Genomic DNA, 57671 nt, shown 5'->3' with positions numbered 1-57671 from the left:
TGTTGTGCGAGGGGGAGCCGTAGTGGAATCCGTCCGAGTGTCGGGGGTTGGTCGAATCCTTGATATCGATGCCATCCCACCAGTAAGCACCATTGGAGGGATCATTGCCGCGCTGGGCGAGAGCATCCCGCGCACTCTCCACTGCCGAGCGCATGTTCGGATCTGCATTGATGTCCGCTTCCGAAGCCGCCATGAGTTGGTTGTAACGCTCATTCTTGCCCCGCGCTGCAACGATATAACTGTCCCCGGTCTCCTTGAGCAGGCTGGCGACGTCGGCCAGCCCCCACGCGCGCATACGGTTGGTCACCGTAAAGCAAATGCCGCGGACTTCCTGCGGATTGTTGTCCGTCGAGGCTTCGCCATATCCGATGGCCGCGAGTTTGCGCACCTGTGGCGTGATGAGATCAGGCATTTTGTGTCTCCTTTACCGGCCACGACTCCAGCTCCAGCTCCATGTCAGCGGGGAAGTCAGGCGTGCGATCACCGGATCCCTCGGCCACGACTTCCCCGGCGGACATCACCTTGAAGTGGTGTGGTGCGGGACCACCCTGGTCATCCTTGAATTCAAAAAACTGCACAATTTCCTCCGCCTCGTCAGCAGCACCAGCACCGGCCGCACTGGCGGCTGCCCCTGCGCCTCCTCCCGCCGCGCCTGCCGCTGCGGGGGCGGGCGGCTTGAGCATGGCGACGTTGGCAATGCTCATCACATCTTTCTGCAGCAACTGTGTGGCGCCCTGAGCATCCGTCACGCCTTCGACCACTTCGCCATCGGACAGGGTTATTTTGTACGGCATGTTGGGCATCGCCGACGTCCCGTCGATCTGCTTGAGCATGAAGCGTCGCTGGGTATCGCCGACTTTGAATTTCGGCAGTTCGGCTTCCAGGCTGGTCGCACCGAGCAGGCTGTGCTTGGCCGCTTTGACGATCAGGTTGCCGGGCATGCCCAGTTCGATATTGCCGCCCTTGAGGGTGATGTAGGCCCCGCCACACATCAGGGTGATGTGCTCTTTGGCCGACACCAGCACATGCTGGTTGCTCGCGCTGACTTCCACACTCTGATCCGCCTCCAGGCGGATGTTGTTTTTCTGCGCCTGCAACAGCATTGGGCCCTGGTGGGTGATCTGGCGCATTTCGCCGCTGTGGGCAAACATCCCCAGGTCGCTCCCGGCATTGAGCACAAACTTCTGCCCCGAGGTCTGTTGCTGATTCTGTTGGGCAATGGTGTCGATATGCTCACCCGCTGCCACCGTGATGCTCTTGGGGGATGCCGCCGCAATGCCGGCTTCACCGCTCATGGCAATCGCCGGATTGCCACCGTTGGTCTTGCCCGACTCGTCGTTCGCGCCGTTGCCCAGGTCGCGAACCGCATCGCTGAGGGTTTTCTGCGGTGCCTTGTCATGGCCGACACCCTGGTTGTCCTGGGCGTAGTCCCCCAAGTCCTTGGCCAGTTTCAACGCCGCTTCCAGTACCTGTATGACCGAGCCGCGATTGAGGTGGCCGCCGCTGGCGTTCATTTGCTCCTCGGTACTGAGCAGCAGACCTTTGGCCGCGCGCAGCGCGCCGTGTTCGTCGGTGCGCAACTCGAAACCTTCGCCGCGCGGCTCACCACCGCTCGGCCGCGGATGCGTCAGGTAACCCAGATGCAATGCGGTGCTGCCGTGATCACTCATCAAGGCGGCACTGATCTGCTTGGTAGTGTCGTCAATGCGCAGTTCGTTGGCCCGAGTGCCCTTGTATTCCTTGCTTTTGATGGTACTGAGAATCTTGTGATCGGGCAGTTGGTAAGGCGGCATGTTCGTTGCCCGGTACGTGCGACCGGTAATGATCGGCTGATCGCAGTCGCCGTCCAGGTAATCGACGATGACCTCCTGGCCGATGCGCGGGATCGCCATATGGCCCCAGTCCGCGCCCGCCCAGTTCTGCGCCACGCGCACCCAGCAGGAGCTGAATTCGTTGTTCTTGCCTTCCCGGTCCCATGGGAACTGGACCTTTACCCGACCAAATTCATCCGTGTAGATCTCTTCCCCGTCCGGCCCGGTCACCGTCGCAATTTGCGGCCCGTCGACAATCGGTTTGGGCATCGGCGGGGTGCGCCATTCGGTTTCTTCGCAAACGATCTCTGCGACAAAGTCATAACTCACGCCGACATCGGCACCGGCGGACTCTTCTTCCTGACTGGCGTGCTGGATGCCCTTGTGAGTGATCCTCAGCGAGCGCCACCAGCGATTGAAATCTTCTCGGGGGTGGCCGGTGAGCTGGAAAGAGAAACCCGGGATCAGGCGCGGATCGTCGCCTTCGACAACGGCGATCCGCGCGTCGCCACGGTGCCCCAGCAAGCGATTCTGGGTGAAGGGTTTACCGGCAGCGGTGGCCTTGTAGCGGCCCGGATAGTCATAGCGTTCGTAGTTAGGCGTTTGATGTTGCAAATCATCGCCGGCGAAGTTCTGCTGCTGGTCGAAGGTCGGGCGCTTGAAGGTGTAGTCGCGTTGGGTCTGCTCGGCCGTGCGGACGTTCTCGGTGTAACTGAACGCATAGAGGACGGGTTGCGTGGCATCCGCTGCAGGTTCAGTGGTGTAGAGCACCGGAGCGCCTTGAATACGCTCCTGCACATAGAGTTTGTCGCCCTGGATCAGCGTGTGAGTGCTTTCATTGCATTTGAAGAAATAGAACAAGCCTTCTTCACTGGACAGCCGATCGAACAGGTACAAGTCGGTGTCGCCGACCTGCGTACAGTATTCGCGCGGCAAATGTTCGCTGTTGATGTGTTGCTGATAGTCGAGGATGCCGTGCTCGCTCAACACGGACTTGATGATGTCCGGCACGTTTTTCTGCTGAAAAATACGCCAGTTGGAACTCAGGGCGAGGCGAGCGAGTTGTGGTTCGACAACGGCGCGATAACGCGTGCGGCGAAAGCCGGTTTTGCCTTGTGTGAAGCTGGACACCAGCCCGTGGACATGGCGCACGACCGTGCCGCCCTGCCAGATCGTGAGTAGTGAGGGCTGATCGAGAACCTTGCCGAAATCGATGTTCGGGTTGTGGCTGGCCAACTCGATGCTGAGTCGAAAAGGTTCACAAACGGCTTCCTCCAGCGTGAACTCTACGACCTCGAACTCCATCTGCCCTGACAACACGGAAAACGTGAACTTCAAATCCCTTTGACGCATTGAACTGTTCCTTGGTCAGGTGAGAAAGAGAGTCCGCACATCAACTCTGCAAGACATCCATCACATCGACCAGCAGAGCTGGCCGATGTGTGAAGCGATCAGCCGTAATTAAACGACTGGAGCACGCCAGTCATCGGAACCCGAAGTACCGGATACTTCGTGGGTCCAGGTGATTTTGCGGTAGGTGAACTGCACTTCTTCCAGGTGGGTGAAGTGCGAGTTGCCTGGGTCCTGGCAGTTGTGCATTTTGTTGTTGATGGCGACGATGATCGCGTCTTCCAGTTTGGTGGTGTAGTAGTGCTCTTGGGTACCTTGAGCCGAAGTACGGAACCACTGGATAACGATTTCGCTCATGCGCTCGCCCGAAGTCAGAGCAGCTTGCAGCAGAGGCGAAGCCTTGTCGTAGACCTTGGTGATCACAACTGGCTTGTGAACGCGCTGACCGGTTGGCTGACCGGATTGCGGGTCACGCGGGATGATCACGTCGTGGCTGAAAGCCTGAACCATGACCTGGTCTTCGTGGCCCTCTTGAAAAGTGTTGCCAACCGAGTCGGCGGTAAAAGCGCCGGCAGTGATCAGACCTTGTTTTTCGCCAGTGACCGACATGTACGCTGGTGTTGCCATGGGAATGCTCTCCTTGCTCGAAGTGACACGTTAAACAAGCACTATTGCCTGTCCGTGTAAGTTCTGAGATATCAACTTTCGTGCCAGTGATTCGATAGTCATTTCGGATCAAGGATTTAAGTGAATTACCTCATCCGTGCAGGTTAGTTGGACAGGCAGAACCCGCGAAAAGTGCGCAAGAAGTTGCGCAGTACTGCGCAACTTCTTGCGCACTTGACTACAGCCCTTTGGCTGTAAGGTCTGTAGCGGTTTCAGGGGGTATTTTATTATGAGCAGTTGCGCAACTTCTTGCGCATCATGGCTATATAGTGGCTATTAGAATTACAGGGAAATTCAGGTACTAAAATCTGCAAGTTTTTCCCTTTAAGAGAAGTGTTTTTTTGTGGTGTTCGAGTTATCTCCAGCAACCGATTTTTGCCGAGAGCTGCCAACGTTAAACGTAGCAGTCGGCAGAAAACAGGCGCCGGTGTGGATGAGTGATCCAGATCGTCGGACGTCCAGCTCGTCAGTACGTCGGCATAGAGACGACCTATGAGCTGGATTGTTAAACCGTATTTCCTTAATCTTGCCCCCCTCGATACGCTGCACCCAACTTTTTACAGGACTGTCGAGCTCACGCCTTCCCCAAGGTTATCCACAGTCCTTTTTTATTCCCGCCGGCAGTCCGGCGTTCCGCGCCAGTTTATTCGGCCCGGTCAACAGGAGCAGGTCATGTCTGAAGTCCGTCATTCGCGAGTGATTATTCTGGGTTCCGGCCCTGCCGGTTACAGCGCTGCGGTGTATGCCGCGCGTGCCAACCTCAAGCCGCTGCTGATCACCGGCATGCAGGCTGGCGGTCAGTTGACCACCACCACCGAAGTCGACAACTGGCCAGGCGACGTCCATGGCCTGACCGGTCCTGCGCTGATGGAGCGGATGCGCGAGCACGCCGAGCGCTTTGAAACCGAGATCGTTTTCGATCACATCAATGCCGTGGACTTCGCCGCCAAGCCTTACACCCTGACCGGCGACAGCGCGACCTACACCTGCGACGCCCTGATCATCGCCACCGGCGCCAGCGCTCGCTACCTGGGCCTGCCTTCGGAAGAAGCGTTCATGGGCAAAGGCGTTTCCGCCTGCGCGACCTGCGACGGTTTCTTCTACCGCAACAAGCCTGTGGCAGTGGTCGGCGGCGGCAACACCGCTGTTGAAGAAGCGCTGTACCTGGCCAACATCGCCAGCACTGTGACCCTGATCCACCGTCGCGAAACCTTCCGCGCCGAGAAGATCCTGATCGACAAGCTCAACGCTCGTGTGGCCGAAGGCAAGATCATCCTCAAGTTGAACGCCAACCTCGACGAAGTCCTCGGCGACAACATGGGCGTGACCGGTGCGCGCCTGAAGAACAACGACGGCAGCTTCGACGAAATCACCGTCGACGGCGTGTTCATCGCAATCGGCCACACTCCGAACACTTCGCTGTTCGAAGGCCAGCTGACCCTGAAAGACGGTTATCTGGTGGTGCAGGGCGGCCGTGACGGCAACGCGACTGCAACCAGCGTCGAAGGTATCTTCGCCGCCGGTGACGTGGCTGACCACGTTTACCGCCAGGCCATCACCTCGGCCGGCGCCGGCTGCATGGCGGCACTGGATACCGAGCGGTACCTGGACGGTCTGCAGAACGCTTCGTTCTAAGATCGCAGGCATAAAAAAACCGGCCGATTGGCCGGTTTTTTTATGCCCGAGTTTCAGGTTCAACACAGTTCCAATGTGGGAGCGAGCCTGCTCGCGAATGCGCTGTTTCAGTCGACATCAATGTCGAATGTCAGTCCGTATTCGCGAGCAGGCTCGCTCCCACAGGAATTGGGTTTGCAGCTGAAATTAGCGGCGGGTCAGCGGTTGTCCGGTGAATTTCACGCCAGCCAGACCGTGCTGGATCAACGCACGAATGTTGCCGTGATCGCTGCCCTCAGGCGTCGCCACTACCGAACGGTAATGTTCGCCAAATGCCAGCAGCGCTTCTTCATCGTTCAGCCCTTCCAGCAACGCCAGACCCAGGGTCTTGCACGAACCTTCGTTCTGCCCGGCCGCGTTTTCCACGCCACCGTTATTGAATGCCTGAGGCTGATAGTCGTAACTGGCGGCAATGAACGCGAGGGTGTCGGCGAAGGCATGCTCGCCGCTTTTCAGGCTGGCGCGCAGGGTGTTCAGGTCACTCATGGGTTTTTCCTTTGGCAAACGCCGCTTGCTGATCGGCGCTGGCTTCTTGCTGATATTGGGCTTTCCACTCGGCGTACGGCATGCCGTAAACCACTTCGCGGGCGTCGTCGAGGCTGACCTCGATCTGGCGCTCGTCGGCTTCGGCCTTGTACCACTTCGACAGGCAGTTGCGGCAGAACCCGGCGAGGTTCATCAGGTCGATGTTCTGCACGTCCTTGCGGCTGTCCAGGTGGGCGACCAGCCGGCGGAAGGCGGCGGCTTCGAGTTCGAGGCGTTGTTGCTCGGTCATGGGAGTCTCTGCGAGACAGCTTCAAGCGACGAGCTTCAAGCTGCAAGATGGGTGGCGGTGACAGGAAGTTTACAGCTTGCCGCTTGAAGCTTGAAGCTAGCGGCTCGCTGCAAGCGTTATTGACACCGATTCGGCAAACCGCAGCGCATGCGGCTTGTCGACTTCGACCTCGGCGTACAGCACCGAGCCGTTGCTCATCACCAGATCGAGCAATTCCTGAGTCAGCCGTTCGAGCAGCGCGAAACGGTTGCCCTCAACGTGAGCGATGATCGCTTTGGTGATGGTGCGGTAATTCAGCGCGTGGTCGATGTCGTTGTCACGCACCGCTTCCTGCGCGGCATACAGAATGGTCAGGTTGATCAACACATCCTGCTTGTTGAGGATCTCGTCCTCGTTGATCCCGATAAAGGTGCGCAAGCGCAGATCCTTGACCCGGATGCGCGCCATTCCCGGTTGAAGTTGTGACATTTACTTGCTCCGTCCAATCAATTGCAGGAACTCCTGGCGGGTGTTGCTCGACTCGCGAAAGGCGCCAAGCATGACCGAGGTGTTCATGGTCGAATTCTGTTTCTCGACACCGCGCATCATCATGCACATGTGCCGGGCCTCGATGACCACCGCGACGCCGGCGGCATCGGTGACCTGTTGCACCGCATCGGCAATCTGCCGGGTAAGGTTTTCCTGAATCTGCAGGCGCCGGGCGAACATGTCCACCAGTCGCGCGATCTTCGACAGCCCCAGCACCTTGCCCGTCGGAATATAAGCCACATGGGCCTTGCCGATGAAGGGCAGCAGGTGATGTTCGCACAACGAGTACAACTCGATGTCGGCGACGATGATCATCTCGTCGCTGTCCGAGGCAAACAGCGCGCCATTGACGATCTCATCGACGCTCTGTTCGTAACCGTGACACAGGTACTGCATGGCCTTGGCCGCACGCGTCGGCGTGTCGAGCAAACCTTCGCGGTCGGGGTTTTCACCGAGGCCGATGAGGATTTCGCGGTAATTCTCGGGCAGGGAGCGGGTCATGGAACATCCTCATAGGCAGGCTTATTTGACGTGCCTTCCGCCGTTGACGGTCAGGGTCGTACCGGTGACATACGGGTTGTCGAGCAGATAGCGCAGGCTCTGGTAGATCACTTCGCTGCCGGGCTCGATGCCCAGCGCGGATTTGGCCAGCGCCTTGGCACGGTACGCCGCGTCGTCGTCGGGGTTGAACAATAACAGGGCGGGCGCGATGCCGTTGACCTTGATCGCCGGGGCATAGCGGGCGGCAAAAGACAGGGTCAGGCTGTCGAGCCCCGCTTTGCTGGCGCAATAGCCGATGTGCTTGCTGCTGCCTTTGCGGGTGACATCGTCGCTGATATGGATGATGTCTGCGGGCGTCGATTGCCTGAGCAAGTCGGCGCAATGCAGGTTGATCAGATAGGGCGCGAGCATGTGGAGGTTGAACATCCGGCTGAACGCTTCGGCTTCGCTGTCCGGGGTTTCCGCCAGCCATTCGGAGGCGTTGTGCACGATTGCCCGCAGGCTGTCGGTGTGGGTTTGCAGTTCGGTGATGAAGGCGAGAATCCCGGCTTCGCTGGAGAAGTCCGCGAACAGCCCAATGGCGCCCAGCCCCCGCAGCGTTTGTACGCCGGGACGTTCGCTGCGGTAAGTGAAAATGACGCGGTGGCCGTCTTCGAGCAAACGCTGTGCGCAGTGCAGACCGACACGCTGGCCGGCACCGGTGATGAGGATCGGGGCGGAAGTTGGGCTCATGAACGGCTCGCGTCGCGGTGGGAGCAAAAACTATAACAGCGACACGGGTTGCTCTCCTATCGCAGAACGGGTGTGGTGTCGTGTGCTTATGTGGGAGCGAGCTTGCTCGCGAATGCGATGTGCCATTCAACATTATTGCGACTGACACACTGCTTTTCGCGAGCAAGCTCGCTCCCACAGCAAATTAATGGTTTTGAGAGACCGGTTCCGCAGGCAGCGGCCGCACCGGCGTGCTGTTCAGCCAGTTAGCCAGCAATCGCGTCGACAGCGGAATAAAGAAATAAACCATCAGCGGCGTCAGGCATGCCGTGCTGATCAACACGCGCGGCAACAGACTCATTTCAGCCAGCAGCGGGCCAAGGACAAAGTTGAACAGCAGCGACACCGGGAAGAACGCCAGCCAGATCGCCACAGCCTGTTTCCAGCGCGGCGGACGCTGACCGATGACGTTGGCGCCGAACCAGCCTTCAATGCCACTGACGCGGTGCTCCTTCGGATGGGCAAACAGATCGGAACCGCGATCCAGCCAGGCGGTACGCGAGGCCGAGTGCTCCCACGCATGCAAGGTCTGCTCATCGACAAAACGGAAAATGATTTGAAACTCGTTATCGCCGGGCGGTGGCGCGAGTACACCGGAGCCGAGATATCCGGGAAAGTCGGTAGCCAGTTGTTCGCCTTCACGTAGCCAGGCGATCAGATCCTGATAGCGGCCATCGGCGACGCGACGCGCAACCATCAGCGTGACGGGGGAAGTAGACATTGTGTATCTCCGTATTTCGATTGCGTCACTCCGGGTAGGAGCTTCGCCTGACGCAGGCCGGGGTGGAGGCCTGCGTTTTTTAGCAAGCAAGGATTATTCCCGATTTTGATGATTAAACCAGTGACTTTCGTCGCATATGATCGCTTGAACCTAAATAGGGCATCGAGAGTAGAATGGGATCCAAAATCCACAAGGACGTAGATCGCACAATGCCTGTCATGACGGACATAAGCCCTGCTTCGCAGGCATCTGTTGCGCTCGAGCGCGAAGATTTGTTTCCCATACGTGAAGTCTCACGGCTGACTGGCGTCAACCCGGTCACGCTACGTGCGTGGGAGCGACGTTATGGTTTGATTCAGCCAACACGCACCGAAAGTGGGCATCGGTTGTATTCAATGACCGAAATCGAGCGCGTTCGCAGCATCGTCGAGTGGATCGATCGAGGCGTGGCGGTCAGCAAAGTCGGCAAGATCCTGGCGAAGACCGAGCCATTGAAAGTATTGGCGCACTTCATTCCCGATGATCTGGTGCAGGCGGATTACCAGCAATGGCAGCTTCAGGTGCAGCGGGCGGTGAGCGCTTTCGACGATGCCGAACTGGACCGGGTCTACGGTCAGATCTTTTCCTCGTACGCGTTGCCCGTGGTGTTTCAGGACATTCTGATGCCGCTGTGGCGGCAACTGCTGCAGCGTAAGGATGCTTTCGGGCAAACCAGTGAATGGCTGTTTCTCGACGGTTATCTGCGCACGCGGGCGTTGCAGAGAATCATCGCACTGCGTGGCGCGCAACCGCGCAAGATCATCGTCAGCGCCCTGGCTGGCCAGTGTCGGGAACTGGAGCTGCTGGTCGCGGCACTGTTTCTCAGCAGCAGTGATTCGGGTGTGCGGGTGTTGACCAGCGGACAACCGTTCGACGAACTGACCCTGGTGTGCGAAAAGATCAAACCGCACGCTTTGGTGCTGTTTTCCAATCACGCACCGGCTCCGGAATTGCCGCGGCGCCTGAACCGGTTGGCCTTGAGTCTCGATTGTCAGTTGTTGCTGGCGGGGGATGCCTCCGACCTTGCGCAGGAGAGCCTGGCGGGAACGTCGATCGGATGCATTGGCAACGAAGGGGCGACGATGCGTCAGCGTCTGAAACAGATGCTGGCGGGCAAGCTCGACACCTGAAAATCAGGTGTGCAGGGCAGGGTGCGTCAAGCGATGTTGTTGCAGGATGAACTGGCGCAAACGCTCGGTTTCATCCGCATCGGTCTGGCTGAGTTCGTAAGCGTAGAAACCGCTTTCGGTTTCCCGCTCGAAATTCCCGCGTAGCGAAATTCGCTCATAACCGGAAGGGCTGAACCACAGCGCGAAATGTTTGGGCGGCTTGGTCTTGTTGCGCATTTCCAGCAGTACGCCTTTATGCGAAACCTCGTGCACCCACATTGTGCCCGGTTGACCCTTGGCGTTTTCCAGTGCCACGGGTTCTTCGAGTGTCAGTCGCCATGGGCGCACCATCGGGCCATCTTCGTAAATGCTCGGTACGCCGAGGCGCAAATGCAGCGCATGAAACTCGTCTTCCACCAGGTGCAGCGGAAAGGTCATTTGCTGATTTTCGAAGTTGGCCTGAATGGTGACTTGCTCGTGAGCGGCCAGGCGCGTGAGCAAGTCACGGATCTGCGAACCACCATTAACCAGCAGACTCGACGTCGCATCCCGCACGTTCAATTGCGGGTTGTGCTGCATGGTCTGGATAAAATCCAGCTCATCCTGGGTCAGGAGGGCGTCGCGTTGCATGGTTGGCTCGTAAGAAGTAGTTACAAAGTCATTGGTGATTGTAGTTAATGACAATTAGTTCGCTGTTTTGTTTTCGCCGTTCGTCGCTTTCAACGTCGCGAGCTCGGTTTGCAGGGCGGCGACTTGCGCTTCCAGCTGCGCAACCCTTTGCTGAGCCTTGACCTGAACCGTCACATCCTTTTGCACACCGACGAAATACGTCTGCCCGTCATCGGCGTTTTTCACCGTCGATAGCGACAGCTCATTCCAGAACGGGGTGCCGTCCTTGCGATAGTTGCGCAGGATTTCCCGACATGAGCCGCCATCGCGCAGCGTGTCGCGAATCAGCGTCAGATTTTCCTGATCACGGTCTCCAGACTGCAGAAAACGGCAGTCCTGATAAAGAATTTCCTCACTGGTGTAGCCGGTCAGACGTTCGAAAGCCGGGTTGACGTAAATCAGGATGTTGTCCTGTTCACCTTCCTTCTCGGCAACCACGATCCCGTCATTCGACGCGTTGATCACCATTTGCAGCAGACTGGCGTTGATCATCCTTGAATCCTTTCAGCGTTGTCAGTGGCAGGCATTCTAAAAGAACGGTAAAGGCTGTCTATAGGCCATCAGCGCTGATTGCGAGGCAATCGCAACTTCACCGCCCGGGGCTGTTACTATCGCCGCTCTTTTTTTCAGTTTCAGGATCAGATTGATGAAAGTCGCCATCCTCTCCGGTTCGGTCTACGGCGCAGCCGAAGATGTCGCCCGCCATGCCCAGAACCTGCTGAAAGACGCTGGCTTTGAAACGTTCTACAACTCGCGCGCCAATCTGGCCGACATCCAGTCTTTCGGCCCGGAAGCCTTTCTGGCAGTGACCTCGACCACCGGCATGGGCGAGTTGCCGGACAACCTGCAACCGCTGTACTCGGCCATTCGTGATCAGTTGCCGGCAGCCTGGCGTGGTTTGCCGGGCGCGGTGATCGCCTTGGGCGACGCGAGCTACGGCGATACCTTTTGCGGCGGTGGTGAGCAAATGCGTGAGCTGTTCGCCGAACTTGGCCTGCGTGAGGTTCAGGAAATGCTGCGCATCGACGCCAGCGAAAGCGTGACGCCGGATACTGACGCAGAACCTTGGCTGGCCGAACTTGTCAGCGTACTCAAGGGCTGATGCCGCGCTCGCGCAACAGTGCCAGCCAGGCCTGCGCCGCTTTCGACAGATAGGCGCCCCGACGCCAGATAAACGCAATGTCCCAGCGCAGGTAATCCGGCGCTCGCAAGGTCAGGCGTACCACGCCTGGCCGCACCAGACCGCGCGCGACCACGCTGGGTAACAACACCACGCCTTGCCCGGCCGCCACCAGTGCCGCGAGAAAGTCTGCCTGACCGCTACGCCCGCCTTCCTTCGGTGTAAAACCCATCTGCTGACAGGCCTGCAGCAAGCGGTCATTGAGCACGAAACTGCGCTGATACAGCAGGAACGGCGTATCGGCCAACTCCTCCAGCCCAATCTCTCCACGATCTGCCAATGGATGATCCACCGGCAGCAGGGCGTCGAGTTTCTCATCACAAAACGGCTGGCAGTCGAACTGCGGATCCTTCGGCAACAAGCTGCCCCCAAGCTCGAGTTCGCCACTCAGCACCGCTTGCTCGATGTTGCGGCTGCCGCCCTCCAGCAACTGAATGCTGATGTTCGGATAGCGCCGTCGATACTCGGCAAACAGCCCGGCAAACAGCGCATCGCTGCCCAACAGGGGCAGGCCGAGGCGCAACTCGCCACGCGCCAGTTGACTGAGATCGTCCAGCTCACTGAGCAACTCGTTGCGTAATCGCAGCATCCCTTCGGCCCTTTGCAGCACCACGCTGCCGGCGGCGGTCAGGCGCAGCTGTGAGCCAAGCCGTTCGAGCAGGGGCGTGCCGAGGCTCTGCTCCAGTTGTGCGACTTGTTTGCTTACCGCCGACTGACTGATGTGCAAGGTTTTCGCCGCTTGGGTAAAGCCGCCCTGATGCATGACTTCGACAAAACTGCGCAACTGTTTGAATTCCATGACCTGATTCCATTTTGGAATGGCTGTGAGTCTAACAATTCGCTTCTGGGATGGTAGGTCGATTCGTAAAATAGGCGTCTGTAAGGAGCCAAAATCATGAAAGCCGCGAACCTCAAACACCTTTCCCGTCTATTCGCCGAACTGGCCGTGTTGCTCGGTCTCTACCTGCTCGGCTGCCAACTCGCCGTCTGGCTGGCCCTGCCGATTCCCGGCGGAGTGATCGGCATGGCGCTGTTGCTGCTGGCGTTTGCCTTTGACTGGGTCAAACCGGCGGCGTTGCAGTTGGGCGCAGGATTGCTGATGGCCGAGATGCTGCTGTTTTTCATCCCGGCGCTGATGAGCCTGCTCGACTATGGCGCGTTGTTGCGCAATGACGGCTGGCGGATTCTGCTGGTGATCGCCGCCAGCACACTGATGGTGATGCTGGTGACCGCGTTCACCGTGGAATTGGCCGTGCGTATGAGGCGTTCCCATGAAGCTTGAACTGATGCCGATGTTCTGGCTCGCCTTCACACTGCTGGCCTACCTGTTCAGCCGCTGGATTTATCGCCGCACCGGGCGTTACCTGCTGTCGCCGCTGATTCTGGTGCCGGCACTGCTGCTGGCGCTCGCCGTGCCGCTGCACACCGCCTACGCCGAATACTCCAGCAACACCCATTGGCTGATGCTGGTGCTGGGCCCGGTCACTGTCGCGTTCGCCGTGCCGATCTGGCAGCAGCGGCGCCTGTTGGTGCGGCACTGGTCGGCGTTGCTGCTGGGCATGGTCGCCGGCAGTGCGGCATCGATTGCCACTTCGTTCGGCTTGGCCAAGGCACTGGCACTCGATAGCTCGGTGACGATGTCCCTGGTGCCGCGCTCGATCACCACACCGTTCGCCATGCCGCTGGCGCAGGATCTGGGGGGCGTACCGGAATTGACGGCGGTGTTTGTGATGTTCACCGGGGTGTTCGGCGCGATGCTCGGCGGCGTGCTCTTGAAGTGGTTGCCGTTGCGCAGTGCCTTGGCGCGTGGAGCCCTGTTCGGGGTCGGCGCGCACGGCGCCGGGGTCAGTCGCGCCCATGAAGTGGGCGGCGAGGAAGGCTCCGTGGCGGGGCTGGTTATGGTGTTGACCGGCTTGCTCAATCTGTTCGCCGCACCTTTGTTGGCGTCGTTGCTTTGACATGGATCCAAGGTGTTTGCATGGCTGACCCGCTCAGTCATCAAGCTGGCTGGCAATGCAACTACGTGATCGGCCTGGCCTGACTAGACTGCTGACACGAGCAAAACAATAAGAACGCAGAGGTGCATACAGTGAGCGTAGCCCCCGTCCAGTCGTCCCTTAATGTCAAAGAGCAGGTCAGCGCCGCCGAGTGGCAGACCCGCGTCGATCTCGCCGCTTGTTATCGTCTGGTCGCGCTGCATGGCTGGGACGATCTGATCTTCACGCACATTTCCGCCAAGGTGCCGGGCACCGAAGATTTCCTGATCAATCCGTTCGGCCTGATGTTCCATGAGATCACCGCGTCGAGCCTGGTCAAAGTCGATCAGGCCGGCAACAAACTCATGGGCAGCCCTTACGAGATCAACCCCGCCGGTTACACCATCCACAGCGCCGTGCATGAAGTACGACATGACGTGGTGTGCGTGCTGCACACGCACACGGCCTCCGGTGTTGCCGTTTCGGCGCAGAAACAAGGCGTGTTGCCGATCAGCCAGCAATCGCTGTTCGTGCTGTCGAGCCTGGCTTATCACGCTTATGAAGGTGTGGCGTTGAATCACGAAGAGAAAGCGCGGTTGCAGGCCGACCTTGGCGAGAGCAATTTTCTCATGCTGCACAACCACGGTCTGCTGACCTGTGGCGGCACCATCGCCGATACCTTTTTGATGATGTTCACCTTCCAGCGTGCCTGTGACATTCAAGTCATGGCGCAGACCGGCGGCGCTGAACTCATCGCCATCGAACCGCAAATTCTGGCAGGCGCCAAGGCGATGATCGCCGGCGTCACCAAAAGTGCTCAAGGCATGGGGGGCGCGCTGGCCTGGCCGGCGTTGCTGCGCAAACTCGATAAACAAGACCCGGGATATAAACTCTAATGCCTCTTGCCGAGATTCCTCTGTGTGTCTGGCGTAAACGCAGCCAGACGTTTGTCTTTCGTGGCCAGCCGATCCGTTACTGGACGGCGGGGCAGGGTGAGCCACTGCTGCTGATTCATGGCTTTCCGACCGCCAGTTGGGATTGGCATTACTTGTGGCAACCACTGGCCCAGCGTTATCGGGTGATCGCCTGTGACATGCTCGGTTTCGGTGATTCGGCCAAACCGCTGAATCACACTTACAGCCTTCTCGAGCAGGCGGATCTGCAACAGGCGTTGCTCGCCCATTTGCAGGTCGAGCCACCGGTGCACATTCTTGCCCACGACTATGGCGACAGCGTTGCGCAGGAATTGCTGGCACGGCATTACGACGGTCAGATCGAAGTCGCCAGTTGCGTGTTTCTCAACGGCGGGCTGTTCCCGGAAACCCATCGTCCGGTGCTGATGCAAAAACTGTTGCTGAGCCCGTTGGGCTGGATGATTGGCCGTGCGTTTACCCGCGATGCGCTGGTCAAAAGCTTCCGCCAGATCTTCGGCCCACAGACCCGTCCGAGTGAAAGTGAACTGGATGATTTCTGGAGCCTGATCGACAGCAATCGCGGGCCCCGGATCATGCACAAATTGATCAGCTACATTCCCGAACGACGCGTGCAGCGTGATCGCTGGGTGGCCGCTATGCAGCGCGGTGAAGTGCCGTTGCGGGTGATTGATGGCGAAGTCGATCCGATCTCCGGGGCGCACATGGTTGAACGTTATCGCGAGTTGATTCCCGACGCGGACACCGTGTTGTTGCCGGGCATCGGCCACTATCCGCAGACCGAGGCGCCGGGGCAGGTGCTCAAGCATTACCTGGCGTTTCGTGATCGCTTCGCACTGCCGCCGCGCCGAGTGGCGTGCTCCTGACGATCAAATGTTCCGCCGCTCCGACATTTGGCCGGGTGAACTTTTTTGGCGAGGGAGCTTGCTCCCGCTGGGGCGCGAAGCGGCCCTTGATTCTGTGATCAGGTTCTTACAGGAAAACCGCGAGTAACGTTTTACGACTGCAGCGCAGCCGAGCGGGAGCAAGCTCCCTCGCCACAAAAACTCATATGGCCTTCACTATCCCCCCACCTTATCGCGCACCATTCACCCCCAGCCGTGTTCGTTGTGAGCAAAAGCTGCGTGCCTGACACTCGGGATCACTGTCCCTTTGGCCTGCTGGAGTTGCTGCGATGAATGAGTCTGTGCATTTCGAAGATAAAGTCGTGATCGTCACCGGCGCCGGTGGTGGCCTCGGCCGGGCTCACGCACTGCTGTTCGCCAGACAGGGCGCCAGAGTGCTGGTCAACGACCTCGGTGGCTCCACCCAGGGCGAAGGCGCCAACGCCTCTGCTGCCGACCGCGTAGTGGCAGAAATTCGCGAGGCTGGCGGTATCGCCGAAGCCAACCACGACTCGGTCACCGACGGCGACAAACTGGTACAGAACGCCCTCGACGTCTTCGGCCGTGTCGACGTCGTGGTCAACAACGCCGGGATTCTGCGCGACAAGACCTTCCACAAAATGGACGACGCCGACTGGGATCTGGTTTACCGCGTCCACGTCGAAGGCGCCTACAAAGTCACCCGCGCCGCCTGGCCGCACCTGCGCGAACAAAACTACGGCCGGGTGATCTTCACCGCCTCGACCTCGGGCATCTACGGCAACTTCGGCCAGTCCAACTACGGCATGGCCAAACTTGGCCTCTACGGTTTGACCCGCACCCTGGCCATCGAAGGACGCAAGAACAACATCCTGGTCAACGCCATTGCACCGACTGGCGGCACGCGCATGACCGAAGGTCTGATCCCGCCGCAAGTGTTCGAGCAACTGAAGCCGGAACTGGTCAGCCCGTTGGTGGTGTATCTGGCAAGCGAACAATGCCAGGAGACTTCCGGGTTGTTTGAAGTCGGCGGCGGCTGGATGGGCAAGGTGCGTTGGGAACGCAGCCTCGGTGCCGGGTTTGATCCACGGGTGGGTTTCTCGCCGGAAGATGTTGCGGCGCATTGGCAGCAGATCTGCGACTTTGAAGGGGCAGCGCACCCGAAGGACAACATTGAGGCGTTGAAGGAGATGATGGCGAATTTGCAGAAGTATTCGCTTTAGGTGACGTTTGAGCCTCGCTGCGTTCTGAATGCGGCGAGGCTTCTTCTATTACTCACGCATTCAAATGCTTTCAGTTCCTGCTTTTTCGAAGCGTCAATTGCCTCGGCGGTATAGCGCAATGCCTCGTCGTTGCTCAGTTTGAAGTCTTCAAGTGTGGCCGTATGGAGGTTATTCCAAAGGGACGGATTACTCTTGGGAATGTAGTCGTCAGCGAACCCCTGCGCTCTGAATCGCTCCATCATTCGAAGTGACCTACATCAGCTTTCGAACGGACATATCTGCATCGTTCGTGAGTAATGAGCTGCTTAGTTGTATGAATAATCGTGAGCGCGATTTGATCGCTTGGGATTGGAAGATCAAAAAGAGATTTCCTACAGATAGGAGCATTTTCCCGACGATTACAAGTGAGACGGGTAAAACGGCGCCCATAAAAAAGGCCGCTGCAAACGCAGCGGCCAAGGTAAGACGTTGGATCAAGGAGCTACAAATCAACGTCAGTGAACACCAGGGTGATAAACCGAAATATTCGATTCATCTGAAATTTTTCAGCAATGGCCTGAATTGCTCGAAGGTCTGTGCATCATGCTTTACGGCGTGTCCCGTGAAAGCCCGCTCAGAATACGGTTTCAAGCCTGTAGGAAAAATACCGATTCCAGACATGCACTGTTACGGGGCATGCAACAGTCATCCTGCATCAACGGCCTCATGCGCTTGATTGATGATCCTCCATCCAGCCGATCCATAGCCCACGCAAAGCCCCGGTCCGCAAGGGCATTCATCCTTTCGGGCGACAATGCGAATACCTCCTTGGTGCGCTTATCGACCCCGTCGTGCGGCAGTAGGGTGGGGCCTTCTGTCACTCACCGGGGAAGACGCATGACAACAAAAACAATGCGCGCCATCTTCACACCGCAGGCGCTGGCAGCCGCGGTGGCTCTGGGTTGCTGCGCTCAGGCGCAAGCAGTTGCGTTCAACATTGGCGAAATCGAGGGCACGTTCGATTCGTCGCTGTCGGTCGGCGCGAGTTGGGGGATGCGCGATGCCGACAAGTCGCTGGTCGGCACGGTCAACGGTGGTACCGGGCAATCCTCGACCGGTGATGACGGACGCCTGAACTTCAAGAAGGGCGAAACCTTCTCGAAAATCGTCAAAGGCATCCACGACCTCGAGTTGAAGTACGGCGATACCGGCGTGTTTGTCCGTGGCAAGTATTGGTACGACTTCGAACTCAAGGACGAAGACCGCGAGTTCAAACCGATCAGCGACAAGGGCCGCAAGGAAGGTGCGAAGTCCTCCGGCGCGCAGATTCTCGATGCCTTCGTCTATCACAACTACTCCATCGCCGATTTGCCGGGCACCGTACGCGCGGGCAAACAGGTGGTGAGTTGGGGCGAAAGTACCTTCATCGGCAACTCGATCAACAGCATCAACCCGATCGACGTTTCGGCGTTTCGTCGACCCGGTGCGGAGATCAAGGAAGGCCTGATTCCGGTGAACATGTTGTTCGGCTCGCAAGGCCTCACCGATCAACTCACTGTTGAAGGCTTCTATCAATTGGAGTGGGACCAGACCGTTCTCGATAACTGCGGCACCTTCTTCGGCGTCGACGTTGCAGCGGACGGTTGCAACAACGGTTACACCGTCGGCAACCCGGCGATTGCGCCGCTGGTGCCATTGACCACTGCGTTTGGCCAAGGCATCCAAGTGACCCGCGAAGGCGTGGTCATCCCCCGTGGCGGCGACCGCGATGCGCGGGATTCCGGGCAGTGGGGCACGGCGTTGCGCTGGCTCGGCGACGATACCGAATACGGCCTGTACTTCATGAATTACCACAGCCGCACGCCGACGGTGGGCACCACCACGGCAGGGCTTTCGACCCTCGCGGCATTGCCGGGCATGGTCGGCATTGCCAACGGCTTGGCACCCGGCAGCGGTTCGGGCCTGGCGCAAAGCGTGATGCTTGGGCGCGGTGGGTATTACTTGGAATACCCCGAAGACATTCGCCTGTACGGCGCGAGCTTCTCCACCACCCTGCCCACCGGCACTGCATGGACCGGCGAGATCAGCTACCGCCCCAATGCTCCGGTGCAGGTCAACACCAACGACCTGACGCTGGCGCTGCTCAACCCGATTGCCGGCGGTACGGCGTCGCCGATCGCGACAACTCCGGGTTCCGACAACAAAGGTTATCGACGCAAAGAGGTCACGCAAATCCAGAGCACCCTCACGCACTTCTTCGATCAGGTGTGGGGCGCCCAACGACTGACGTTGGTTGGCGAAGCCGCGGTGGTACGGGTCGGTGGTCTGGAGTCGCGCAGCAAGCTGCGTTATGGCCGTGACTCGGTGTACGGCCAGTACGGTTTCGGTGGCGACACTGACGGTTTTGTCACCTCGACCTCGTGGGGCTACCGCGCCCGGGCGATTCTCGATTACGCCAACGTGATCGGCGGGATCAACCTCAAACCCAACCTGTCGTGGTCGCACGACGTCGCCGGTTACGGCCCCAATGGCCTGTTCAACGAAGGCGCGAAAGCGATCAGCGTCGGCGTCGATGCCGACTACCGCAACACCTATACCGCGAGCCTCAGCTACACCGACTTTTTCGGCGGCGACTACAACGTCCTCGAAGACCGTGACTTCGTCGCCCTGAGCTTCGGCGTGAACTTCTGATCTGCCCGAGAAGGATGAAAGCAATGCGCAAAATGATTCTGCAATGCGGTGTGCTGGCCCTGAGTCTGTTGGCGGCCAACGTGATGGCGGCGGTGTCGCCGGATGAGGCAAACAAACTCGGCACCAGCCTGACCCCGCTCGGCGCCGAGAAGGCCGGCAACGCGGACGGTTCTATTCCGGCCTGGACCGGTGGCATCCCGAAAAACGCCGGAGCGGTGGACAGCAAAGGCTTCCTGGCTGACCCGTTCGCCAATGAAAAACCGCTGTTCACCATCACTGCGGCCAATGTCGATCAGTACAAGAGCAAACTCTCCGACGGCCAGGTGGCGATGTTCAAACGCTACCCGCAAACCTACAAGATCCCGGTCTATCCAACCCACCGCACCGTCGCCGTGCCAGCGGAAATCTACGAGTCGGCCAAGCGCAGCGCGCTCAATGTCACCAGTATCAATGACGGCAACGGCCTGGCCAATTTCACCGGCAATCGCTATTACGCTTTCCCGATTCCGAAGAACGGCGTGGAGGTATTGTGGAACCACATCACTCGTTACCACGGCGGTAATCTGCGCCGCATCATTACCCAGGTAACGCCGCAGACCAATGGCAGCTACACGCCGATTCGCTTCGAAGAAGAAATCGCCGTGCCGCAATTGATGAAGGACCTCGATCCGGAAAAAGCCGCCAACGTGCTGACCTTCTTCAAGCAATCGGTCACCGCGCCGGCGCGTCTGGCCGGTAACGTGCTGCTGGTGCACGAGACCCTCGATCAAGTAAAGGAACCGCGTCTGGCGTGGATCTACAACGCCGGTCAGCGACGGGTTCGGCGTGCCCCGCAAGTGGCGTATGACGGGCCGGGCACGGCGGCGGATGGCCTGCGCACCTCGGACAACTTCGACATGTTCTCCGGAGCCCCGGATCGCTACGACTGGAAACTGGTCGGCAAAAAGGAAATGTACATTCCGTACAACAGCTACAAACTCGATTCGCCGAAACTCAAGTACGACGACATCGTCAAGGCTGGCCACATCAACCAGGACCTGACCCGCTATGAACTGCACCGGGTCTGGGAGGTGATCGGCACGGTCAAACCGAGCGAGCGGCACATCTACGCCAAGCGCCACATGTACATCGACGAAGACAGCTGGCAGGTCGCACTGGCGGACCATTACGACGGTCGCGGGCAACTGTGGCGCGTCGCCGAAGGTCACGCGCAGTACTACTACGATCACCAGGCGCAGGCCTACACCCTCGAAGCGCTCTACGACATCATCGCCGGCCGCTACATTGCCTTGGGGATGAAGAACGAAGAGAAGCACAGTTTCGAGTTCGGCTTCGAAGCCAAGGCTGCCGACTACACACCATCGGCCCTGCGCGCAGAGGGTGTGCGGTAACGGATCAGATACATCAGCCGTACAAAAGGCGACCGCATGGTCGCCTTTTTTATGGCCGCCAATCAGCGTGCTGAATACTCGTCAACAAGCTGCCGGGAGAGGGCTAGGGTGAGCCCACAACTATAAAAAGGCTCGCCCGATGACTGCCATGACGCCGTGTCTGGATCGCCCCGGATTCTTGCCCAGACTGTCCTCCCATCACCAACCCCGCGCACGGTTGAGCGAGCCATTGCTTGAATCGATGGCGCGGGTCAGGCTGATCTGCGCACCTGCGGGCAGCGGCAAGAGTGCGCTGCTTGCCGAGTGCCTGCTGCAGGCGCCGCAACACTGCGAAGTCTGCTGGTTGCCGCTGGCGGGGGCGGCATTGGGTGTCAGCGAATTTTGTCTGCGCCTGGCGCAGGCGTTGGGGCTGGCCGATACAACGGAGTCCGCTCTGGTCGCGGCGCTGAGTCGCTGGTCGAGGCCTACCTGGCTGTTTATCGATGACTACTGCCGGTTGCCCGATTGCGCGCTGGATGCATTGCTTGATCGCTTGCTGACGGTCAGCAGCCCGGCCTTGATCTGGTGGATCGGCACGCGTCGACGCCCGCCATGCAACTGGCCTCGTCTACTGCTCGATGACGAGTTGTACGAGTGCGAAAGCTCGACCCTGGCGTTCACCGAGGACGAGGTCGCCTTGGCCTTGCGGCACTTGTCCTCTGAGCAGGCCCATAGTGTGGCTGCACGCATCGTTCAGCGCACGGGCGGTTGGTGTGCGGGTGTGCGCATGGCACTGCTGCAAAAGTGCGATTGGTCGCAAGGCAATCAGCCACAGCAACGGGTGGACAGGCTGCTGGACTATTTGCAACACGAACTGTTCAACAGTCTTGCACCGGAGTTGGTCGAAGTCTGGCGAGTATTGGCGCATTTACCGCGTTTCAATGCCGAGTTGTGTGAGCATTTGTTCGGTGCCGGGGAGGGCGCGCAGTACCTGCGCACCTTACAAATGCTTGGTTGCTTCGTCGAACCGTGGAACGAATCGACCGACTGGTTGCAGATCTTTCCCCCGTTGTCGCGTGTGATGCGCGACGAACAATGGCCCGCCAGTCGTTCCTGGCATCGGCGGGCCTGTCAGTGGTTTTCCTGGCGGCTGGATTGGCGTTCGGCTTTCGAACAGGCCTTGCTTGCCGAAGAATATGAAATCGCCGTCAGCCTGTTGCAGCACTTCAGTTTTGAGCATCTGTTCGAAGAGCAGACGGTGGTGCTGTTGTTGCGTCTGCATGAATTGCAGGACGAGGCGCTAACCTTGTCCACACCGCAACTGGTCGGGTTAGTCACCGCAGCACTGCTGTTTGCCGGGCGTTTTGAACAGGCGGCGCAGTGCATTGCGCACTTGGGACGATTCATGCCGCAACCCTGCGCGCAACTGGAGACGCAGTTGATTGCACGTTGGCAGGCACAACAGGGGTGGCTGTTGCACTTGCAGGGGCAAATGGCCCCCGCGCGCGAACATTTTCAACAAGCGCTGGCCGAACTTGCCCGCGATGCCTGGCCGACACGCTTATTGTGTTTGTCGGGGCTAACCCAACAAGCGTTGTTATGTGGCGAATTTGAGCAGGCACTCGCGATCAATCGAGAGGCCTTGCGCCTGGCGAGAGCGCAAGGGGCACTGCTGTTTGAGGGGTTGCTGGAACTCGACCACGCGCAGTTGCTTGAGCAGCGCGGCGCACCGGCCCGGGCCGAAAGTCTGCTCGCGGGTGTTCAAGCGCTGCTCTGCGAGCGAGCGGACCGACCTGCGCCCTTGCTCGGACGCATTGCTCTGCGCCGGGGGCGTATGGCTTTGTTGATGGGACAAGATGAACAGGCCGCGGATTTTTTCCGGGAGGGTCTTGAAGACTGCCTGCGTAACCACGACAAAAGGGTGCTGTATGGTTACCTCGGTCAGGCACAACTGGCAGCGAACCGGAGCGATTACGGCTGCGCATTCGAGCGGCTTCGTGAGGCTGAAAGGCTGATGCAGCGCCGGCAAATTCCGGACACGGTTTATCGCGGTGTACTGTTATATGTAAGCAGCCAACTCTGGTTGCAACAGGGGCGACCGCAATTGGCTCATGAAGCGTTGAGTCGAGTGTTGCGTCATTATCAACCGCCGGCTGAATTGCAAGCACCTCCGGCGACAGTCGACTTGATTGCGCGTATCGAGTACTCACTTATATTAGCCTCGGCTTACCTGGGACTTTCCACTGACCCGATACGGCAACTTCAATCAATGCTGCATAAAGCGCAGAGTGAGGGTGCAGTGACGCTAGAGGCGGAACTGCACTTCGCCTTGGCGGACGTGGCAGGCTTGCACAACCAAACCTCCCACTTGCGCCAGCACACTGCGCAGGGAATGGCGATTGTTCAGCGTTGTGACTTGCACTTGATGGCTCGCCAGGCCCACTTGCGCCGGCCTGTGCTATTTCAAGAAAAATCAAAGCAACAGGTCATTGCTGAGGTTATTCGAGATGTTGAAGTTGGGGGGCTTCTGAGTCAACGGGAACTTCAAATTTTGCAGTTGGTCGCCTCTGGTGACTCTAATCAACAAATCGCAGATAAGCTTTTCCTTTCATTGCACACTGTCAAAACGCATGTACGCAGGATTTACGGAAAGTTGGAGGCGAGTAGCAGAACTCATGCAGTCGCCAAGGCAAGATTGCTGGGTATGTCGATATGAATGACGGACTGATTCAGAGTGTGTCTGTTTTTTTTGTGATATGAGTTGTCTACAACTTTAGAAAAGTATTGGATGTATCTTTCTGCAGGGCATCGGGATTAGTTTGATATGACGAAGCAAACAACATTTCGTCGTTTGTAGTTATCAGGCTGATTAGGTAATCCAATATGGATGTTCTTGGTTTTGAAGGGTCGAGCTTTAATAAGCTGGATGAGGCAATGGTCGCATTGTCGAAACGCTTGGAAAGTGTGCCGACGTTTAATGCTGTTCTGCTCAGTTGTCTGAAAAAAGCGCTCGAGAAAGTTGCGCCAGGTGCTGATGCAAGTATTTTTCATATCAATTATCACGGCAATACCAAGCTTCCGCCAACTGAGCCGGTCGGTCCGCTGTTTCATGTTCTTTCTGACTGTCTTCGACTAGGTCGCACAGCCAGCTATGATCCGAAACTATACGGCGTATATGATCGACCACACTCGAACGATTCTCGAGATGTTCTGGCCGGCATTTCTCTGGTGAAACTGGAAACGCTGCTGGCTGATGTGTGCCGGAAACTTCCCGACTATTACGTCGCGGCTCTAGAAGCATACTGGGCAGAAACAGACGCCATCAAGGGAGCATATTCGATTCCGAAAAAAGCGATACTGGCGCAATTTCAAAGCACTATTTTCTCGAGTGAACTGGAAAGGCTGTTTGATGAAGGTGGCATCAGTCGGGGCGAACTGCAGCGCATCCAGTCTGAAATCCGTCCGGGATCTCGAGGCAACTGGTACGGGATATTCGTCGGTAACGCAGGTGAGGCTTACCGTGAGCATCGTTCGATGTTCGCGCTGCCACTTGGAGCGGCCATTCGTGATGAACTGATTCCTGGGACCGACTCGACTATAGTCCTTTACTCGCCGTCTCGCGGAATCGAAAAGTTTGCATCGTCTGCCGAACTGCACCGGGCGCTGGAAAACCGCCTGACGTCCCGTGATACGCGAGAACAATATCTGCAAACCCTGACAAGCAACGAGCAAAAGTTGTTGCCGGATTCGCCCGAATTTCGCTACTTGAAAGTCGAAGCTGACCTGTTTGAGCGTTTCAGCGAAAGTTTTATCAGCAAATCGCGTGATGTAATTACGCAAAGCCTGGCCCAACTGGCTGAGCCGGATACGGACTTTGAGTCGGTCGTCTCGGCTGTGGAGTTGGCACAGCGCGTGCCTGTCATGCTAGAACAGGCGAGGCTTCGTCGTGCGCGTTTATTCCAACTCATGCAAAAAAATATCTGGCAAGGCGAGTTGATAAGTAAAGATGCCTCGTGGCCGATAGAGTGGGCCAGAGCGGTCGAAGCAAAGCAGAATCTGTTTGATCTGATAAACGCTATTCCGACAGTTGAAGTCATCGCCCGGCAGGTATTACAGCGGGAGTTGGAACGACATCATATTTCCATCGATGTTGATAACGCGTACATCAATACAAAAGACAAGGTGTATGAAATTGACAGGCGTCCCTCCGGCACGATTGCTGAGGTATTGATTCATTGCATTGACCATAACGTCCAGCCTAATTATCTGAGCGGGGGCGGTGATGGGATATTTCATATGCCGGATACATACAGCGACGGGATGAAAGTTCAGGGTGTCAGTATTTTTGGTGTCGAGGACGCGATCATCAAGACCCTGTCTGATATGGGAAGAAGTCTGAGGGTAGCGCTACAGAAGTTTTGGGCGGCTCCGGCGCCATCCATATCGTCTGACGCACCGATGTTGACCAACAAACAAGCCTTTCAACACGCGTATGTCCAGGTCATTGCCAAAGAGCTTTCGCTGACAGTCATGGCCGGTCACGTTGAGGCTAATTTGGCTATACGCTTTTTCGAACTCATGAACTCCGAATTTGGTCTGGGGGCTCATGAGATCGTATTGAATCCTCAGCCGGACTATCTGACCTCATTCGGGCCAAGTTTTGTCATTAATAATGAGCTGTTGGACGACTTGTCGATCAAGGGCTCCAGTGGTTATCTGGTACATACTCCGACAGAGGGTTTCGAGTTCACCGATACCAATGGCCAGATGTTTGACACATTGCAAAATCGACTCGCTCAGCCTGGTAGCGAAGTTAAATACCGAAAGTCAGTAAGCAATGTACTCGCTTATTGTGCAGATGAGCACTTAAAGGGTCAGCTTGAAGCTGTTTCGACGATACTTGTTAATCGTGCTGACTATGATCAGTCGCTAAGTTCCGTTTTGCAGGATAACCAGAATCTCAGCGTTATGCGCTACGGCATCGAGAATCGTTTCTATCTCTTGTGGGCTGCGCTGAAACGCACTGAGTGGCCGGATTGGTTGAAAGTAGCCGACAGCGACATACAACAAAAGTATGTAGAGCTTGAAAACTCTATGGATCAATACGACGTCGAGTACCAACGTGTATTTGATACATGCTTTTCGTTGCGAGACTATGTTTTACGTGTTTTTTCAGAATGGTCGTTGCGCGTGATGGGCGAAGATCTGGATGCGGAAGAAATAACGGTAAAAAGCCTTTACAAGATGCAGGTTGGTGGACGCACCATTGAGCAGGAAGATACCAGGACTTTATTGGAGTTCATTATTTTCGGGCTTCATGATGATGGGCATCGTGCAGAGCTGCATATCGAGAATCTTCCTGCGGGTAGCGCGCTGACTGTCGAGAGACTTGAGGGCTGGTTGAATAATCGCAATCTTCGTGCCGATTACGCTCTCGCCCTTCCCTCCGTACCGTCACCTGAATTTGAACAGGCATATCTCGATCAGCAGTTGAGCAAGATGAACCATGCACTGTTCCGTGCACGGCATTCCGGCATGTATTCCGACTCGGAGGCTAAACTCGTTGAAAGGGCGATGCAAGGTGATGCCTCCTTACGAATTCAAGGTGTCAGTATCAGGAATGACAAGATGCCTTTCAAGGATGTCCTTGTTTTCAGTGAAGCCAATCAACGCTTTTATATGTTTATCAGGACTCCCGCTGGCCAATATGCATTTTTGAAGTTTGCTGGTTTTGATGCCCTGCACAAATGGCTGAAGTCGACGATGTCTGCTGACCTCGATTATGCCGAGTCGTTGACAGGCAGCCCCTACGTTCCAGGCGTGGCTATCAGGCGTGGTTATAATGACGGTTGGAGGGACACCGAATTTACCGATCTCGGTCACGCGAAAGGCCCCCTGGTCAGTTATATGCAAGCCATGTATCGGGCGCAATGGGAGTTGCATAAGTCTGTGGCGCCTGCTGCCTATATTCATCTTGGTGTTGCAGGGCGCAAGCGTCATGCTCGATTGAATACCCAACTCAAGGCGCTGATGACGGTTGATACGCGAGAAAACGGCTTTCCGACCTATGACGAATTTGTGTATGAGGAGATAAAGAAAAATATCGAGGCATTGTTGCTTTCCAGAGGGCAGCGGGTCGAAGTCGATCCAGATCTGATCATCGTTGAAACTGACGACTTCCGGGGAAGTTTTATTGCTATGTTGCTTGAGGAACAAAGGTTGTATGCCGATAATCCTGCGTATTGGAAAGCAAACGGTGCAAGGTATTGGACGATAGGTAATCATCCGAATATTGACAAGCTGAATATTCGCGATATTGCTTCATTGTCGCGTACCTATTATCCTGGTGATTTATATATACGTATGCTCAGGACTGAGTTTCTTGATAGGCGTCACCCTGACTTTGAATTCAAGCGGGCTGCTCATGCGAGCAAGATTCGTTGTGAGATGCATTACAATGCATTGTCTCAGTTCATTGATGGTGAGTTGTCGCCGGATACTCTTAAGTCTCTTCAACGCATCATCGATAGTTTGGCTGACGATGCAAGCCCTGATCCCGATCGTTCACAAAGCAATGATCCTGCTGAGGGCATGTATAAATTTAATCTGTATGCTTTGGATACTTTCATTTCGTACGACAGAATAGTCGGTGGGGTATATATTTTTCGGATCAAGACGCGGGAGGGTTTTGCAGACTGGTTATATACGCCGGATGCTCCGGATCGTCGTTCTTTCCGTCCGGTATCCAAATTTTACAGTTCTGTCCGTTACGATGGTTTGGCGAACTACTATGCCAGTCGGGTGAAAGTCGCCGATAAAAAAGTGGTCAATGATATGTTTACCAAGTTCCACGCTACCGTAAATCCCCCTCAGCCGATCAAACCATGGCACAGGGATGCAGTGGTTAATCTGTATGGGGTTTACGAAGAAAAAGTGTGGTGTGTCGTTAGCGACATTGAAGAAACAACGACCAACTACAGTGAGGTCGTAACTAAAATTGTTTATGACACCCTTCAATTGGCGGCAGCCGTAGTCTGTCCGGCTGTACCCGCGGTCGGGCTCGCAGCCACCGCCGCCGGTGTGCTGAAAAGTTTGTATGGTGCTGCTCACGCGGAGAAGCGAGGCAATTACGATACGGCCTTGGGGCATGTCAAGGATGCCCTTATCGGGTTGGCGACTTTGGGTAAGGCGGGCGCCGCCAAGGGAGCTGCCAAGCAAGTCACCAATGCACAAATCTCCTTTTTAGCGCTAGCGAAAAGCGCGCGTTCGGCGGCGCAATTCGTTGGGGGGGCAGTCGGTCAAAACACCGGGGACAAGGCGTTGATCGACTTCTTCAAAGAATTACTGAAGGAAAAGCCCGCCGGGTCGAGTAAAACCACGGTTCATTGATATTCACCGACCGTCATTCCAGACCGTCGTAATCTTCAAACAGGTTGTTCATACCCCATCCGCCAACTCACGGCCCGCGTCGCAGCCAACAAACGCTGCGCCGCCGGGCCGTTTTCGTCGGCGTGGAACAACGAAGTCGGGCCGACGATGGTCAGCACCGCTGCAACTTGCCCCACCGCGTTGAACACGGGTGCCGACAAGGCATCCACCCCCGGCATCAGCAAACCGTGCACATGATGCAGACCTCGTTCGCGAATCTGTTCACACAGGATGGCGTAAGCCTTTTCATCGGCCAGCGGATGATTGGCAACAGCGATTTCCTGCTCACGTAATTCGTCGGTTTCCCGATGCGGCAGGTAGGCACTGAACACCAGTCCGGTGGAAGAGCTGAGCAACGGCAACACCGAGCCCAATTGCGTCACCACCGTCACCGCGCGCACCGCCGGTTCGATGTGCACAACGGTTGCACCCTGATTGCCCCACACCGCCAGAAAACAGGTTTCGTTGAGTTCGTCGCGCAATTCGGACAGCGGCAGGGCAGCGACTTTCAGCACGTCCATACTGTTGAGGGCGGCCAGGCCCACGCGCAGCGCCTCACGGCCGAGGCCGTAATGGTTGGTGGCGGTGTTTTGCTCGGCAAACCCCGAGGCGATCAACGCCTGCAAATAGCGATGCACTTTGCTCGCCGGCATCTGTACATGTTCGGCCAGACGTGACAGCGAAGTGGAAGGCGACAATTCGGCCAAAGCCTTAAGGATGTCGGTGCCGACTTCGGCGGAGCGCACTTTCTGTTTGCCGTTACTGTCGCTGGTTTTTTCCATGAGGCTGCCGGGATCCGAAAACGAATGGGCGTCTTTATAGCTTGACGCTGGATAGCGAGCAAATTACGTTATGCGTAATCGAATTACGATAATAACAACCCCGGCGTGCCGAAACCTCTGAGCCAGAGCGATGGGCCACTGCCGACTCCCTGTTCAGGAGGCTCCATGAACCTCGATTCAACCGCGTCGTCGCTGGCCTATCAGTCCGGTTTCGGCAACGAATTCAGCACTGAAGCGTTGCCCGGCGCGCTGCCCGTCGGCCAGAACTCCCCGCAAAAAGCCCCGTACGGCCTCTACACCGAATTGTTCTCCGGCACTGCATTCACCATGACCCGCAGTGAAGCGCGGCGTACCTGGATGTACCGGATACAGCCGTCGGCCAATCACCCGGCATTCGTCAAACTGGAGCGGCAACTGGCCGGTGGTCCATTGGGTGAAGTGACCCCCAACCGCCTGCGCTGGAACGCGCTGGACATGCCGAGCGAGCCGACCGATTTCATCGACGGTCTGGTGAGCATGGCGGCCAACTCGGGGGCCGATAAGCCCGCCGGGATCAGCATCTATCACTACGCCGCCAACCGTTCGATGGAACGCGTTTTCTTCAACGCCGATGGCGAACTGCTGCTGGTGCCGCAACTGGGGCGCTTGCGTATTGCCACCGAGCTGGGCGTGCTGGACGTCGCGCCGCTGGAAATCGTCGTGCTGCCACGCGGTCTGAAATTCCGCGTCCAATTGCTTGATCCGCAGGCTCGTGGCTACATCGCCGAGAACCACGGTGCGCCGTTGCGCCTGCCCGACCTGGGGCCGATCGGCAGCAATGGCCTGGCCAACCCGCGCGACTTCCTGACCCCGGTCGCCGCCTACGAAAACCTGCAACAACCGACGACGCTGGTGCAGAAATTCCTCGGCCAGTTGTGGGGCACCGAACTCAATCATTCGCCGCTGAATGTGGTCGCCTGGCATGGCAACAACGTTCCGTACAAATACGACCTGCGCCGGTTCAACACCATCGGCACGGTCAGCTTCGATCATCCGGACCCGTCGATCTTCACGGTGCTGACTTCACCGACCAGTGTGCACGGGCTGGCCAACCTGGATTTCGTGATCTTCCCGCCACGCTGGATGGTCGCCGAGAACACTTTCCGTCCACCGTGGTTCCACCGCAACCTGATGAACGAATTCATGGGCCTGATCCAGGGCGAGTACGACGCCAAGGCCGAAGGCTTTGTGCCCGGCGGCGCCTCCCTGCACAGCTGCATGAGCGCCCACGGTCCGGATGGCGAGACTTGCACCAAAGCGATCAACGCCGCGCTTGCACCGGCGAAGATCGACAACACCATGGCCTTCATGTTCGAGACCAGCCAAGTGTTGCGCCCCACCCGCTTCGCCCTCGAATGCCCACAACTGCAACCCAATTACGACGCCTGCTGGGCCACGTTGCCCGCCACGTTCGACCCGACCCGGAGATAACCCATGACTCAGAATTCCATCACCCGCAGTTGGGTTGTCTCGGCCAATGGCCACGCCGACTTCCCGTTGCAGAACCTGCCGCTGGGCGTGTTCAGCATCAACGGTTCGGCACCGCGCGCCGGTGTGGCAATCGGCGAACACATCTTCGATCTGCAAGTGGCGCTTGAGGCCGGATTGTTCGACGGCGCCGCACGCAGCGCGGTCGAAGCCATGCACGGCGGCCAGTTGAACGCGTTCTTCGAACTCGGTCGCGAAGCGCGGGTGGCCTTGCGCGAGCGCCTGCTGGAATTGTTCAGCGAAGGCAGCACCCATCGCGGCAACATCGAAGCCCAGGGCGCGAAACTGCTGCCACTGGCCGCCGATTGCCAGATGCAGCTGCCGGCGCGCATCAGCGATTACACCGACTTCTACGTCGGCATCGAGCACGCGCAGAACGTCGGCAAACTGTTCCGTCCGGACAACCCATTGCTGCCGAACTACAAACACGTACCGATTGGCTACCACGGCCGCGCCTCCACCGTGCGCGCCTCCGGCACCGACGTGCGCCGCCCGAAAGGCCAGACCTTGCCGGCGGGCGCGACGGAGCCGACTTTCGGCCCCTGCGCACGTCTGGACTATGAACTGGAACTGGGTATCTGGATTGGTCAGGGCAACGAGATGGGCGAGTCGATTGCAATTGGCGATGCCGCCGAGCACATCGCCGGTTTCTGTCTGCTCAACGACTGGTCGGCACGCGATATTCAGGCCTGGGAATACCAGCCGCTGGGTCCGTTCCTGTCAAAGAGTTTTATCACCAGCGTTTCGCCGTGGGTCGTCACCGCTGAGGCGCTGGCGCCGTTCCGCACCGCGCAACCCGAGCGTCCTGAAGGTGATCCGCAGCCGCTGCCGTATCTGTTCGACAAGCGCGATCAGGAGGGCGGTGCGTTCGACATCGAACTGGAGGTGCTGCTGCTCACCGAACGCATGCGCGAACAGAATCTGCCAGCCCATCGCCTGACCCTGAGCAACACCCGCCACATGTACTGGACCGTTGCGCAAATGGTCGCGCACCACAGCGTCAACGGTTGCCAGTTGCAGGCCGGTGATCTGTTTGGTTCGGGCACGTTGTCCGGCCCTGAAAGCGGTCAGTTCGGCAGTCTGCTGGAAATCACCGAGGGCGGCAAAAAGCCGATCGAACTGGCGTCCGGCGAAGTGCGCAAATTCCTCGAGGACGGTGACGAAATCATCCTGCGCGCCCGTTGCGCCCGTGACGGTTTTGCTTCCATCGGCTTCGGTGAATGCCGCGGCAAAGTCTTGGCGGCACGCTGACAGGAGCGGCTCATGGATCTCTATACCTATTACCGTTCGACCTCGTCGTATCGGGTGCGGATCGCGCTGGCGCTCAAGGGCCTCGACTATCAGGCGGTGCCGGTCAATCTGATCGCGCCGTCCGGCGGCGAGCATCGGCAAGCGGCGTATCTGGCGATCAATCCACAGGGCCGCGTGCCGGCCTTGCGCACCGATGAAGGCGAATTGCTGATCCAGTCACCGGCGATCATCGAGTACCTGGAAGAGCGTTATCCACAGCAGCCGCTGTTGCCGGATGATCTCGCCGCTCGCGCCCATGTGCGTGGCGTGGCGGCAGTGATCGGCTGCGATGTGCATCCGCTGCACAACGTCAGCGTGCTTAATCGGTTGCGTCAGTTGGGGCACGAAGAGCCGCAGGTGGTGGAGTGGATCAGTCACTGGATTGGCCAAGGCCTGGCCACGGTGGAGCAGTTGATCGGCGACAGTGGTTTCTGTTTCGGCGAGTGGCCGTGTGTGGCTGACGTCTACCTGATCCCGCAGTTGTATGCGGCCGAGCGATTCAATGTTTCGCTGGAGGCTTATCCGCGGATTCGCCGGGTTGCTGCGCTGGCTGCCGAGCATCCAGCCTTTATCAAGGCCCACCCGGCCAACCAACCCGATACACCTTAAGCTCCAAACAAAAAACTGTGGGAGCGGGCTTGCCCGCGATAGCGATTTATCAGTCACCTCTATGTCGGGTGCACTGCCGCCATCGCGGGCAAGCCCGCTCCCACAGGGGGTAATGCCAGCTTCAACCAAAAAATCATAAAAACAAAACAGGTACCTTGCGATGCACAACCAGATTGCCAGCTTCCGGGCGGCACTCGACGCCCGTCCTGTGTCCCGCTATCAGTGGTTGCTCTTGATCCTGCTCGCCTTGTTGCTGGTCACCGACGGTTACGACGCTCAGGTGCTCGGTTATGTGGTGCCGGCGTTGGCGCAGGATTGGGGACTGGAGAAATCTGCGTTCGGCCCGGTGTTCAGCGCCAACCTGCTCGGTCTTACCCTTGGTTCCCTCGCTGTCACGCCACTGGCAGACCGTTTCGGCGTGCGCCGGATTCTGCTTGCCTGCGTACTGATCTACGCCACCCTCACCGTCCTCATGGTGTTCGCCGACTCGTTGAATACGTTGATGATCGCGCGCTTCATCTGCGGAATTGGTATGGGCGGCGCGATGCCCAGCGCCATGGCGTTGATGTCGGAGTACTCGCCGCCGCGCCTGCGTACATTAATGGTGACGCTGGCCGCATGCGGTTTCTCGTTTGGCGGCGCGGCGGGTGGGTTTGTCGCGGCCGGGTTCATCGACCAGTTCGGCTGGCAAGCGGTGTTCCTCGCCGGTGGCGTCACGCCGTTGCTGCTGTTTCCATTCCTTTGGTGGATGTTGCCGGAATCCTTGCCGCGTTTGTTGCGCGATGCACCGCCGTATGTGCGTCTGCGTAAGGTAACTGCGCGGATGCTGCCGGACTGGCAACCGCCGCCGGCGTCCATCGAGCAAAACCAGCGGGAGCAGGGCAGCAAGCTGACCGTGGTCGAGTTGTTCCGCAACGGTTACGCACGGCCGACATTGCTGATCTGGGCGACGTTTTTTGTCAGCCTGATCTTGCTGTATTTCATGATCAGTTGGCTGCCATCACTGTTGCTGGAAAGTGGCCTGAAACTCAACGAGGCCAATCTGGTGACGTCGATGTTCCTGTTCGCCGGTACCTTGGGTGCAATCTGCATGGCCTGGTTCGCCGACCGCTTGAAGCGCAAGGTCCGCCTTCTGTCCGGCGTCCTGGCGTGCGCGGCGCTGTGCACGATCCTGCTGGGGCTCAATCACGACAATCCGCGTTATCTAGTGGCCTGCGTTTTCGCCGCTGGGTTCTGCATCATCGGCGGGCAACTGACGCTGAATGCGTTCGCGAGTAATTTCTACCCTGCGCACGTTCGTGCCACGGGCACTGGCTGGGCGCTGGGTGTGGGGCGATTCGGTTCGATTCTCGGGCCGCTGTTTGGCAGTCTGCTGCTGGCGATGCACATTCCGGTGGAGCAGATTTTTTTCTTCTGCGCGATTCCGGCGGTGATTGCTGCACTGCTGATCATTCAGGTGCGTTCGCCCAATGACACACGCATATCCAATGTGGGAGCGAGCCTGCTCGCGAAGAGCGATAACACGGTGTAACTGAAAGACCGCGTCGCCTGCTTCGCGAGCAGGCTTGCACCCTCAGTGGTTTATGGTTTTACGCTGAACCGTGCAGGAGTGAGCCTGCTCGCGATGAGGGTGTGTCAGTTATTAATGATCCGACTGACCCACCGCTATCGCGAGCAGGCTCACTCCTACAAAAATCGTTTCAGTGGACGACCGAGTTGGGCGGGAGATGGCCGAGGCGCTCGGTCAGGCGCAGTCGCTGGATCGGATCGTCACTGAGCAACAAGGCATGTTCCAGATCGAAACGCTCGGCGTTCGGGCAGTCGAGCCGTTGATACAGACTGGCGCGGGCGAGGTAATCGGCGACGCCGGCATTGCCCAGTTCGAGCACGCGCTCGGCGTCGATCAACGCGGCGATGAAGTCATCGTGGGTCAGGTGCAACTGACGCAAGTTGCGCGACAGGCGCTGCAGCATCTGCACCGGCGTCGCCGTCAGCAAATGCTCGGCGTTGAGCTTCATGTTCGGCCCGTACTGGCGTTGCAGCAATTCGCGACAGTCATTGGGATATAGGCGTCGACCACCGCAAGGGTCGAGCAAGTGATCGGCTCCGGGCACGCGCAGCAGGAAGTGCCCGGGGAAGTTGACGCCGACCAGTGGAATCTCCAGACCGCGCGCCAGCTCCAGGGCAATCAGCGCCAACGTCAACGGCTGACCACGCCGGGTCTGCAACACTTTATGCAGCAAGGCTGCCTGCGGACGTAGCGGCAGAAAGTCATCCTGGGCAAAACCCAGATCCGTCATGCGTCGCAACAATGGCTGCGCCAGTTCGCTGACTGGTAGCATCGGCAAGCCGTAACTGACCCGTTGTTGCAGCTCCTTGAACTCTTGCAGCGGCGCCTCGGGATCAAGCGCTTTTTCGTGCTCGGCGGCCATCCACAGCGCGGCTTCGAACAGCGCGGGCGGCGAACGGTGCAGACAGTCGAAAAAACGTTGGCGCGGACTCATCACAATCTCCGGGGAATGCCTCGTTTTAGCCCCGTCCGCGCCATTCGTCCAGTGCGTGGTTATGCGCGTCCTGGGTTATGCCGCAAAGCGGTTGTCAGCTGTTGTGCTTATTCCGGTGCGCTCCAGCAATTTTCAGGCGCAAGCCTATACTGGCGTTCTACAAGAAGTGATTCGGGAGCCCAACGATGTTTGCGCTCATGCAAAGCACTCGCCTGGAATCGCTGCACCTTAGCGTCGACCCGGTTTCCGGGTTGAAGGCGGTCATTGCCATCCACAACAGTCGTCTCGGGCCAGCCCTGGGCGGATGTCGTTATCTTGCCTATCCCAATGATGAATCGGCGGTTGAAGACGCGATTCGCCTCGCTCAGGGCATGAGCTACAAAGCCGCGCTGGCGGGCCTGCCGCAGGGCGGTGGCGTCGCGGTGATCGTGCGCCCGGTGCATGTGGAAAATCGCGGCGCGCTGTTCGAAGCCTTCGGCCGTTGCATCGATCAGCTCGACGGTCGCTATATCACCGCCATCGACAGTGGCACATCAGTGGCGGACATGGATTGCATCGCCCAGCAAACCCGGCATGTCACCAGCACCACCTCGGCGGGGGATCCCGCGCCGCATGCGGCCATGGGCGTGTTCACCGGAATTCGCGCCACGGCGATGGCGCGGTTGGGCAGCGATAATCTGGAAGGCTTGCGCGTGGCGATCCAGGGTCTGGGTAATGTCGGTTATGCGCTGGCCGAGCAACTGCATGCAGCCGGGGCTGAATTGCTGGTCAGCGACATCGACCACGGCAAGGTGCAACTGGCAATGGAACAGCTCAATGCGCACCCGATCGCCAACGATGCGTTGCTCAGCACGCCGTGTGACATTCTCGCGCCGTGTGGATTGGGTGGGGTGCTCAACAGTCACACGGTCACGCAACTGCGTTGCTCGGCAGTGGCCGGGTCGGCCAATAATCAGCTGACGCATCTGGATGTCGCCGATCAGCTGGAACGGCGTGGCATTCTTTATGCGCCGGACTATGTGATCAATGCGGGGGGACTGATTTACGTCTCGCTGAAACATCGCGGCGAGGAGTTGAACACGATAACCGCACACCTTTCTAAAATCAGTTCGCGGCTGACCGAGGTATTCGCCCATGCGCAGGCGGAGAAACGTTCGCCGGCGCGGGTGGCGGATGAGTTGGCGGAAAAGGTTTTGTATCGCTGAAACGTAAAAGATCGCAGCCTGCGGCAGCTCCTACAGGGAAAACGTATTCCAATGTAGGAGCTGCCGCAGGCTGCGATCTTTTAATGGGTCAGTGATTACTTTGCAGCTTTCGCCGCTTTTGCAGGTTTGACCGGCGCTTCAGCCGTTTCTTGCGCATCAGCAACTTCAGCCACTGGCTCTGCCGGGGCATTGATCAGCTCCGACAGTGCATCAGGCTGGCTCTTGAACGCCTTGGCAAATACATCGCGATTCTTCGCCATGTAGATCCCGACTTCTTCAACCTGCTGCTCGTTCAGCGACGGCACGGCTTTTTGCAACACTTCGGACAGCATCTCGGCCAGTTCAAGCATTTTGTCATGACGGTCAGCTTCGGCTTTATCCATGAACAAGCGCTCCAGATCTCGGCTGCTGCGGTATACCACTTCGACGGCCATTCACCACCTCACATGCCTTCACATTTAGTTGTCTTTGCGACTACTGTATCTATATACAGCGAAAAGGATAAGCGAATCCCTGCGCTTTGGGTAGCGGCTTTTCAATGTAGACCGGATTTGAAGTTTGTCAGCCTCGTCGGACGTTGGCCGCATGCGGTGCGACCAAACGCCACGGCGCGGGTTTTGCGGCAGCTCGCCATGATGGCGTGGCCTCTTTTCTGCATGAAACTGCAAACGTGCAGAAAAACCGTCACGTCCAACACGCATCATCCGCTCGAATCGGGCTAAGGAACTTCATCGTGAAAATAAACTGGGCCGAGAAACTGCGGCAAAACGTGCATCAACTGGCCGAGTCCCTGGGTAACCTGTTCGTCGAGACCTTCCACTATCTGGCGCTGTTCGCCATCGGTGCGGTCACGGCGTGGGCGGCGGTGATGGAGTTTCTCGGGATGCTCGAGGAAGGCCATATCAAGATCGATGACATTCTTTTGCTGTTCATCTATCTGGAACTGGGCGCAATGGTCGGGATTTATTTCAAGACCAACCACATGCCGGTGCGCTTCCTGATTTACGTGGCGATCACCGCGCTTACGCGCCTGCTCATTTCCAACGTCTCGCACCACAACCCGCCGGACATGGGCATCATCTACCTGTGCGGCGGAATTCTGCTGCTGGCGGTGTCGATTCTGGTGGTGCGTTATGCCTCGTCGCAATTTCCTTCGGTGAAGATCGAACACCCGCAACGCAAGATCGGTACGGGGTCCGGTGAGCATCCTGAGGTGGAAAAGGGCGAACTCTAAAGCCCGGCCACTTGCCGTGGCTGGCCTTTTAGCAGCGGCGGTGGCGGGGTCATTCCGTCGCCGCTGGTCATTGCTTCGAGAATCGCCATGGCACTGTGGCCCTGCTCGATGGCGATACCGAACTGAATGCTCTGCACCAGCAGTTTGAGGCGTTTGGGATCGTTGCGCTGTTCGGCGCTGATCATCCGTTTGGCCACGATCCGGCCGCCGTTGGACAGGGTCAGCATGATGCTGCCGTCCAGGCCCTGAATGCTCAGGTTGATCTGATAGTCCGGCGCAAAGGCATCGGTAATGATCTGAAAAGGATTGTCCATGATGCGTCACCGCCTGATTGAACGTGCAGTTGTTGACCGGCCGGGATCGGGTTGGTTCGCCAAACCGGATCATCGGCCATTCCGTGGTCTGTATCGTTGCTTCATGTAGGAGCTGCCGAACCTGCGACAACTCCTACAGGGGATGTAGCAAGGGACATGCCGGGAAAATTGTCGAACAACGAAACCGGACAAAAACAAGGCGAGCCCATGGCTCGCCTTGTTCATTTACGGGCCGTTTCAGGGCACGACCGAGAAGATGATCGCTGACAGTGCAATCAGGCCGATCAGCACGACAAACACGTTGGAGGCCTGACCCGAATACTGGCGCAAGGCTGGCACACGGCGGATGGCGTACATCGGCATCAGGAACAACAGGCAGGCAATCACCGGGCCGCCGAGGTTTTCGATCATGCCGAGGATGCTTGGGTTGAATGTCGCCACAGCCCAGCAACTGAGGATCATGAACAGCGCGGTGGCACGATTGAGCCAGCTCGCCGACATCACTCGACCGCGACTGCGCAGGCTCTTCACGATCATGCCCTGGAAACCTTCGCTGGCGCCGATGTAGTGGCCGAGGAAGGACTTGGTGATCGCCACCAGCGCAATCAACGGCGCGGCGTAAGCGATGACCGGGGTCTGGAAGTGGTTGGCCAGGTACGACAGGATCGAAATGTTCTGTGCCTTGGCCGCCGCGAGGTCCGCTGGCGACAGCGCCAGCACGCAACTGAAGCAGAAGAACATTACCGTCACCACCATCATGCCGTGGGCCATGGCGAGGATGCCGCTGCTCTTGCGTTCGGCCTGCGCGCCGTAGCGCTGCTTCTGGTCAACCGCGAACGCCGAGATGATCGGCGAATGGTTGAACGAGAACACCATCACCGGGATCGCCAGCCACAATGTCTTGAGGAACACCGACATCGGCACGGCCTCTTGAGCACTGGCAAAGAATGCGCCGTTCCAGTTCGGGATCAGGCTGATTGCGAGCAGCAGCAACGCCGCGACGAACGGATAAACCAGCACGCTCATGGCTTTGACGATGACGCTCTGGCCGCAGCGCACAATGGCCATCAGACCCAGAATCAACGCCAGCGAGAGAATCGCCCGGGGTGGCGGGGCAATCTGCAACTGGTGTTCGAGGAAGCTGCTCAAGGTGTTGGTCAACGCCACGCTGTACACCAGCAGGATCGGGAAGATCGCGAAGAAATACAGCAGCGTGATCAGTTTGCCGGCACCGATGCCGAAGTGTTCTTCGACCACTTCGGTGATGTCCCCGGAACGCCCGGACAGCACGAATCGGGTCAGGCCACGGTGGGCAAAAAACGTCATCGGGAACGCCAGCACGGCGAGAATCAGCAGCGGCCAGAAACCACCGACGCCAGCGTTGATCGGCAGGAACAGGGTGCCGGCACCGATGGCGGTGCCATACAGGCCAAGCATCCAGGTGGTGTCGAATTTGCTCCAGCCCTTGTGGGCGGTTTCTGTTTTGCCTGTGAGGTCTACAGCGGGATTTTCGGCAGCAGGTGTACGTACATCGGTCATCGGTATCGCCTCGTTATTATTTTTGCTCGGGCTCACGTGTTGCGGACGGTCAGGGAGTGCTCCTCAGCACTCCACCCAGCTCACAGCCAGGCCGCCCCGTGAAGTCTCTTTGTATTTGTCGTGCATGTCGGCGCCGGTATCGCGCATGGTGCGGATCACCCGGTCGAGGGAAATGAAGTGGTTGCCGTCGCCGCGCAGCGCCATTTGCGTGGCGTTGATCGCTTTTACGGCTGCGATGGCGTTGCGCTCGATGCACGGCACCTGCACAAGTCCGCCGACCGGGTCGCAGGTCAGGCCGAGGTTATGTTCCAGGCCGATTTCGGCAGCGTTTTCCAATTGCTCAGGGGTGGCGCCCAGCACTTCGGCCAAGCCCGCAGCGGCCATGGCGCACGCTGAACCGACCTCACCTTGGCAGCCGACTTCAGCGCCGGAGATCGAGGCATTTTTCTTACACAGAATGCCGACCGCCGCCGCACCCATGAAGAAGGCGACGACATCATCGTCAGACGCGTCCGGGTTGAATTTCATGTAGTAGTGCAGAACCGCCGGAATAATCCCGGCCGCGCCGTTGGTCGGCGCAGTGACCATGCGCCCGCCCGCGGCGTTCTCTTCGTTGACGGCGAGGGCGAACAGGTTGACCCACTCCATCGCCGACAGCGTCGAACTGATGACATTCGGTTTGCCGATTTCCAACAGGCTGCGATGCAGTTTCGCCGCACGACGTGGCACATTCAGACCGCCGGGCAGGATGCCTTCGTGGCGCAGGCCTTGCTCGACACACTCGCGCATCACCGACCAGATGTGCAGCAAACCTTTACGGATTTCATCGTCGCTGCGCCAGGCCCGTTCGTTGGCCATCATCAGCTCGGACACTCGCAGACTGTGCTGTTTGCATAGCGACAGCAGCTCGGCGGCGCTGGAGAAATCGTAAGGCAACTCGACGTCGCCGGCCGGGGAGACGCCAGACTCGGCTTCCGCCGCTTCAATGATGAAACCGCCGCCGATCGAGTAGTACGTTTGCGTGAACAGCTCGGCGCTTTCGCCGAAGGCTGTCAGCGACATGGCGTTGGGGTGATAGGGCAGGCTCTCGTCCAGCAGCAGGAGATCGTGCTGCCAGTTGAAGGCAATCTCTCTTTGCCCGGCCAGAGACAGCAGACCGGTTTCGCGCAGTTGCTGAATTCGAGGGTCGATGGTCGACGGATCGATGCTGTCCGGCCATTCGCCCATCAGCCCCATGACCGTGGCGCGGTCGGTGGCATGGCCGACGCCGGTGGCTGATAGCGAACCGTACAAGCGGATTTCCACACGCTTCACGTCGAGCAGCAAATGCTGGTCGATCAGCGCCTGGGCGAAGGTCGCGGCGGCGCGCATCGGGCCAACGGTGTGGGAACTGGACGGACCGATGCCGACCTTGAATAAATCGAAAACACTGATAGCCATGCTAAAGCCTTACAAGCAATGGAGTGGGAATCGCCGCCATTTTTTGTAGGACAAGCGCAATGTCGGCGATACTGCCTACCTCGCTTCAACGTGACTAACGAAATTTCCTAAGTAAGCCTTTAGCAGGACTAAACAATGAGTCGTCAATTGCATGCACAGACCTACGTCTGGCTGCAGGTGTTTTCCTGTGCCGCGCGGCACTTGTCGTTCACCCGTTGCGCCGAGGAACTGCACATCACCCCGGGGGCGGTCAGTCAGCAGATCCGCCAATTGGAGGAGCGCCTTGGCTTTCGCCTGTTTCATCGGCGCGCACGCGGTGTGGAGCTGAGCGCTGAAGGCCAGCGGCTAGCGATTACGGTCAATGAGGCGTACGGCAGCATTGACGCGGAATTGCGTCGGCTCGATGCCGGAATGATCAGCGGGATTTTGCGGGTGCGTTCGATCCCATCGTTCCTCAGTAAATGGCTGACCCCGCGTCTGCCACGCCTGCAACAGCGCTACCCGGACATCCAGTTGCGCCTGGTGGCCGAGGACAGCAGCGTGCCGTTGCACGAGGGCGACTTTGACCTGGCGATCGATCTGAACGACGGCAGCTATCCGGGACTGTTATCCACAGCCTTGCTTGATGAGCAGATTTTCCCGGTGTGCGCGCCGAGCCTGTTACGCGGGCGGCCACCGCTGCACGGGCCGGCGGATCTGGTGCATTTCCCGTTGTTGCACGACATCACCGCCTGGCGTGGCAGTTACGAATACGCAGAGTGGGAGTTCTATCTCAACGCCATCGGCTTCGAAGGCGCCGACGTACGGCGCGGGCACACCTTCAATCGCAATCACCTGACCATCGAAGCGGCGATTGCCGGCATGGGCGTGGCGATCGCGCGGCGCACGTTGCTCAACGATGAGCTGGAGCGGGGCACCTTGATTGTGCCGTTCGGGCTGTCGGTGCCCAACCACAAACGTTACGTTCTGCTCTATGCGCCGGGGGCGTTGAGCCATCCGGGCGTGCGGGCGGTGCATGACTGGCTGGTGGAGGAAGCGGGGATTTTTCGCAGTTTGCACCCGTTGAATGACGGGCAATTGTGAGCAAATTTTGCAGGGTTGCGAGGCGACTCAACTCCCGACCTTACCAGTGACTTGCTCGGTTGTCCGGCTTTTTTTGCGAATGAATATTTATCTTTTTTCAGGGGTTGAAATGTTTGGCAGTCGGGCCGATTGTTGTAACCAAGAGGTCAGGAAAATATGTTTACGGCCTCTCGCGAGCTAGCTGAAATAAGGGATGAACTATGCAAATCCAAGTCAACAGCGATAACCATATTCAAAGTAGTCAACGACTGGAGGAGTGGGTACGTACAACCATTGAGAGCACGCTCGAACGTTATGAAGAAGACCTGACCCGTGTCGAAGTCCATCTGAGCGACGAGAACGGTGACAAGCCAGGTCCCCATGACATGCGCTGCCAACTGGAAGCGCGGCCAAAAGGCCATCAACCGATTTCCGTGACCCACAAGGCCGATTCGCTGGAACAGGCGATCGACGGTGCAGCCGAAAAACTGGAGCACGCACTGGAGCACTTGTTTGGCAAACTGCGGGGCAAACCCCGTGCCGCCATTGTGCCATTTACCAGCAAGGCGAACGACGCGCTGCTGGAGGAAGAATTTCTGGAGAATGAACAGGCAGCGATCAACAGTTGATCCGCTGATTCCATAAGCCACCCAATGAGAACGGGCCTGCGCAAGCAGGCCCGTTTTTGTTCGTGTGGCTGGATGGTATTTGGGTATGGCATGAGAAAGCAGCCCCTCACCCCAGCCCTCTCCCGGTGGGAGAGGGGGTCGACCGAGGTGTCTGAAGAAGTGCGTCGACCTGAAAGACCGAGTCGATTCTGGATTCCGCACAGTACTTTCAGGTCGGTATTTCTCAAGCATCCCCCAATCAGTCCCCTCTCCCTCGGGGAGAGGGTTAGGGTGAAGGGCTTTTCAAGCCTTAGAACGCAACCGATGTCTGCACATAAACCGTTCGCGGCTCACCTACATACTTGCCCTTGTTGTTGTCATCAAACGAGCGGGTGAAATACTGGGTGTTGAAGATGTTCTTTACCCCTACCGCCACATTCAGATCCGACAACTGCGGGCCGAAGTCATACCCGGCGCGGCTGCTGAACAGCATGTAACCGGGGATCTTGCCGGTACTGCCGTCAGCGCTTTCCTTCGAGGTATTGGCATTGTCGGCGAACTGGTCGCTCTGGAAGCTGCTGTCCAGATTCAACTTCCAGGGTCCCTCTGTGTAGCCAACGCCAATAGTGCCTTTGTGCTTCGAAGAGAATGGCACGCGGTTGCCTTTGTTCGGCCCGTCTTCACGGATGGTTGCGTCGACGTAGGCGTAAGAGGCGTAGACATCGAAACCGGCCAGCGCCGGGCTCAAGTCATCGAGGGCGTAATTGACGCTGGTCTCGATGCCCTGATGACGGGTTTCGCCACGGGCGATTACCGAATCGTTGGTCTGGTTGCTTTCGTACTGATTGTCGAAGTTGATCAGGAACGCGCCAATCTCTGCGCGCAACGCGCCGTTGTCGTAGCGAGTGCCGAGTTCCCAGGTGCGGGCCTTCTCCGGTTTCACTTCGCCACTACTCACGCGGTTGGGCATCTGGCTGTATTGCACGCTGCCGAATGAGCCTTCGGTGTTGGCGTACAGATTCCAGCTGTCGGTCAGGTGATAAAGCACGTTCAACGCCGGCAGTGCGGTGTTGTAGTCACCCTTGTATTTGACGTTGGTCAGGTTGTTGGTCTGCTGCGACTCGATCATCTCGTAGCGCACGCCCGGTGTGATCGTCCATTTGCCGATGTCGATGCGGTCGTCGACGAAGAACGCGTTGGCCTCGGTGCCGCCGCGTGTATCGCGGTCGTTGCGGCTACTGGTGGTCGGGTATTCATTGCTGCTGATCGGCGTGCGATAGCGCAACTCGTGGCCGGCCTCGTTGATGTAGCGGTAGCCGACGCCGACTTCATGGCTGGTCGGGCCAAGGTCGAAGCCTTGGGCGAAACGGGTTTCCAGACCGCGAACCCAATATTCGCGCGGCGACAGCGACAGGAACGTGCCCTGATCCAGATAACCGCTGCGCAGGGTTTTGGTGAAGAAGGTATTGGCGGTGAATTCGCGGCGATCTTCCTGGTAGCGATAGCCGAAGTTGAACATCGTGCGACGGCCCCAGAACTGGTCTTTCGGACGCGTGGACTGATACGGATCGGCATCGTAATCGGCAACGTTCAAACCGCCGGGCATGTCGGCTTTGCCTTCGTAATACTGGGCCATGGCGTTGAAACTGTTGGCCTCGTCGAGCTGGTATTTGCCCTTGAGGATCAGGTCGTCGATTTCGGTGTCGCTGTGCTCACGCCAGTCGCCGCCACGGGTGCCGGAATACAACAGCGCGCCACCCAGTCCGTTCTCGTTGGTGCCACCGGCGAGCAGATTGGCGCTGGTCTTGAAGCCGTCATGGCTCGACGAGGGACTGGTTTCCGTCTGGAAACCACCTTTGACGGTCGGTTCGTCGGGAATCGCTCGGGTCACGAAGTTGACCACGCCGCCGACGTTCTGCGGGCCGTAGCGCACCGCGCCGCCACCACGCACCACATCCACGGCGTCCATGTTGCCCATGCTGATCGGCGCGAAAGAAAGTTGCGGCTGACCGTAAGGTGCGAACGGCACCGGGATGCCGTCCATCAACACCGTCGAACGCGCGGCGAGGCGCGGGTTGAGCCCGCGAATACCGAAGTTCAGCGCCATGTCGTGGCTGCCGGTGCCGTTGTTTTCCGGGGCGTTTACACCGGGAATGCGGTTGAGCACATCACGGGCCTGGGTGGCGCCCTGGCGTTCGAATTCTTCACGACGGATCACGTCGCGAGCGCCGGGGTGTTCGAACACGTTGATTTGCTGCGCATCGCCGAGCCAGTCGCCAACCACTTTCGAGGTGTCCAGTTCCAGCGCGGTATCACCCGCCGGTTGCAGGCTGAAGGCGTTATCGCCCTCGGCGCGGGCTTGCAGGCCGGTGCCTTCGAGCAATGCGTTGAGACCTTGTTCGATCGTGTAGTTACCTTCCAGGCCACGGCTTTGTACGCCGCTGGTCACTTGCGAGCCGAACGAAATCAGCACCCCGGCTTCACGGCCAAACTGATTGAGGGCGTTTTCCAGCGCTGACGGCGCGATGTGATAGGCCTTGGCATCGGCAGCCATTGCAGCGGGCAGGGCGCTGAAACTCAGGCTGGCGCCGAGGATAAGGTTGCGCAGGCTGCGGGCCAGTGGCGTGAGGCGGGTGGGGTGCATGGTGGAGGATCCTGAGAAGGTTGAATCAAAGGGGGCTTTCCTTCTCTGTCACGCCAGATCTGAAAAACGGCTCACGCATTACAAATATTTTTTGAAGAACTGCTTTTGTGGCAGGGAGCTTGTCGCACCGTCTCGCTGGACGCGAAGCGGTTCACGCTTTTAAAGGACGGGCCTGTTGCGCAGTCCAGCGGGAGCAAGCTCCCTCGCCACAGGTTCATTTCAAGCCTTGGCTTCTACGCTGACCCAGTAGCGGGTAAAGCGCTTCACTTTCACCGGCAAGGTGATTTCCAGCAGATCCAGAATCCGCTCGCTGTCGTCCAGTGGATAAGTCCCGGAGATCAGCAAGTCGGCCACCTTCCTGTCGCAGTTGAGTTGTCCGCGACGATAGCGCCCCAGCTCATCGAGGAAGTCGCCCAGACGCATATGCGCCGCGACCAGCATGCCATCGGCCCAGGCGCCGCTGTTGGCGTCCAGCGGTCGGGCGTCGCTGACAGCGGCGGAGGTGAAACTCAGTTGGCGGGCGACAGGCAGCAGCATCGGTGCGCGTCCGTTGGCCGTCAGTTCGACCCGACCCTCAAACAACGCGACCTGCGTGCGATCAACAAACTGGCGCACGTTGAGGCGCGCGTCCCGGGTTTTCAGAATGCCTTGTGCGGTCCGCACTTCGAACGATTGCGATGCGGTCAGGAGGATTTCGCCTTCGAGCAAGCGGATCAGTCGTTGTGCGCCATCGACATCCGCCGCACTTGAAGTATTGAGCTGCAATTGATCGCCCGCACCCAACGCAATCTTGCGTCGCTGACCCACCGGGCTGCGGTAATCGGCGAGCAGCGACGGCAACGGATTGTGTTCGCGCATGCCCCAGGTGACGGCCGAACCGGCACCCAGAATCAGCAGCAGTTTCAGCGCCTGACGGCGACTGCCGGACTTCGGCCCGTTCAACGCCGCGTGCGCCAGCGGTGAGGCCACACCGCGCAAGCGCTGGTTGACCCGCTGAATGTGTTCCCACGCCCGACGATGTTCGCTGTGTGCCTCCAGCCATTGTTGCCAGGCCAGATGTTGACGCGGGGAAAGCTTGCCTTGCTGCATTTCCATCAGCCAGTGCACGGCCTGTTCGGCCACTTGCGCAGAAAAATCCGCGACGCGGTTCATAGGGCGAAATAGCAGCGCATCGCCGCTTTGTTCAGATGACGTTTGACCGTTGCCACCGAAATGCCCAGTTCGGCGGCGATCTGTGGGTAGCTCAGGCCATCGACCTGCGCCAGCAAGAAGGCGCGCTTGACCAGGCGCGGTAAACCGTCGAGCAACTGATCGAGCTCTATCAGGGTTTGCAGGATGATCGCTTTGTCCTCTTCCGATGGCGCGAGCATTTCCGGCATCTGCGCGAGGGTGTCGAGGTAGGCGCGTTCCAGATCCTGACGGCGGTAGTGATTGAACAGGACCCGCTTGGCGAGCGTGGTGAGAAAGGCGCGAGGTTCGATGATCACCGCTGGTTCGCGGGCGGTCAGCACCTTGATGAAGGTGTCCTGCGCCAGGTCCGCCGCGCTGTCCGGGCAGCCGAGCTTGCGCCGCAACCAGCCGGTCAGCCAGCTGTGGTGGGCTTGATAAAGCGATTCGACGGGATGGGCGGACGGCAACGGGATGACTCCGGGCGCAACAATATGCGGAGAAAACATGCGTTAGAGAACAAGAATGGTTCGCATTGTAGGGCGCAAGCACGGCGTCCGGCAATCAGATGCTTTTGCGTATGAGAATATTTATCATTAATATTGCTCGCCTGTTGGTTCGGCTTGTTGGCCGGACGATTTTCGTTTCAGGGTCGAAACATGAAAGCCAAACTCGCCACACTGCCCATGTCCTATCGTCTGGCCGTCACCTCGCGGGTGTTGGCAGCGGTATTTGGCGGCTATCTGGTTGCCGCGCTGGCCAGTGTCACCCTGACGATGTGGCTGCCGTTGAACCGCGCCGAAGCGGTGGTGACCGGCATGACCGTTTCCTTCCTGGTTTATCTGGTCGCCGTGCTGTGGTGTTTTGCCTGCCGCACGGCGTGGTCGACATGGGTCGGTTTACTGGTGCCGAGCGTGATCCTGGCGACCATCTCCGGCGCGGCCCGTGGGTTGGGGTACGCATGAAAGAGGGTTTTCGCCAGGCCATGGCCTGGCTGCACACCTGGGTCGGGCTGGTCTTCGGCTGGTTGCTGTTCGCGATTTTTCTGACCGGCACCCTGGCTTATTTCAATGACGAAACCAGTCACTGGATGTGCCCGGAAATTCCCGCGCGAGCGATCAATAGCGAGGCGAGCCTTGCCCTGGCGCAGGATTATCTGCAGCAGCATGCCGCCGGTGCTTCGCGCTGGCTGATCGACTTGCCCGATGCCCGCGACCCCGGCCTGACCGTGCGCTGGCAGCAGGCGCCGGCGAAACCCGGCGAGCGCGGTCGCTTTGAATCGAAAACCCTCGATGCGCAGACCGGTGCCGAAGTGCAGGGCCGCGAAAGCCTCGGCGGTGAGTTTTTCTATCGCTTCCATTTCCAGCTGCAAATGCCTTATCCGTGGGGACGCTGGCTGGCGACGATCGCCGCGATGGTGATGTTCGTCGCGCTGATCACCGGGATCATCACCCACAAGAAAATCTTCAAGGACTTCTTCACCTTCCGCCCGCGCAAGGGCCAGCGTTCCTGGCTCGACGGGCATAACGCCGTGGGTGTGTTGGTGCTGCCGTTTCACTTGATGATCACCTACAGCAGCCTGGTCATTTTCATGTCGATGGTCATGCCGGCGAGCATTCTGGCGTCCTACGGCGGTGATGTGCGGGCGTTTTACGATGAGGTTTTCCCGGCCTCGAAGACGCCGGAGCGGGCCGGCGTTTCCGCACCTCTGGCTCCCATGGCGCCGCTGTTGGCCAAGGCCAGTGAGCAATGGTCGGGCGGCACCACCAAGCGGCTGTCGGTGAACAACCCGGGTGATGAAAATGCCTCGGTGGTGCTGTCCCGCGCCGGTGATCGTGTGGTGCACGATTTCGGCAGCGCGGTGACCTTCAACGGCGTCACCGGGCAGATGCTCGGCAGCACACCGGATCAACCTGTGGCGATGGCGGTGGGGGGCACGTTCTACGGTCTGCACATGGGCCATTTCGCCGGGCCGGTGCTGCGCTGGCTGTATTTCATTTGTGGTCTGGCCGGCACGGCCATGATCGGCACCGGGCTGGTGATCTGGCTCGGCAAGCGTCAACTCAAACACGCCAAGAGTGGTGTGATGCCGTTCGAACTGCGGCTGGTGGAAGTGCTGAACATTGCCAGCATGGCCGGACTGGTGTCAGCGGTGGCGGTGTTCTTCCTGGCCAATCGGCTGTTGCCGGTGGCGCTGGCGGGGCGGGCCGATTGGGAAGTGAATGCGTTCTTTATTGCCTGGGGGTTGAGTCTTTTGCATGCGCTGATGCGTCGCGGACGCAAGGCCTGGGTCGAACAGCTTGGGCTGGGGGCGTTGCTGTTTATCGCCGTGCCGCTGATCAATGCGCTGACCACACCATGGAATCTCGGGGTAACGCTTGCGCAGGGTGACTGGGTGCTGGCCGGGTTCGATCTGACGTGCCTCGGAGCAGGTCTGTTCCTGGCGTGGGCCGCATGGAAAATGCAGCGCGCCAGCAATGCCGTCAGCGTGAAAAAGCCACGTCGCGAAACGGCTCGGCCGGTCACGCTTGAACAGGGAGCGAATTGATGCTGCTGGCCCTGTTGCTTTGCTACGCCGGGTTTACCGCGCTGTGTTTGTCGATGCCTCGGCACCACGATGAATTGCTCGGTCACAAAGCCTCGGCTCGCCGCCGTCAGGGCTTGCAACTCAGCGGGTGGTTATTGCTGGCCTTGTCGCTGTGGGCGGCGGTGTCGAGCAACGGCTGGAGTTTCGGTCTGGTCGACTGGTTTGCGGTACTGATGCTCAGCGCACTGACGTTGGTGTTGTTGCTGCCGTATCGCCCGCGTCTGGCTTTGGCACTGGCGGGAGTCAGCCTGCTGGCCAGTCCGGTCGCTGCATGGGCGCAGTGCTGAGGTGCTGATCGGTCTGCCGCCGGAATCCCGCGACGACGAGCCGCGCGGGGCACGTGCGCATTTTCTTCAGGTGTTCCTGTCCCAGCGTTCACAAATGGAAGCGCTGGTGAACCGGCGCGTCGGCTGCCGGGCGACGGCGGCAGATCTGGTGCAGGACTTGTTTCTGCGCTTCTGGCGCCGACCGTTGGTGCAGGTTGAAGAACTCAGCACCTACTTGTTGCGGTGTGCCGGCAACATCGCCATCGACCATTTGCGCAGCGAAGGCACGCGGGTGCGCGTCAATGAAGGCTGGCAACCGGAAGAGCCGCACAGCCACGGCAGCGAACCGCAAGCAGCGCTGGAAGCCGGCAACGATCTGCGCCATGTCGAAGCGGCGTTGCGCGCCTTGCCCGAGCGCACCCGGCAGATTTTTTTGCTCAATCGCATTCACGGCCGCAAGTACGCGGACATCGCCAAAGCCATGGGCCTGTCCCAAAGCGCCGTGGAAAAACATATGATGCGCGCCCTCGAGGCCTGCAAGGCCAGCCTGCGCGAACCCGCGCCACGCACGCCAGGGAATGCACCGTGAATCACTCCGACCGCGTCATCCCGACGCCCGCCCAGGAACAGGCGGCATTTGCCTGGCTGAGCCTGTTGCATGACCGGCCCAGCGCTGGCGATCAACTCACCTTCAGCCAATGGCTGCGCGCCGACCTGGCTCACGCCGAGGCTTATGCACAGGCACAAGTGGTCTGGGAGTTGAGCGAAGGGCCGGCGAAAACGCTGGCCGACGAAGAGGCGCTGGCGTTGCAGGGCTATCTCGAGACGATGGATCGCCCGCGTCGTCCGCAGCTGCTGCGTTGGTCCGGTGCGCTGGCGATGGCGGCGTGTCTGTTGCTGATGGTCAGCCTCGGCACAGGGTGGCAGCCGCAGCGCTGGCTCGATGATCTTGGCGCCGATTATGTTTCGGCGCCCGGCGAGATTCGCACCGTAACCCTGGCCGACCAGTCGCAAGTCACGCTGGATGCCGACAGCGCCATCGCGGTGGATTTCAGCCATGGCGAGCGCCATGTGCAGTTGCGCCGTGGCGCCGGATTTTTCAGCGTGACCCACACGGGTGAGCCGTTTGTGGTCGAGGCCGAGAAGGGCCAGGCGCGGGTGCTCGGGACGCAATTCGAGGTGCGTCTGCAACCTCACGGCGCGCAGGTCACGGTGTTGTCCGGACGGGTCGGTGTGACAGCGGATCGCGACGCAGCGCAGCAGATTCTCACGGCGGGTCAGCAGGTCGCCTACGGTGCGGGCTCGGCGCAGAAACTCCACGCGGTGGACAGCGAGGCACAACTGGCCTGGCGTCAGGGCTGGCTGACTTACTACAAAACCACGCTGGCGGAGGTGGTGGCGGATCTGCGCCGCTATTACCCGGGGCGAATTGTTTTGCTCAACGAAGAGCTGGCGGCGCGCAAGGTCAGCGGCAGTTTCCCCAGTAAGGACCCGCAGGCTGTGCTGAGTTCGCTGCAAGGGGTGCTGGGGTTTGAGCAGCATCAGGTGCTGGGGCATCTGATCATTTTGCGTTGAGGCGGCTAAAGCCATCGCGAGCAGGCTCACTCCTACATTTGGAATGCGTTCCCCTGTAGGAGTGAGCCTGCTCGCGATGGCGCCGGATCGAACACCACAAAAAATAATTTGCAAATGTTGGTGAGGTAAACCCGAGCCCCATCCGTGTAGTGACTGAAACTGCGAGTCATTCGCATCCGTTGCGGTTCTACACAGGTCATTGAGCAATGAAGTCCAGGGCAAAATCGGGTTCGGTCAAACAGTGGTTGGGCGTTCAAGCGTTGAGCTTTTCGGCATTGGCCTTGCTGCCAATGAGCGTGGCGCTCGCCGCCGAAACCGTCAGCAGTCAGGCGCAACAGCAATTCAACTTCTCCCTGGCCGCCAAACCGCTGCCCCAGGCTCTGAGCGACTTCAGCCGTGTCACCGGGCAAAGCGTGGTTTACATCGATGAAGCGCCGTATGGCCTCACCGCACCCGCCGTGAACGGCCAGATGAGCGCCGAACAAGCGCTGCAACGCCTGCTCAGCGGTTCCGGCCTGAACTTCCGTCGCACCGACAGCCACACGCTGGCGCTGGAGCCGCAACCCACTGCCGGTGCGCTGAACCTTGGCGCCACCACCATCACCTCGATGCGCGACGAGTCGATGAGTTATCAGCCGCCGCCAACCAGTTCGGTGATGCGTTCATCGGCCTCGCTTCAAGAGATCCCGCAGACCGTCAACGTCATCCCGGCGCAAGTGATCCGCGATCAGGCGCCGCGCAATCTCGACGATGCGTTGGCCAACGTCAGCGGCATTACCCAAGGCAACACTTTGGGCAGCACTCAGGATTCGGTGATGACGCGCGGTTTCGGCGACAACCGCAATGGCTCGATCATGCGCGACGGCATGCCGATCATGCAGGGCCGGGGCATGAACGCCACGGTCGATCGCGTCGAAGTGCTCAAAGGCCCGGCGTCCTTGCTGTACGGGATTCAGGACCCGGGCGGCGTGGTCAACCTGGTCAGCAAGAAGCCCGAACTTGAGCAGTACAACGCACTGACTTTCACCGGTTCGACCTACGGCGACGGCAAGAACGGCAGCGGCGGCACCTTCGACAGCACCGGCGCGCTGGGCGATTCCGGGCTGGCCTATCGCATGGTGGTGGATCACGTCGACGAAGATTACTGGCGCAACTACGGCACCCACCGTGAAACGTTGATCGCGCCATCGCTGGCCTGGTACGGCGAGCGCACCAAACTGCTGTTCGCCTACGAACACCGGGAATTTCTCACCCCGTTCGACCGTGGCACGTTGATCGATCCGCGCACCAACCATCCGCTGGATATCTCGCGCAAGGAGCGTCTCGACGAGCCGTTCAACGACATGGAAGGGCGTTCGGACTTGTATCACTTCGAGGCCGACCACGAACTCAACGACGACTGGAAAGCCCACTTCGGCTACAGCTGGAACCGTGAAACCTACGACGCCAGCCAAGTTCGCGTGACCGCTATCGACACCAAAAAAGGCACGCTGACCCGCAGCATGGACGGCACCCACGGCGCGATCACCACCGACCGGTTCACCACCGCCAGCCTCGAAGGCAAGGTCAACGTGCTGGGCATGCAACATGACCTGGTGTTCGGCGTCGACGACGAGTACCGCAAAATTTACCGCGCCGACCTGATCCGGCAGAAAAGCCTGACGAACTTCAGCTATATCAATCCGGTGTATGGTCGCGAAGTCGAAGGCACCACGGTCAGCCCGGCGGACAGTGCACAGACCGATCTGCTGCGCAGCGATTCGGTGTTCCTGCAGGATTCGATTCACCTCAACGACCAGTGGATTCTGGTCGCCGGCGGACGCTTCCAGGAGTACGACCAGTACGCCGGCAAAGGCGTGCCGTTCAAGGCCAACACCGACACCAATGGGCAGAAGTGGGTGCCGCGCGCGGGCCTGGTGTATCGCTACACCGATGAGCTGTCGTTCTACGGCAGCTACACCGAATCGTTCAAACCCAACTCGACCATTGCCCCGTTGAGTGGCAGCAGCACCGTGCTCGACGGCAGCATCGCGCCGGAACAAGCCAAGTCCTGGGAACTGGGTGCGCGGCTGGACATGCCGGGGCGCATCACCGGTAACGTCGCGCTGTTCGACATCAAGAAACGCAACGTGCTGGTGGCCAACTCCGAAGGCCCGACGACGATTTACAGCGCTGCGGGTGAAGTGCGTTCGCGTGGTCTGGAAGTCGATATGACCGGTCAACTGAGTGAACGCTGGAGCCTGATCGGCAGTTATGCCTATACCGATGCCGAAGTCACCGAAGACCCGACTTACAAGGGCAAGCGTTTGCAGAACGTGGCGAAGAACAGCGGCTCATTGTCGGCGGTGTATGACTTCGGCAGCGTGATCGGCGGCGATCAACTGCGCGTCGGTGCCCGGGCGCGCTATGTCGGCGAGCGGGCGGGCAATGCGGTGAATGATTTCGATCTGCCGAGCTACACCGTGGCCGATGCGTTTGCCACTTACGACACCCAAGTGGAAGGGCAGAAGGTCAAGTTTCAGCTCAATGTGAAGAACCTGTTTGACCGTACTTACTACACCTCGGCGGCGAGCCGGTTCTTTGTGTCGATGGGCGATTCGCGGCAGATCTCCTTGTCCAGCACCTTGGAGTTCTGAGCCGAAACCGCGTCATCGTTCATCGCTGGCAAGCCAGCTCCCACAGGTTCTTGGTCGAGCACAAATTTCTCCAACGGCCGAGGACTTTGTGGGAGCTGGCTTGCCAGCGATGAGGCCCTGATAGACGGCAAAGATTCCAGTTCTAACGCAAAAACGCCTGCCGATATTCGCCGGGCGTCCCGCCCAACACCTGCCTGAACCGATTGGTGAAATGACTCGCGCTGGCAAACCCACAGGCCAGCGCAATTTCCCCCAGTGGCAACGACGTCCCGCGCAACAACTCCCGCGCCCGGCTCAAGCGCCTTGCCAGCACATATTGATGCGGTGGCAAACCGAAGCTCACGCGAAACATCCGCGCAAAGTGGTACTCCGACAACGCACACAATCCAGCCAATTGCCCGAGGCTGATCGGCTCGGCCAACTGGTTGTCGATGAACTCCACCAACTGCCGACGCTGGTGCGGCGCCAGTCCACCTTTCAGACGCAAGCCCTGACGGGCGCCGACCTGACTGAGCAAGGTATGGCTGATCAATTCATGCGCCAGGCTACTGGTCAGCAAGCGTTCGGCGGGCTCGTCCCAGTTCAGCGTCAGTAGCTGGCGAAAGCGCTGCGCCTGTTGCGGGTCTTCAAGAAAAGTCTGCTCGCGCAGCTGCATTTCCCGTGGCTCGCGATCAAGCAACGTGACGCAACCGATGGCGAATTGTTCGGCGCTGAAATACAGATGGGCCAAGCGGATATCGCCGTTGATTACCCAGCCCGATTCATGGTCGGCCGGCAGGATGCACAGCTTGTCCGGCCCACCCTTGTGGCCCGGCTGACCGCGACGAAACGTGCCGGTGCCGCCGGCGATGTAGCAGGAGAGGGTGTGATGGCTGGGAGCTTCGTATTCCTGGGCGTCGTGGTGATTGGTCCACAGGGCCGCAGCCAAGCCGTCACCGAGCTCGGCGCTGTGCACAAGGCGAGCGTTCGGCGAGCGGTTAAGCGCTTGGAAGACTTGCAGGTTATCGATTGCGGCCATATTCGGTTCTCTCCAACGCCTTGCATCCTACTCCGTAGGCGTCGCGCTGCCAGCCAGCCCGCCGACAAATGCGCAAGATTGTGCAAGCGCTTCAACCCTTGGTGCAGCACCCTGATTCTCAATTCAGCGCAATCCTTGTGGCGAGGGAGCTTGTCGCGCCATCTCGCTTGAGGGCGTAGCGCTCACAAGTTTTTGGGGCCGCTGCGCAGCCCATCGGGGATAAATCCCCTCGCCACAACAGCGCTTGGCATTGCTTTCGGGAGTTCGCTTATGAATCTGTCGTTGTATCTGTTGACCGTGCTGATCTGGGGCACCACCTGGATTGCCCTGAAATGGCAACTGGGCGTAGTGGCGATTCCGGTGTCGATTGTTTATCGCTTCGGCCTCGCGGCGTTGGTGCTGTTCGTCTTGTTGCTGCTCAGCCGTCGGTTGCAACCGATGAACCGTCGCGGCCATTTGATCTGCGTGGCGCAGGGCTTGTGCCTGTTTTGCGTCAACTTCATGTGCTTTTTGACCGCCAGTCAGTGGATTCCCAGCGGTCTGGTGGCGGTAGTGTTTTCCACCGCAACCCTGTGGAACGCCCTCAATGCGCGGGTGTTCTTCGGCCAACGGATTGCCCGTAACGTGTTGATGGGCGGTGCGCTGGGGTTGTTTGGCCTGGGTCTGTTGTTCTGGCCGGAACTGGCCGGCCATAGCGCCAGCCCGCAGACGTTGCTTGGCCTCGGTCTGGCGCTGTGCGGCACCTTGTGTTTCTCGGCGGGCAACATGCTCTCAAGCCTGCAACAGAAAGCCGGGCTCAAACCACTGACCACCAATGCCTGGGGCATGGCTTACGGTGCGGCGATGCTGTCGGTGTGGTGCCTGATCAAAGGCATTCCGTTCGACATGGACTGGTCGACGCGTTACGTCGGGGCGCTGCTGTATCTGGTCATTCCAGGTTCGGTGATCGGTTTCACGGCGTACCTGACGCTGGTCGGGCGTATGGGCCCGGAGCGCGCGGCTTATTGCACGGTGTTGTTCCCGGTGGTGGCGCTGAACGTCTCGGCGTTTGTCGAAGGTTATCAGTGGACAGCGCCAGCATTGATCGGGCTGGTATTGGTCATGCTGGGTAACGTGCTGGTGTTTCGTAAACCGAAGGCGGTGGTATCACCGGTGCAGGGAAAGTTGGCTTGAAATAAATGAGCGCTGAACGTCAGCGCTCGACTTTCAATGTGATGTAAATCATCACCGGGAATATGAAGTCAACGATATGCCGTGCCCAGTCTTTGGCATTCCATGATTGTGAAGTGTCCATGTCGAACCATTCGACACCCACTGTTTGCAGACAGACGTAATAGATGAATATTGCAACCAGTATGCCCATGATCGAGAACTTCTTGGCTTCATGGAATGCCTCTGCCGATTCATCGATCTTGCGATAAAGCTGATAAGTGCCGATCAGACACAGCACCGTATAAGTCACCTCCATGGTGATGATGAACCAATAGATCCGGTGGTGAATCATCGGTGATTCAATGGCTCGATACTTGATGTTCTCACTTGCAGTAGTGGTGTCCATGCTCAGGATGTGAGCCACGTACGTGTAGTTTGAATTGTAGTCGGTGAAGTTGTGGATCATCACCAACAGGCCAAAGAAACTGATATAAGCCATCAATATAACTTTGCTGTAGCGGATGATTTTTTCGGTGGTCAGTGTGTTCAAGGTTTTTGCTCTCCATAGCGCTCATCGATAATTCGATAGCCGGGCAGAGCTTATAATGCTGTTGTTTGGTTTTGTTTGTTGTTCAATTTCAAGTTGTGTATGTGCGTAACTAACGGGCAAGCGCTGTTTGGCACTTGCCCGTGTTTTTTTATCCGCGCCAGACTTGCGGATTCACCAGGTCCTGCGGGCGTTCGCCGAGCAACGCACTGCGCAAGTTGGCAATGGCCCGATTGGCCATGGCTTCGCGGGTTTCATGGGTGGCAGAGCCGATATGCGGCAGGGTCACGGCGTTTTTCAGCTGGAACAGTGGCGACTCCGCCAGCGGTTCCTTTTCGTAGACGTCCAGACCGGCGCCACGGATGCGGTTGTTTTGCAGCGCTTCGATCAGCGCGGGTTCGTCGACGACCGGACCACGGGAGATGTTGACCAGAATCGCGCTCGGCTTCATCAGCGCCAGTTCGCGATGGCTGATCAGGTGGCGGGTCTTGTCGCTGAGGGGCACGATCAGGCAAACGAAATCGGCTTCGGCGAGGAGTTGGTCGAGGCTGCGAAATTGTGCGCCGAGTTCTTGTTCGAGTTCGGTCTTGCGGCTGTTGCCGCTGTAGATAATCGGCATGTTGAAGCCGAACCGGCCACGGCGGGCGACGGCGGCGCCGATGTTGCCCATGCCGACGATGCCGAGGGTTTTGCCGTGTACGTCAGTGCCGAACAATGGGGCGCCGACGCTGGCTTGCCATTGCCCAGCCTTGGTCCAGGCGTCGAGTTCGGCGACGCGGCGGGCGCTGCTCATGATCAGGGTGAAGGCGAGGTCGGCGGTACTTTCGGTGAGTACGTCCGGGGTGTTGGTGAGCATGATCCCGCGTTCGTTGAAGTAGTCGAGGTCGTAGTTGTCGTAGCCGACGGAGACGCTGGAGACCACTTCCAGTTTTGCGGCGTTTTCCAGTTGTGTGCGGCCGAGTTTGCGGCCGACGCCGATGAGGCCGTGGGCGTGGGGCAGGGCTTCGTTGAACTGGGCGTTGATGTCGCCGTTTTTTGGGTTGGGGACGATGACGTCGAACTCTTGTTTTAGTTGTTCGATCATTGGGGGGGTGATGCGGCTGAAGGCCAGGACTGTTTTTTTCATCGTTTTGGGCTCGGCTTTGGGGCTTTATTGCCAAGCACGCTAACATTTCTTGGCGGCCTTTGGGCCGACCATGTTCTTGGGGTTTTGGGTGAATATCCGTTTTTGGGGTGATGGCGGCTTAGGGTTCCGCCCTTACGGCGGGTCACTTTTGGCAAACGCCCCAAAAGTAACCAAAAGGTCTGTGCCCTGACGTTCGGCCCTCGCTGTGGCTCGGGTTCCTTCGCTCCGGGTTTCATCCGGGGCATCGCCTCCGGTTTGCTTCGCTGCACCTCCTCTCGATGTTCCCCCCGGATGAATCCCTCCACTCAGCCTGCCGACGGGCTCCGAGATCAAGATCAAGAGCGGTACTCGAGCTAACGCTCATTGTGTTGAGTGGGGCGGCATGCGCCGCGTTTGGGGTGTGGCTTGAACAGCGATGGCGGCCTGACAGCCGGCCAGTCTCTAGCAGACTGCATACGATCCAATTGTAGGAGTGAGCCTGCTCGCGATGGCGGCCTGACAGCCGACCAGTCTCTGCTGGTTGTACTCCACCCCTGTGGGAGCTGGCTTGCCAGCGATGGCGGCCTGACAGCCGACCAGTCTC

51 protein-coding genes and 1 pseudogene (1 of these 52 cut by a window edge) are annotated in these 57671 nt (G+C 58.7%); 28 read left to right on the top strand and 24 right to left on the bottom strand.

All coding sequences use genetic code 11. The annotated features are described in order from the left end of the window. From AC3WMT_RS05770 to AC3WMT_RS05760, 3 genes are all read right to left on the bottom strand, one after another. A protein-coding gene (locus AC3WMT_RS05770; RefSeq protein ID WP_103303085.1) for a hypothetical protein crosses the window boundary here: on the bottom strand, nucleotides 1-412 show its 5' portion. 203 nt of this gene lie to the left of the window's left edge; only the first 412 of its 615 coding nucleotides appear in the window; its start codon is at nucleotides 410-412; the stop codon falls past the left edge of the window. Next, entirely contained in the window at nucleotides 405-3164 is a 2760-nt protein-coding gene (locus AC3WMT_RS05765) for a type VI secretion system Vgr family protein (protein ID WP_103303084.1), read from the bottom strand. Before AC3WMT_RS05765 ends, AC3WMT_RS05770 begins: the two co-directional genes overlap by 8 nt. Before the next feature lie 108 nt (nucleotides 3165-3272). Next, a complete protein-coding gene (locus tag AC3WMT_RS05760) occupies nucleotides 3273-3788 on the bottom strand; it encodes an Hcp family type VI secretion system effector (protein WP_213027578.1) in 516 nt (171 codons plus the stop codon). Nucleotides 3789-4499: 711 nt separating this feature from the next. On the opposite strand from AC3WMT_RS05760, the gene trxB reads away from it, so the two are divergent. Further along, nucleotides 4500-5462 (top strand): thioredoxin-disulfide reductase, encoded by a 963-nt coding sequence (trxB, locus tag AC3WMT_RS05755; protein WP_103305131.1) that lies wholly within the window; start codon nucleotides 4500-4502, stop codon nucleotides 5460-5462. 186 nt (nucleotides 5463-5648) lie between these two features. Here the strand turns inward: trxB and AC3WMT_RS05750 are convergent, their stop codons facing one another. The 6 genes from AC3WMT_RS05750 to AC3WMT_RS05725 all read right to left on the bottom strand — a co-directional run bounded on the left by AC3WMT_RS05750 (nucleotide 5649) and on the right by AC3WMT_RS05725 (nucleotide 8797). Then, complete coding sequence (locus AC3WMT_RS05750; protein WP_103305132.1) at nucleotides 5649-5987, bottom strand: HopJ type III effector protein; 339 nt, start codon at nucleotides 5985-5987, stop codon at nucleotides 5649-5651. Beyond that, entirely contained in the window at nucleotides 5980-6276 is a 297-nt protein-coding gene (locus AC3WMT_RS05745) for a DUF1244 domain-containing protein (protein WP_103305133.1), read from the bottom strand. Before AC3WMT_RS05745 ends, AC3WMT_RS05750 begins: the two co-directional genes overlap by 8 nt. 96 nt (nucleotides 6277-6372) lie before the next feature. Continuing rightward, nucleotides 6373-6744 (bottom strand): dihydroneopterin triphosphate 2'-epimerase, encoded by a 372-nt coding sequence (gene folX / locus AC3WMT_RS05740; RefSeq protein ID WP_103305134.1) that lies wholly within the window; start codon nucleotides 6742-6744, stop codon nucleotides 6373-6375. Then, nucleotides 6745-7305, bottom strand: coding sequence for a GTP cyclohydrolase I FolE (folE, locus tag AC3WMT_RS05735; RefSeq protein WP_103305135.1), 561 nt, complete (start codon nucleotides 7303-7305; stop codon nucleotides 6745-6747). A 21-nt stretch (nucleotides 7306-7326) separates the two neighbouring features. Then, entirely contained in the window at nucleotides 7327-8037 is a 711-nt protein-coding gene (gene folM, locus AC3WMT_RS05730) for a dihydromonapterin reductase (RefSeq protein WP_103305136.1), read from the bottom strand. 184 nt (nucleotides 8038-8221) lie between these two features. After that, on the bottom strand, nucleotides 8222-8797 hold the full coding sequence (locus AC3WMT_RS05725; RefSeq protein ID WP_103305137.1) for an antibiotic biosynthesis monooxygenase: 576 nt from the start codon (nucleotides 8795-8797) through the stop codon (nucleotides 8222-8224). Between the two features lie 209 nt (nucleotides 8798-9006). Here AC3WMT_RS05725 and AC3WMT_RS05720 point away from each other — a divergent pair, with 209 nt between their 5' ends. Beyond that, the gene (locus tag AC3WMT_RS05720) at nucleotides 9007-9966 is read left to right on the top strand and encodes a MerR family transcriptional regulator (protein WP_103305138.1); all 960 of its coding nucleotides are present in this window, start codon (nucleotides 9007-9009) and stop codon (nucleotides 9964-9966) included. Nucleotides 9967-9969: 3 nt separating this feature from the next. Here the strand turns inward: AC3WMT_RS05720 and AC3WMT_RS05715 are convergent, their stop codons facing one another. Together AC3WMT_RS05715 and AC3WMT_RS05710 are read right to left on the bottom strand one after the other, a co-directional pair. Then, nucleotides 9970-10575, bottom strand: a complete 606-nt coding sequence (locus AC3WMT_RS05715; RefSeq protein WP_103305139.1) for a hypothetical protein — start codon at nucleotides 10573-10575, stop codon at nucleotides 9970-9972. 54 nt (nucleotides 10576-10629) lie between these two features. Next, nucleotides 10630-11106, bottom strand: a complete 477-nt coding sequence (locus AC3WMT_RS05710) for a PAS domain-containing protein (protein ID WP_103305140.1) — start codon at nucleotides 11104-11106, stop codon at nucleotides 10630-10632. 154 nt (nucleotides 11107-11260) lie between these two features. On the opposite strand from AC3WMT_RS05710, the gene AC3WMT_RS05705 reads away from it, so the two are divergent. Further along, nucleotides 11261-11716, top strand: coding sequence for a flavodoxin (locus AC3WMT_RS05705; protein ID WP_103305141.1), 456 nt, complete (start codon nucleotides 11261-11263; stop codon nucleotides 11714-11716). Here AC3WMT_RS05705 and AC3WMT_RS05700 read toward each other — a convergent pair. Beyond that, nucleotides 11706-12593 (bottom strand): LysR family transcriptional regulator, encoded by an 888-nt coding sequence (locus AC3WMT_RS05700; RefSeq protein WP_103305142.1) that lies wholly within the window; start codon nucleotides 12591-12593, stop codon nucleotides 11706-11708. The two genes, AC3WMT_RS05705 and AC3WMT_RS05700, sit on opposite strands and share 11 nt — an antisense overlap. A gap of 96 nt (nucleotides 12594-12689) precedes the next feature. Here AC3WMT_RS05700 and AC3WMT_RS05695 point away from each other — a divergent pair, with 96 nt between their 5' ends. The 10 genes from AC3WMT_RS05695 (at nucleotide 12690) to AC3WMT_RS05650 (ending at nucleotide 28217) form a co-directional block, all read left to right on the top strand. After that, the gene (locus AC3WMT_RS05695; RefSeq protein WP_103305143.1) at nucleotides 12690-13076 is read left to right on the top strand and encodes a CidA/LrgA family protein; all 387 of its coding nucleotides are present in this window, start codon (nucleotides 12690-12692) and stop codon (nucleotides 13074-13076) included. Further along, a complete protein-coding gene (locus AC3WMT_RS05690; RefSeq protein ID WP_103305144.1) occupies nucleotides 13066-13752 on the top strand; it encodes an LrgB family protein in 687 nt (228 codons plus the stop codon). The genes AC3WMT_RS05695 and AC3WMT_RS05690 overlap by 11 nt, the downstream gene beginning before the upstream one ends. Nucleotides 13753-13883: 131 nt before the next feature. Beyond that, nucleotides 13884-14666, top strand: a complete 783-nt coding sequence (locus AC3WMT_RS05685; protein WP_103305145.1) for a class II aldolase/adducin family protein — start codon at nucleotides 13884-13886, stop codon at nucleotides 14664-14666. Then, nucleotides 14666-15568, top strand: a complete 903-nt coding sequence (locus AC3WMT_RS05680; protein WP_103305146.1) for an alpha/beta fold hydrolase — start codon at nucleotides 14666-14668, stop codon at nucleotides 15566-15568. The genes AC3WMT_RS05685 and AC3WMT_RS05680 overlap by 1 nt, the downstream gene beginning before the upstream one ends. A gap of 308 nt (nucleotides 15569-15876) precedes the next feature. Then, a complete protein-coding gene (locus AC3WMT_RS05675; protein WP_103305147.1) occupies nucleotides 15877-16788 on the top strand; it encodes an SDR family oxidoreductase in 912 nt (303 codons plus the stop codon). A 313-nt stretch (nucleotides 16789-17101) separates the two neighbouring features. Next, entirely contained in the window at nucleotides 17102-17503 is a 402-nt protein-coding gene (locus tag AC3WMT_RS05670) for a hypothetical protein (protein ID WP_146041249.1), read from the top strand. 161 nt (nucleotides 17504-17664) lie between these two features. Next, complete coding sequence (locus AC3WMT_RS05665; RefSeq protein ID WP_103305149.1) at nucleotides 17665-19458, top strand: DUF1302 domain-containing protein; 1794 nt, start codon at nucleotides 17665-17667, stop codon at nucleotides 19456-19458. A gap of 23 nt (nucleotides 19459-19481) precedes the next feature. Beyond that, complete coding sequence (locus AC3WMT_RS05660) at nucleotides 19482-20849, top strand: DUF1329 domain-containing protein (RefSeq protein ID WP_103305150.1); 1368 nt, start codon at nucleotides 19482-19484, stop codon at nucleotides 20847-20849. Between the two features lie 139 nt (nucleotides 20850-20988). Further along, nucleotides 20989-23544: a helix-turn-helix transcriptional regulator gene (locus tag AC3WMT_RS05655; RefSeq protein ID WP_103305151.1), complete on the top strand. Its 2556-nt coding sequence runs from the start codon at nucleotides 20989-20991 to the stop codon at nucleotides 23542-23544. Nucleotides 23545-23711: 167 nt separating this feature from the next. Beyond that, on the top strand, nucleotides 23712-28217 hold the full coding sequence (locus tag AC3WMT_RS05650; RefSeq protein ID WP_103305152.1) for a dermonecrotic toxin domain-containing protein: 4506 nt from the start codon (nucleotides 23712-23714) through the stop codon (nucleotides 28215-28217). Nucleotides 28218-28252: 35 nt separating this feature from the next. On the opposite strand, the gene AC3WMT_RS05645 is transcribed toward AC3WMT_RS05650, so the two are convergent. Next, entirely contained in the window at nucleotides 28253-29038 is a 786-nt protein-coding gene (locus AC3WMT_RS05645; RefSeq protein ID WP_103305153.1) for an IclR family transcriptional regulator, read from the bottom strand. Nucleotides 29039-29203: 165 nt separating this feature from the next. On the opposite strand from AC3WMT_RS05645, the gene hmgA reads away from it, so the two are divergent. The 4 genes from hmgA to AC3WMT_RS05625 all read left to right on the top strand — a co-directional run bounded on the left by hmgA (nucleotide 29204) and on the right by AC3WMT_RS05625 (nucleotide 33995). Beyond that, nucleotides 29204-30508, top strand: coding sequence for a homogentisate 1,2-dioxygenase (gene hmgA / locus AC3WMT_RS05640; protein ID WP_103305154.1), 1305 nt, complete (start codon nucleotides 29204-29206; stop codon nucleotides 30506-30508). Between the two features lie 3 nt (nucleotides 30509-30511). Further along, a complete protein-coding gene (gene fahA / locus AC3WMT_RS05635) occupies nucleotides 30512-31816 on the top strand; it encodes a fumarylacetoacetase (RefSeq protein ID WP_103305155.1) in 1305 nt (434 codons plus the stop codon). Nucleotides 31817-31828: 12 nt separating this feature from the next. Continuing rightward, nucleotides 31829-32464 (top strand): maleylacetoacetate isomerase, encoded by a 636-nt coding sequence (maiA, locus tag AC3WMT_RS05630; RefSeq protein ID WP_103305156.1) that lies wholly within the window; start codon nucleotides 31829-31831, stop codon nucleotides 32462-32464. A 160-nt stretch (nucleotides 32465-32624) separates the two neighbouring features. Beyond that, nucleotides 32625-33995 (top strand): MFS transporter, encoded by a 1371-nt coding sequence (locus tag AC3WMT_RS05625; protein WP_103305157.1) that lies wholly within the window; start codon nucleotides 32625-32627, stop codon nucleotides 33993-33995. A gap of 169 nt (nucleotides 33996-34164) precedes the next feature. Here AC3WMT_RS05625 and AC3WMT_RS05620 read toward each other — a convergent pair whose 3' ends face one another. Further along, on the bottom strand, nucleotides 34165-34968 hold the full coding sequence (locus AC3WMT_RS05620; protein ID WP_103305158.1) for a SirB1 family protein: 804 nt from the start codon (nucleotides 34966-34968) through the stop codon (nucleotides 34165-34167). Nucleotides 34969-35153: 185 nt separating this feature from the next. On the opposite strand from AC3WMT_RS05620, the gene AC3WMT_RS05615 reads away from it, so the two are divergent. Further along, complete coding sequence (locus tag AC3WMT_RS05615) at nucleotides 35154-36173, top strand: Leu/Phe/Val dehydrogenase (RefSeq protein WP_103305159.1); 1020 nt, start codon at nucleotides 35154-35156, stop codon at nucleotides 36171-36173. Between the two features lie 179 nt (nucleotides 36174-36352). Here the strand turns inward: AC3WMT_RS05615 and AC3WMT_RS05610 are convergent. Next, nucleotides 36353-36607 (bottom strand): annotated as a pseudogene (locus tag AC3WMT_RS05610) (YebG family protein); the annotation flags it as partial. Between the two features lie 299 nt (nucleotides 36608-36906). Here AC3WMT_RS05610 and AC3WMT_RS05605 point away from each other — a divergent pair. Continuing rightward, entirely contained in the window at nucleotides 36907-37407 is a 501-nt protein-coding gene (locus tag AC3WMT_RS05605; RefSeq protein ID WP_103305161.1) for a phosphate-starvation-inducible protein PsiE, read from the top strand. Here the strand turns inward: AC3WMT_RS05605 and AC3WMT_RS05600 are convergent. The 3 genes from AC3WMT_RS05600 to AC3WMT_RS05590 all read right to left on the bottom strand — a co-directional run bounded on the left by AC3WMT_RS05600 (nucleotide 37404) and on the right by AC3WMT_RS05590 (nucleotide 40700). After that, complete coding sequence (locus AC3WMT_RS05600) at nucleotides 37404-37721, bottom strand: DUF3509 domain-containing protein (protein ID WP_103305162.1); 318 nt, start codon at nucleotides 37719-37721, stop codon at nucleotides 37404-37406. The genes AC3WMT_RS05605 and AC3WMT_RS05600 overlap by 4 nt on opposite strands. A gap of 237 nt (nucleotides 37722-37958) precedes the next feature. Next, complete coding sequence (locus AC3WMT_RS05595) at nucleotides 37959-39260, bottom strand: serine/threonine transporter (RefSeq protein ID WP_103305163.1); 1302 nt, start codon at nucleotides 39258-39260, stop codon at nucleotides 37959-37961. Nucleotides 39261-39323: 63 nt separating this feature from the next. Beyond that, on the bottom strand, nucleotides 39324-40700 hold the full coding sequence (locus AC3WMT_RS05590) for an L-serine ammonia-lyase (protein WP_103305164.1): 1377 nt from the start codon (nucleotides 40698-40700) through the stop codon (nucleotides 39324-39326). A 135-nt stretch (nucleotides 40701-40835) separates the two neighbouring features. Here AC3WMT_RS05590 and AC3WMT_RS05585 point away from each other — a divergent pair, with 135 nt between their 5' ends. Then, nucleotides 40836-41783, top strand: a complete 948-nt coding sequence (locus AC3WMT_RS05585; RefSeq protein ID WP_007914183.1) for a LysR substrate-binding domain-containing protein — start codon at nucleotides 40836-40838, stop codon at nucleotides 41781-41783. A gap of 200 nt (nucleotides 41784-41983) precedes the next feature. Beyond that, nucleotides 41984-42391 carry an HPF/RaiA family ribosome-associated protein gene (locus tag AC3WMT_RS05580; protein WP_103305165.1) on the top strand — a complete coding sequence of 136 codons (408 nt, stop codon included), beginning with the start codon at nucleotides 41984-41986 and terminating at the stop codon, nucleotides 42389-42391. 289 nt (nucleotides 42392-42680) lie between these two features. On the opposite strand, the gene fecA is transcribed toward AC3WMT_RS05580, so the two are convergent. From fecA to AC3WMT_RS05565, 3 genes are all read right to left on the bottom strand, one after another. Continuing rightward, nucleotides 42681-45014 carry a TonB-dependent Fe(3+) dicitrate receptor FecA gene (gene fecA, locus AC3WMT_RS05575; RefSeq protein ID WP_103305166.1) on the bottom strand — a complete coding sequence of 778 codons (2334 nt, stop codon included), beginning with the start codon at nucleotides 45012-45014 and terminating at the stop codon, nucleotides 42681-42683. 219 nt (nucleotides 45015-45233) lie between these two features. Then, nucleotides 45234-46166 (bottom strand): DUF4880 domain-containing protein, encoded by a 933-nt coding sequence (locus AC3WMT_RS05570; protein ID WP_103305167.1) that lies wholly within the window; start codon nucleotides 46164-46166, stop codon nucleotides 45234-45236. After that, nucleotides 46163-46651: a sigma-70 family RNA polymerase sigma factor gene (locus AC3WMT_RS05565; RefSeq protein WP_103305168.1), complete on the bottom strand. Its 489-nt coding sequence runs from the start codon at nucleotides 46649-46651 to the stop codon at nucleotides 46163-46165. Before AC3WMT_RS05565 ends, AC3WMT_RS05570 begins: the two co-directional genes overlap by 4 nt. 189 nt (nucleotides 46652-46840) lie before the next feature. On the opposite strand from AC3WMT_RS05565, the gene AC3WMT_RS05560 reads away from it, so the two are divergent. The 6 genes from AC3WMT_RS05560 (at nucleotide 46841) to AC3WMT_RS05535 (ending at nucleotide 53245) form a co-directional block, all read left to right on the top strand. Then, nucleotides 46841-47146, top strand: coding sequence for a DUF3649 domain-containing protein (locus tag AC3WMT_RS05560; protein ID WP_103305169.1), 306 nt, complete (start codon nucleotides 46841-46843; stop codon nucleotides 47144-47146). After that, complete coding sequence (locus tag AC3WMT_RS05555; RefSeq protein WP_103305170.1) at nucleotides 47143-48729, top strand: PepSY-associated TM helix domain-containing protein; 1587 nt, start codon at nucleotides 47143-47145, stop codon at nucleotides 48727-48729. Before AC3WMT_RS05560 ends, AC3WMT_RS05555 begins: the two co-directional genes overlap by 4 nt. Continuing rightward, nucleotides 48729-49055 carry a DUF3325 domain-containing protein gene (locus AC3WMT_RS05550; RefSeq protein ID WP_103305171.1) on the top strand — a complete coding sequence of 109 codons (327 nt, stop codon included), beginning with the start codon at nucleotides 48729-48731 and terminating at the stop codon, nucleotides 49053-49055. The genes AC3WMT_RS05555 and AC3WMT_RS05550 overlap by 1 nt, the downstream gene beginning before the upstream one ends. Before the next feature lies 1 nt (nucleotide 49056). After that, nucleotides 49057-49623, top strand: a complete 567-nt coding sequence (locus tag AC3WMT_RS05545) for an RNA polymerase sigma factor (RefSeq protein ID WP_103305172.1) — start codon at nucleotides 49057-49059, stop codon at nucleotides 49621-49623. Then, entirely contained in the window at nucleotides 49620-50609 is a 990-nt protein-coding gene (locus AC3WMT_RS05540; RefSeq protein WP_103305173.1) for a FecR family protein, read from the top strand. The genes AC3WMT_RS05545 and AC3WMT_RS05540 overlap by 4 nt, the downstream gene beginning before the upstream one ends. Before the next feature lie 206 nt (nucleotides 50610-50815). Next, a complete protein-coding gene (locus AC3WMT_RS05535) occupies nucleotides 50816-53245 on the top strand; it encodes a TonB-dependent siderophore receptor (protein ID WP_103305174.1) in 2430 nt (809 codons plus the stop codon). Nucleotides 53246-53387: 142 nt separating this feature from the next. On the opposite strand, the gene AC3WMT_RS05530 is transcribed toward AC3WMT_RS05535, so the two are convergent. Continuing rightward, nucleotides 53388-54263, bottom strand: a complete 876-nt coding sequence (locus AC3WMT_RS05530) for an AraC family transcriptional regulator (protein WP_103305175.1) — start codon at nucleotides 54261-54263, stop codon at nucleotides 53388-53390. 270 nt (nucleotides 54264-54533) lie between these two features. Between AC3WMT_RS05530 and AC3WMT_RS05525 the strand changes: the two genes are divergently transcribed. Continuing rightward, a complete protein-coding gene (locus AC3WMT_RS05525; RefSeq protein ID WP_103305176.1) occupies nucleotides 54534-55436 on the top strand; it encodes a DMT family transporter in 903 nt (300 codons plus the stop codon). Nucleotides 55437-55455: 19 nt separating this feature from the next. Here the strand turns inward: AC3WMT_RS05525 and AC3WMT_RS05520 are convergent, their stop codons facing one another. After that, entirely contained in the window at nucleotides 55456-55965 is a 510-nt protein-coding gene (locus AC3WMT_RS05520) for a DUF2165 family protein (RefSeq protein ID WP_103305177.1), read from the bottom strand. A 148-nt stretch (nucleotides 55966-56113) separates the two neighbouring features. Next, entirely contained in the window at nucleotides 56114-57088 is a 975-nt protein-coding gene (locus AC3WMT_RS05515; protein ID WP_103305178.1) for a 2-hydroxyacid dehydrogenase, read from the bottom strand. Nucleotides 57089-57671 lie beyond the last annotated feature (583 nt).

This window comes from Pseudomonas sp. FW305-7 (genome assembly GCF_058786735.1).
The sequence above is the reverse complement of the archived record's forward strand: the minus strand, read 5'-3'. Positions and strand labels throughout refer to the sequence as shown.

Coding starts and splice junctions, on each gene's coding strand:
- AC3WMT_RS05515 (WP_103305178.1), bottom strand. CDS start 57,088: ATGAAAAAAACAGTCCTGGCCTTCAGCCGCATCACCCCCCCAATGATC.
- AC3WMT_RS05750 (WP_103305132.1), bottom strand. CDS start 5,987: ATGAGTGACCTGAACACCCTGCGCGCCAGCCTGAAAAGCGGCGAGCAT.
- trxB (WP_103305131.1), top strand. CDS start 4,500: ATGTCTGAAGTCCGTCATTCGCGAGTGATTATTCTGGGTTCCGGCCCT.
- AC3WMT_RS05745 (WP_103305133.1), bottom strand. CDS start 6,276: ATGACCGAGCAACAACGCCTCGAACTCGAAGCCGCCGCCTTCCGCCGG.
- AC3WMT_RS05550 (WP_103305171.1), top strand. CDS start 48,729: ATGCTGCTGGCCCTGTTGCTTTGCTACGCCGGGTTTACCGCGCTGTGT.
- AC3WMT_RS05555 (WP_103305170.1), top strand. CDS start 47,143: ATGAAAGAGGGTTTTCGCCAGGCCATGGCCTGGCTGCACACCTGGGTC.
- AC3WMT_RS05645 (WP_103305153.1), bottom strand. CDS start 29,038: ATGGAAAAAACCAGCGACAGTAACGGCAAACAGAAAGTGCGCTCCGCC.
- AC3WMT_RS05620 (WP_103305158.1), bottom strand. CDS start 34,968: ATGAGTCCGCGCCAACGTTTTTTCGACTGTCTGCACCGTTCGCCGCCC.
- AC3WMT_RS05690 (WP_103305144.1), top strand. CDS start 13,066: ATGAAGCTTGAACTGATGCCGATGTTCTGGCTCGCCTTCACACTGCTG.
- folM (WP_103305136.1), bottom strand. CDS start 8,037: ATGAGCCCAACTTCCGCCCCGATCCTCATCACCGGTGCCGGCCAGCGT.
- AC3WMT_RS05695 (WP_103305143.1), top strand. CDS start 12,690: ATGAAAGCCGCGAACCTCAAACACCTTTCCCGTCTATTCGCCGAACTG.
- hmgA (WP_103305154.1), top strand. CDS start 29,204: ATGAACCTCGATTCAACCGCGTCGTCGCTGGCCTATCAGTCCGGTTTC.
- AC3WMT_RS05680 (WP_103305146.1), top strand. CDS start 14,666: ATGCCTCTTGCCGAGATTCCTCTGTGTGTCTGGCGTAAACGCAGCCAG.
- AC3WMT_RS05585 (WP_007914183.1), top strand. CDS start 40,836: ATGAGTCGTCAATTGCATGCACAGACCTACGTCTGGCTGCAGGTGTTT.
- AC3WMT_RS05665 (WP_103305149.1), top strand. CDS start 17,665: ATGACAACAAAAACAATGCGCGCCATCTTCACACCGCAGGCGCTGGCA.
- AC3WMT_RS05660 (WP_103305150.1), top strand. CDS start 19,482: ATGCGCAAAATGATTCTGCAATGCGGTGTGCTGGCCCTGAGTCTGTTG.
- AC3WMT_RS05700 (WP_103305142.1), bottom strand. CDS start 12,593: ATGGAATTCAAACAGTTGCGCAGTTTTGTCGAAGTCATGCATCAGGGC.
- AC3WMT_RS05760 (WP_213027578.1), bottom strand. CDS start 3,788: ATGGCAACACCAGCGTACATGTCGGTCACTGGCGAAAAACAAGGTCTG.
- AC3WMT_RS05530 (WP_103305175.1), bottom strand. CDS start 54,263: ATGGCCGCAATCGATAACCTGCAAGTCTTCCAAGCGCTTAACCGCTCG.
- AC3WMT_RS05615 (WP_103305159.1), top strand. CDS start 35,154: ATGTTTGCGCTCATGCAAAGCACTCGCCTGGAATCGCTGCACCTTAGC.
- AC3WMT_RS05560 (WP_103305169.1), top strand. CDS start 46,841: ATGAAAGCCAAACTCGCCACACTGCCCATGTCCTATCGTCTGGCCGTC.
- fahA (WP_103305155.1), top strand. CDS start 30,512: ATGACTCAGAATTCCATCACCCGCAGTTGGGTTGTCTCGGCCAATGGC.
- AC3WMT_RS05715 (WP_103305139.1), bottom strand. CDS start 10,575: ATGCAACGCGACGCCCTCCTGACCCAGGATGAGCTGGATTTTATCCAG.
- AC3WMT_RS05570 (WP_103305167.1), bottom strand. CDS start 46,166: ATGAACCGCGTCGCGGATTTTTCTGCGCAAGTGGCCGAACAGGCCGTG.
- AC3WMT_RS05600 (WP_103305162.1), bottom strand. CDS start 37,721: ATGGACAATCCTTTTCAGATCATTACCGATGCCTTTGCGCCGGACTAT.
- AC3WMT_RS05655 (WP_103305151.1), top strand. CDS start 20,989: ATGACTGCCATGACGCCGTGTCTGGATCGCCCCGGATTCTTGCCCAGA.
- folE (WP_103305135.1), bottom strand. CDS start 7,305: ATGACCCGCTCCCTGCCCGAGAATTACCGCGAAATCCTCATCGGCCTC.
- AC3WMT_RS05595 (WP_103305163.1), bottom strand. CDS start 39,260: ATGACCGATGTACGTACACCTGCTGCCGAAAATCCCGCTGTAGACCTC.
- maiA (WP_103305156.1), top strand. CDS start 31,829: ATGGATCTCTATACCTATTACCGTTCGACCTCGTCGTATCGGGTGCGG.
- AC3WMT_RS05670 (WP_146041249.1), top strand. CDS start 17,102: ATGAATAATCGTGAGCGCGATTTGATCGCTTGGGATTGGAAGATCAAA.
- AC3WMT_RS05710 (WP_103305140.1), bottom strand. CDS start 11,106: ATGATCAACGCCAGTCTGCTGCAAATGGTGATCAACGCGTCGAATGAC.
- AC3WMT_RS05650 (WP_103305152.1), top strand. CDS start 23,712: ATGGATGTTCTTGGTTTTGAAGGGTCGAGCTTTAATAAGCTGGATGAG.
- AC3WMT_RS05625 (WP_103305157.1), top strand. CDS start 32,625: ATGCACAACCAGATTGCCAGCTTCCGGGCGGCACTCGACGCCCGTCCT.
- AC3WMT_RS05720 (WP_103305138.1), top strand. CDS start 9,007: ATGCCTGTCATGACGGACATAAGCCCTGCTTCGCAGGCATCTGTTGCG.
- AC3WMT_RS05675 (WP_103305147.1), top strand. CDS start 15,877: ATGAATGAGTCTGTGCATTTCGAAGATAAAGTCGTGATCGTCACCGGC.
- AC3WMT_RS05705 (WP_103305141.1), top strand. CDS start 11,261: ATGAAAGTCGCCATCCTCTCCGGTTCGGTCTACGGCGCAGCCGAAGAT.
- AC3WMT_RS05725 (WP_103305137.1), bottom strand. CDS start 8,797: ATGTCTACTTCCCCCGTCACGCTGATGGTTGCGCGTCGCGTCGCCGAT.
- fecA (WP_103305166.1), bottom strand. CDS start 45,014: ATGCACCCCACCCGCCTCACGCCACTGGCCCGCAGCCTGCGCAACCTT.
- AC3WMT_RS05580 (WP_103305165.1), top strand. CDS start 41,984: ATGCAAATCCAAGTCAACAGCGATAACCATATTCAAAGTAGTCAACGA.
- AC3WMT_RS05765 (WP_103303084.1), bottom strand. CDS start 3,164: ATGCGTCAAAGGGATTTGAAGTTCACGTTTTCCGTGTTGTCAGGGCAG.
- AC3WMT_RS05535 (WP_103305174.1), top strand. CDS start 50,816: ATGAAGTCCAGGGCAAAATCGGGTTCGGTCAAACAGTGGTTGGGCGTT.
- AC3WMT_RS05525 (WP_103305176.1), top strand. CDS start 54,534: ATGAATCTGTCGTTGTATCTGTTGACCGTGCTGATCTGGGGCACCACC.
- AC3WMT_RS05590 (WP_103305164.1), bottom strand. CDS start 40,700: ATGGCTATCAGTGTTTTCGATTTATTCAAGGTCGGCATCGGTCCGTCC.
- folX (WP_103305134.1), bottom strand. CDS start 6,744: ATGTCACAACTTCAACCGGGAATGGCGCGCATCCGGGTCAAGGATCTG.